Genomic DNA, 57,671 nt, shown 5'->3' on the forward strand with positions numbered 1-57,671 from the left:
ACGGATGAAGAAGATCGTCATCGGTGGAGCGGCCCTCGCCGCCATGGCCGCCACCGCCGCCGTCGCGGCCGAGCTGTTTCCCGACCTCAGGCGGTACGTGCGCATCCGCCGCATGTGACACCGCGTCACCGCCGTGCGGGCCGCGCGGTTGCGTCGAACTGCGTACCCGCGCGGCCCCTGACGGCGTGCCGGGTCGGGCGACCCGCCCGCACCCGCCTCTAATGAAGGCCGGCGCGGGGCACGCCCACGCCCGGGGAGGTCCGAGACCCATGCACGAGATGTCCGTCGCGCTGGCCGTCGTCGACCAGGTGACCGAGGCCGCCGAGCGCGCCGGGGACGTCACGGCGGTCCGCTCGGTACGGCTCCAGGTCGGCGAACTGGCCGGCGTCGTCCCCGACTCGCTCTCCTTCTGCTTCGAACTGGCCTGCGCCGGGACCCTGCTGGAGGGCGCCGAACTGGTCACCGAAGCCGTACCGGGCCGCGCCCGCTGCACGTCCTGCGCACACGAGTGGGCCGTCGGCATGCCGCCCCGGCTCATCTGCCCCGGCTGCGGCGGCACGCGTACCGACCTGTGCGCCGGGCGGGAGCTGCAGATCGCCTCCGTGCGGTGGCAGGACGGCGAACCCGCGCCCACCGGCGAACCGATCCACGAGGAGTGCTGAACCATGTGCCGTGTCGTCGACCTGCGGCAGGCCGTACTCGCGAAGAACGACGCGAGCGCCCACGCCCTGCGCGACCGTCTCACCGCCTGCGGCACCACCGTCGTCAACCTGCTCTCCAGCCCCGGCAGCGGCAAGACCGCGCTGCTGGAACAGGAACTGTTGCGGGCCCGTGAGCGGTCCGTGTCCGTCGCCGCGCTGACCGCCGACCTCGCCACCGAGAACGACGCGACACGCCTGGCCCGTTCGGGCGTTCCGGTCAAGCAGGTGCTCACCGACGGACTGTGCCACCTGGAGGCGGGCATGCTCGCCGGGCACCTGGACGGCTGGCTGCCCGAGGACACCCGGCTGCTGTTCGTGGAGAACGTCGGCAATCTGGTCTGCCCCGCCTCCTACGACCTGGGGGAGACCCTCCGGGTGGTCCTCGCCTCCGTGACCGAGGGCGAGGACAAGCCGCTCAAGTACCCCACCGCCTTCGGCCTCGCCCACCTCGTCGTCGTGACCAAGACCGACCTCGCAGCGGCGGTCGAGTTCGACGGGATCGCGTTCCGGGCGAACGTGGAGCAGGTCAACCCGGGCGTGGAGGTGATCATGACCTCGGCCCGCCGGGGCAAGGGCGTCGGCGCGCTGCTCGACCGGGCGCTGGCCGCGGCGGAGGGCACACCCGTCCATACGCCGGTCATGGCCCGTCAGACGCACGAACACCCCCCTGCGCACGCCCGGGCTCATACACACGTGGACGCGGCCGACGCCCTCGCCCACACCCACCCGTGAGCGCTTCGCCGTCCCCGGCCGTCGTCACCGGCGACCGGCCGCTGCGCCGCCGGGTCGTCGTCCGGGGCGTGGTGCAGGGCGTGGGCTTCCGGCCGTACGTCTACGGCCTCGCCACCGAACTCGCCCTGGTCGGACACGTCACCAACACCCCGGAGGGTGTCGTCGCCGAGGTCGAGGGCAGCGGCGCGGCCGTGACCCGCTTCTGCGAACGCCTCGCGCTCCAGGCGCCCCCGCTGGCCGTGGTGGAGTCGGTCCACCACCAGGAACTGCCGCTCACGGGAGGCGAGGCGTTCACCATCCGCGCCTCCCGCACCGACGGCCCGGCCCGCACCCTCGTCTCCCCGGACACCGCCACCTGCGCCGACTGCCTCGCCGAACTGGCCGACCCCGCCGACCGGCGCCACCGCCACCCCTTCGTCAACTGCACCCACTGCGGCCCCCGCTTCACCATCGTCACCGGCGTCCCCTACGACCGGGCCCACACCACCATGGCCGGCTTCCCGATGTGCGCCGACTGCGCCCGGGAGTACGGCGATCCGGCCGACCGGCGCTTCCACGCCCAGCCGGTCGCCTGCCCGGCCTGCGGACCGAGGCTGCGGCTGATCGCCCCGGCCGCCGTCGGTGATCCGATCGCCGGGGCCCGTACGCTGCTCGCGGCCGGCGCGATCCTCGCCGTGAAAGGCCTGGGCGGCTACCACCTGGCCTGCGACGCGACGAACGACGAGGCCGTGGCCCTCCTACGGCGGCGCAAGGGGCGCGGCGACAAGCCGTTCGCCGTCATGGCCCGTCGCACGGCCGACATCGAGCATCTCGTACGACTCGGCCCCGAGGAGCGGCACCTGCTCGAAGGCGGCGTGCGGCCCGTCGTACTGCTGCGACGACGCCCCGACCCGTCGTACGCGGCCGGGGACCCGCGGCCCGCCGCAGCGGTCGCGCCCGGCAGCCCCGACCTCGGTGTGATGCTGCCGTACACCCCCGTGCACCATCTGCTGCTGGGCCTGCCCGGCGATCCGGACGGGTCCCGGCTGCTCGTCATGACCAGCGGCAACGTGTCCGGGGAGCCGATCGTCACCGACGACACGGAGGCCCTGGAGCGGCTCGCGCACCTGGCCGACGCCTGGCTCGTCCACGACCGGCCGATCCATGTGCCCTGCGACGACTCCGTGGTCCGCGTCTGCGACGGCGAGCCCCTGGTGATCCGCCGCTCGCGCGGCTACGCGCCCCTGCCGGTCCCCGTTCCGCTGCCCGTCCGCCCCGCCCTCGCCGTCGGCGGGGACCTGAAGAACGCCTTCTGTCTCGGCGCGGGCCGCAAGGCCTGGCTGTCGGCGCACATCGGTGACATGGACGACCTCGGTACGCAGGGCGCCTTCGACCGTGCGGTGGGGCAGCTGGAGTCGATCACGGGCGTACGGCCCGAGCTGCTGGCCGCCGACCGGCACCCCGGCTACCGCTCCACCGGGTGGGCCGACCGCAATGCCGCCGGGCGGCCCGTGACGCGGGTCCAGCACCATCACGCCCATGTCGCCGCGGCCATGGCCGAGCACGGCCTCGACGGCACGCGCCCGGTGATCGGTGTCGCCTTCGACGGCACCGGCCACGGCGACGACGGGGCGGTGTGGGGCGGGGAGTTCCTGCTCGCGGACTACGACGGCTTCACCCGGTTCGGGCACCTCGCGTACGTCCCGCTGCCCGGCGGCGACGCCGCGGTGCGTCGGCCCTACCGCATGGCGCTGTCCCATCTGCGGGCCGCCGGACTCGACCGGTCGGCCGACCTGCCCTGCACGGCCGCCTGTCCACACGACGAGATCGGTGCCCTGGAGCGGCAGTTGGAGCGCGGTCTGAACTGCGTCCCCACGTCCAGCATGGGCCGGCTCTTCGACGCCGTGTCCTCCCTCGCCGGGGTGTGCCACCGCGCCGGATACGAGGCACAGGCCGCCGTCGAGCTGGAGGCGGCCGCCCTGCACGCGCCCGCCGGGGACGCCACCGCGTACGACTTCGCCCTGCGCGCACCCGAGGAGGGCGGGCGAGGTGCCGTACAGGCCGATCCGGCACCCGTTCTCGCGGCCGTCGTCCGTGACCTGCGCGCCGGGTGCGCGCCCGCCCTGGTCGCGGCCCGCTTCCACCGGGGCGTGGCCGGGCTGGTGCGGCGTATGTGCGTGCTGGCCCGGGAGCGGCACGGCCTCGGCACGGTCGCCCTGACGGGCGGTGTGTTCGCCAACACGCTGCTGTCGACGGCCTGTCGCGCCGTCCTGCGCGAGGACGGCTTCACGGTCCTGCGGCACCGCCTGGTGCCGCCGGGCGACGGCGGCCTGGCACTGGGCCAGCTGATGGTGGCCGCACGGACGACGAACACCGACTGACCGGCGCCCGCGGCGCCCGTCCCAGACCCACAGCGAGGAGAGGCCCATGTGCCTGGCGGTACCCGGCAGAGTGCTGGACATCGAGGAACGCGACGGCACCCGGATGGCCACCGTCGACTTCGGCGGCGTGGTCAAGGAGGTGTGCCTGGAGTACCTGCCCGACCTCCGGGTCGGCGAGTACGCCATCGTCCACGTCGGGTTCGCCCTGCAACGGCTCGACGAGGAGTCGGCGAAGCAGACGCTCGAACTCTTCGCCGAACTCGGCATGCTGCAGGAGGAGTTCGGCGACGCCTGGGAGACGGCGGCGGCCGAGGCGGGCCGGGACGTCGTACGGGAGGCCGGGCAGTGAAGTACATCGACGAGTTCCAGGACCCCGACCTGGCACGCCGGCTCCTGGACGACATCCACGCCACGGTCACCCGGCCCTGGGCGCTGATGGAGGTCTGCGGCGGTCAGACGCACAGCATCATCCGCCACGGCATCGACCAACTCCTCCCGGACAAGGTCGAGTTGATCCACGGGCCGGGCTGTCCCGTGTGCGTGACCCCGCTGGAGGTCATCGACAAGGCGCTGGAGATCGCCTCCCGGCCGGAGGTGGTCTTCTGCTCCTTCGGCGACATGCTGCGCGTGCCGGGCACCGGACGGGACCTGTTCCAGGTGCGCGGCGAGGGCGGTGACGTACGCGTCGTCTACTCGCCGCTCGACGCCCTGCGGATCGCGCGGGAGAACCCCGACCGCGAGGTGGTGTTCTTCGGCATCGGCTTCGAGACGACCGCGCCGCCCAACGCCATGACGGTCCACCAGGCGCACAAGCAGGGCATCCGCAACTTCAGCATGCTGGTCTCCCACGTCCGCGTTCCCCCCGCCATCGAGGCGATCATGTCGTCGCCGACCTGCCGGGTGCAGGCCTTCCTCGCGGCCGGGCACGTGTGCAGCGTGATGGGCATGGGGGAGTACCCGGAGCTGGCCGATCGCTTCCGGGTGCCGATCGTCGTGACGGGCTTCGAGCCGCTCGACATCCTCGAAGGCGTACGCCGGACCGTACAACAGCTGGAGCGCGGCGAGCACACCGTCGACAACGCCTACGCCCGCGCCGTCCGCCCCGAGGGCAACCCGGCCGCACGGGCCATGCTGGAGGACGTCTTCGAGGTCACCGACCGCGCCTGGCGGGGCATCGGGGTGATCCCCGGCAGCGGCTGGCGGCTGGCCCCGAAGTACCGCGACCACGACGCCGAGCACCGCTTCTCCGTCGAGGACATCCGGACGCGGGAACCGGCCGAGTGCCGCAGCGGAGAGGTTCTGCAGGGCCTACTCAAGCCGCACGAGTGCGCCGCCTTCGGCACCCTGTGCACCCCGCGGACCCCCCTGGGCGCCACGATGGTCTCCAGCGAGGGCGCCTGCGCGGCGTACTACCTCTACCGGCGGCTGGACGTGCCCGCCGGCCCGGCCCGGGAGGCGAGCCCCGTTGTCTGACACCACCCCTGTCCCGGCTCCCGCGGTGGACCTGGAGGCGTGGACGTGCCCGGCGCCCCTGCGCGACCGCCCCCGGGTCGTCATGGGGCACGGGGGCGGCGGGGTCCTCTCCGCCGAACTGGTCCAGCAGATCTTCGCCCCGGCCTTCGGCGGCGAGGTGCTCTCCCAGCTCGGCGACTCCGCCGTCCTCTCGCTCGGCGGTTCACGGCTGGCCTTCTCCACCGACTCCTACGTGGTCCGCCCGCTGTTCTTCCCCGGCGGCAGCATCGGCGACCTGGCGGTCAACGGCACGGTCAACGACCTCGCCATGAGCGGCGCCCGCGCCGCGTACCTCTCCTGCGGGTTCATCCTGGAGGAGGGCGTCGAACTCGACACGGTCACCCGGGTCGCCGAGGCGATGGGCGCGGCGGCGCGCACCGCCGGGGTGGAGGTGGCCACCGGGGACACCAAGGTGGTGGAGGCCGGCCACGGCGACGGGATCTACGTCAACACGGCCGGCATCGGGATCGTCCCGGCGGGCGTCGACCTGCGGCCGCAGCGGGTCGTCCCGGGGGACGTCGTGATCGTCAGCGGGGCCATCGGCGTCCACGGGGTGGCGATCATGAGCGTCCGCGAGGGCCTGGAGTTCGGGGTGGAGATCGCCAGCGACTGCGCGCCGCTCGGCGGCCTGGTCGAGGCCATGCTCGCCGTCACCCCGGATCTGCACGTCCTGCGCGACCCCACCCGGGGCGGCCTGGCCGCCGCGCTCAACGAGATCGCGAGCGCCTCCGGCGCCGGGGTGGTCCTCCAGGAACGGGCCGTACCGGTCCCGCCGGCCGTGGCCAACGCCTGCGCCATCCTCGGCCTCGACCCCATGTACATCGCCAACGAGGGCAAGCTGGTGGCCTTCGTCCCGCGCGAGCACGCCGAGGCGGTGCTCGCGGCGATGCGGGCCCATCCGCTCGGCGCGGACGCCGTGATCATCGGTGAGGCCGTCGAGGCACACCCCGGCATGGTCGTGGCGCGCACCGGACTGGGCGGCACCCGCGTGGTCGACCTGCCGATCGGGGAGCAACTGCCGCGGATCTGCTGAACCGGCCTCGTGCCCCGCCCTTTCTGATCCCCCGTGAGAGGGCCGGGGCCGGGGCCGTGTTAAAAACCGGTATTACCGGATGGTTGTCCTATGGTGATTCCGTGCGTGGAATTCTGTTGGCCGGAGGTACCGGCTCGCGACTTTGGCCGTTGACCCGGTCGGTGTCGAAGCAACTGCTGCCCGTCTTCGACAAGCCCATGGTCTATTACCCGCTGTCCACCTTGGTGATGGCCGGCGTCCGGGAGATTCTCGTCATCACCACCCCCGAGGAGCAGGGCCGGTTCCGTCGGTTGCTCGGTGACGGAAGCCAACTGGGCCTGCGGCTGGAATACATGGCGCAGAAACGTCCGCAGGGCATCGCCCACGCATTCGTGCTGGGCGCCGAATTCATCGGCGGCGAATCCGTCGCCCTCATCCTGGGCGACAACATTTTCCACGGCAGTGGACTCGGCACCCGGCTGGCCCGGCGCGAGGATCCGGTGGGCGGCCGGGTGTTCGCGTATCAGGTGGCCAATCCCTCGGCGTACGGCGTGGTGGAGTTCGACGAACGCGGCCGGGCGGTCTCCATCGAGGAGAAACCGGCCCGGCCCCGATCCCGCTACGCCGTCCCCGGACTGTACTTCTACGACGACCGCGCCGTGGACCTCGCCCGGGCCCTACGGCCCAGCGCCAGGGGCGAGTTGGAGATCACCGACCTCAACCGCGCCTATCTGGAGGCGGGGGAACTCCAGGTCACCCGGCTCGACCGGGGCACCGCCTGGCTGGACACCGGAACCTTCACCTCCATGGTCCAGGCATCGGAGTTCGTCCGGGTCATCGAGGAGCGCCAGGGCTTCAAGGTCGGCTGTGTCGAGGAGACGGTCTGGCGGGCCGGCCTGATCGACGACGACCGGCTGCGGGAACTGGCCCGGCCACTGCTGAAGAGCGGATACGGCCACTACCTGCTGGGGCTGCTGGAAGACTCCCCGCATGCCGTCATGGCCCAGAGGGCCCAGGAGCGTCCGCGTGACGCGCAGGGGCTCTCCGGCGCGAGAAAGGTGAGCACGTGAAACCGCTCGGGATCGAAGGGGCGTGGGTGGACACGCCCAGGGTGTTCACGGACGACCGGGGCCGCTTCCACGAGTGGTTCAGGAGCGAGACCTTCCGGGACGCCGTCGGGCACGGGTTCCGGTTCGAGCAGGCCAACTGCTCCCGCTCCGTACGGGGCACGCTCCGCGGTGTCCACGGTGCGGCGGTCCCGCCGGGCCAGGCGAAATACGTCACCTGCGTCAGCGGCGCCGTCCTCGACGTCGTGGTCGACATCCGCGTGGGTTCCCCGACCTTCGGGACCTGGGAGGCGGTGCGCCTCGACGACGCGACGCATCGCTGCGTCTATCTCTCGGAGGGGCTCGGCCACGCCTTCATGGCGCTGGAGGACGACTCCACCGTCGTCTACCTCTGTTCGCGGGGATACGCACCGGACCGTGAGTTCGGGATCGATCCGCTCGACCCGGCCCTGGCCATCGCCTGGCCCGACGATCTCACACCCGTCCTTTCCGAAAAGGACGCCGCGGCGCCCACGCTGGCGGAAGCCGAGCGGCAGGGCCTCCTGCCGTCTTTCGAGGAATGTGTGGCCTATCGCGAAAGCCTGGTGGGTGATTCGTGAGCCAGGTGACGCCGCTCGGGTGATCCTCATGGTCGAGACGGGTCGTTCTTTAGTCATTTTTTCATATCGGTGGAAGGAATGAGGTCGTTCATGGCCGGAAGGAGACACGACGACCCAGCGGGCCGACGCACGCCGCGTGCGCGCCGCCGTCTGATCCCTCCCCAACGTGAGGAAGGTTCTCTTGAACCGTAGAACGATCCGAATCGCGCGCCTGAAGTCCGCCACGATGGTGACGACGGGCGCGGCCGCGGTGGCGCTGAGCGTTGTGCCGAGCACGGTCGCCATCGCCGACGCGATGCAGCGGCCGGACGCCGGCCGTCTGGTGGTGCAGGAACTCCCGCCGGGCGTGACCGAGGCGGCCGTGGCCGACGCGGTCCGCCGGGCCGGTTCCGACGGCCGTGCGACGGTGCAGTCGTACGGCGGGACCTCCGCGGACAAGGACCGCGAGCCCCATCACCAGGTACAGAAGGGCCCCCGCGGCCCGCAGGGCCCCAGGGGTCCCCAGGGTCCGAAGGGCCACGACGGCAGGCCCGGCAAGCCCGGACCTCAGGGCGCTCAGGGCGCTCAGGGCGCTCAGGGCGCACAGGGTGCGACGGGTGACACCGGTGCCGCCGGCGTCCAGGGTGCGCAGGGCGCCCAGGGTGCTCAGGGCGCGCAAGGTGCCCAGGGCGCGACGGGTGACACCGGTGCCGCCGGCGTCCAGGGTGCGCAGGGCGCCCAGGGTGCCCAGGGCGCGCAGGGTGCGACGGGTGACACCGGTGGCACCGGCGTGCAGGGCGCTCAGGGTGCTCAGGGAGCACAGGGTGCCCAGGGCGCGCAGGGTGCTCAGGGTGCTCAGGGCGCGCAGGGTGCGAGCGTGGCGCTCACCACGTACATCGTGACCGCGACCGGCACCGACGCGGGGACCGGCACCACCTCGGCGACGGCCGCCTGCGCAGACGGCGACCTTGTCACCGGCGGCGGGTTCATCGCGACCACCGGTTCTCCCGGTACGAGCCAACCGGTCCAGGTCACCGGTACGCAGCAGGGGTGGCAGGTCTCGCAGCTCGGCGACGGGGGGATCACCGCCTTCGCGGTCTGCGCCGACGTCACGCCGTAGTCCCCTGTGAAGTGAGTGACGGTGCCCCGAGGCCCACCCTCGGGGCACCGCCGACATACAGCCCCGGGAGGGCCCGTGAGACCGACGGTCTGTCTGAACATGATCGTCAAGGACGAGGCGCCGGTGATCCGGCGCTGCCTCGAATCCGTGCGTCCCCTGATCGACACCTGGGTCATCGTGGACACCGGTTCCACCGACGGCACGCAGGACATCGTCCGCGACGTCTACGGCGATCTGCCCGGGGAACTGCACGAGCGGCCCTGGAAGGGATACGACGGGAGCCGCACCGAGGCGATCGAACTCGCCCGCGCCCGGGCGGACTACCTGCTCTTCATCGACGCCGACGACACGATGGAGGTGGAGCCCGGCTTCCGCATGCCGGACCTGACGCACGACGCCTACCGGGTCGACATCCGCACGCCGCACTTCCGCTACTGGCGCCCCGCCCTCGTGTCCACACGGCTGCCCTGGCGGTATGTGGGCGTCCTGCACGAGTACATCGACTGCGGCGCGCGCTTCAGCCTCGGCACCCTCACAGGTGCCGAGATGATCATCATGGGCGGTGGGGGGCGGCTCAGACACGAAGGCGCCCGGACGAAGTACCTCCGCGACGCCGGCATCCTGGAGAAGGGCCTGGCCGAGGAGCCCGGCAACGCCCGCTACGCTTTCTACCTCGCGCAGAGCTGGCGGGACGCGGGTGAGCTGGAGAAGGCGGTCGAGGCCTACGACCGCCGGGCGTCCATAGGGGGCTGGCAGGAGGAGGTCTACTGCGCCCGCCTCTGGGCCGCGCGGCTCGCGGAGAGCCTCGAACGGCCGCCTGCCGAGGTGATGGACCGATACCTCCGCGCGTACGAGACCCGGCCCTCACGCGCCGAGGCCGTCGGCGAGCTGGCGCGTCTGTGCCGTACGAGCGGCCCGCGCTGGCCCCTCGCCCACCTGTTCGCGCGCCAGGCCGCAAGCATCCCGCTCCCGAAGGACGCCCTGCTCGTCGAGACCCGCTGGTACGAGTGGCAGGCGCTCGACGAACTCGCGGTGGCCGCCTACTGGGTGGGCGAGTACGAGGAGGCCAAGGACTGCTGCGAACGCCTGCTGGAGAGCGGCCGGCTGCCCTCTGATCAGCGTGAGCGGGTGACGCGGAACCTCGAGGCGGCCCGAGGACACCTGGGCCTGACAGAGCTCGCTGGGGTCTGAGCACCACGCTCACGGGCGCGCGAGCTACACCAGCAGCTTTCCGCCGCAGCGCGCGGCGCCCTCCTTCATCGCGATCAGGTTGGCGACCACGTACGAGATGTCCTTCTCGGAGTGCCACTCGCTCGGGAAGTAGGTCACCAGGCGGGAGGACTGGAAACGGGCCTCGATGTCGGGGACGAAGGCACGGTACTGGTCGTCCGTGTAGTACCAGAACGAGTTCTCGTTGTAGTACGCCACGTGCGTCGGGTCCTGGTAGGCGCCGCGGCCGTCGGAGCTGGCCGTCATGGTGAGCAACATGCCGCCGGGTGCCAGCAGCCGGTACAGCTCGTTGATCAGCGGCACCTTCGCGGGGACGTACTCGAGGAAGTTCACCGCCCGCACCAGGCCGACGGAGTCGTCGGGCAGGTCGAGTCCCCCGGGCAGGGTCGCCACGATGTCGACGCCCTCGCCCTCCCGTCGGTCGACCCCCGTGTAGCCCGGCGGCTTCCGGTGTGCCGAGCCGAGGTCCAGGGCGAGCAGTCCACGCCGGTGCGTCCAGGCCAGCGCGTTGGCCTCGATGTACTTGTCGTACAGGGTGACCGTCTCGCGCTGGATGTGTGCGTTGATCTCCGGCTCGCACTGGGTGTTCGCGGAGTGGACCCGCTGGAGGTACAGGCAGCGGTTGATGTGATGGAAGTCGCCGAGGTGGAAGAGACGGCACATCAGGTCCTGGTCGTCCAGCACCGTGCGCGACGCGTCGTACCCGCCGGCCTTCTCGTAGCTCTCCTTGCGGAAGGCCCGTACATGGTTCGGCGCGTACCAGATGTAGGCGACGTTGTGCGGCGTGGGCGCGAGCGAGACGACCTGGAGCAGTCTGCGGCCGTCGACGTCCACGTCCTCGTACTGCCAGCCGAACGTCTCGTCGAAGCGGGTCTCGTCCCGCCCGCCCTCCTCGGTGATCTGCGCGGTGTTGCTGTAGACGAAGACGGCCTCGGGATGCGCGTCGAACGCCTTGCCCAGCTCCGCCAGACACGCCTTCGCCAGCAGGTCGTCGTGGTCGAGTTCCACGAGGACCTCACCGCGGGCCAGCTCACAGGCCCGGCGCTTGGCGGCACCGACACCGACGACGTCGTCCGCGATCACCACCCGGATCCGCTCGTCGGGGTACTCCGGCCGCCAGCGGGCTCCGTTGTTGAGCAGGACGATCCACTCCCAGTCCGGACAGGTCTGCGCCTGCAGCGTCGCCAGGCACTCGTCAAGGAAACGGGGCCGGTGACTGGGGGTGAAGACGGAGAACCTCGGGGTGGCGGTCGACGTGGTCATCGGAGCCTTCCTTCGCGGATGCCCCGGCCTTCAGGCCGGGGTGGGGGCACCTCCCGCTTGCGGGGGAGAAACGAGGCTCCTGCGGAGCAGGGCAGGAAGAGCCTCAACGGGAGTCCTCCCGGACGGGGCGGTCGTCGGTGAAGCAGGAACCCAGCGGGCGACCGCTGGAGTCCCCGCCTTCAGGCGTGGGAGGAAGTCAACTGCTGCTCCCTGCGTGGGTCGTTGGTTGTGGTGGCTCGGGGGCGACGGGGCCGATGCCTGTGAAACCCCGGAATCCCGCCGGTACTTGGCATGACCCACCATGGTCCGTTACCGGGCCACCGCTGTTCCGCCGAGGTTACGAGTCGGCACCGACGACAGAGCCGTACGGCAGGCGGCGCGGTGTGCGGACCACCCGAATGCACGCACGAGGGCGCGGCGGCGGGCCGGCGGCTCGACGCGGTCCAGCCCGTGCCGAATCCCTGTGGTGATCCCCGGACGCCGAGGCAGACGCCGAGCCGTGGTGCCGACCCATCGGGCTGTCCTGCGTCACCTGCGCCGTCCGACGCGCAGCGCTCGCCCGCGGGGTCCCGGGGTACTTGTACACCGGGACCCCGCAGGCGAGGCTGAACAGCTCCTGCGCGTCCACTCCACTCACTCAGTGACGCCACACGCCGGAGAAGTCGATCCGACGGGCCCAGTCGGGGTGGTCGACGAGCGGGTTGCGGTTGCCCTGGATCTCCGCGGCGGCCGCGTTGCGGTGCAGCTCGTACTCGGTCACCGGCTCGCTGTCGTGCCAGGTCAGCAGGGTGGGCAGGCGTTCCTCGGGGAACTCGCGCGGGGCGTCGCCGACCAGACCCGGGTAGCGCAGCAGGAAGTACAGGGTGGCCCGGGCGACGGTCCCCTTGCCCTGCTGCGGCTCGAACCCCTGGTCCTCGCGCATCCCGCAGGCGTCCCGGACGGTCTCCTGGAAGCCGGGGAAGTCGAAGTAGGGGAAGTTGCCGCGGTAGCTGTTGCAGCCGGGCTCGCACGCGAACAGATGGTGCAGATCGCCCCGCATGGGCTCCATCTTGGCGAACCACGACTGCGGCACCACGTGTTCGCAGTTGAACGGCATCGCGTCCTCGAGGGCGTCGAACTCCGCCTCGAACTCGGCCGGGCCCGCCGTGCTCTCGTGCAGCAGGAGCTCCCGGACCCGGGCCAGCCGGGTCTCCGCGACGGCGGCGTCGGCCCGGATGAGCTCCTCCGGCGAGAAGTCCCTGCCGGAGTAGATGCTGTGCAGCCGGCCGTCCTGGTGCAGATCGACCCACGGGTACACCAGGCGGATCGGCTTGTACCTCGGCCGGGGCGCGTGGGTCTGCTCCAGCAGACCGGTGAGCGCGCGCCGCAGCGCGTCACCGCTCAGGTCGGCGACGCCCGCGTAGTAGGCGTCGCGCGCGGCCCGGTCGGCGGCGCGGTCGTAGTACGGCCGGTCCTGGGCGAGCCGGAGGTTGACCAGGGCCGCGGTCACGTCCTTCTCGACCGCCGAGACCGTGGCCGTGTCCGCCGGGGCGGAGGCGGCCGGTGCCGTTGCGGGAGGCGGGGGTGTGAGCTGCGGGGCCGGGGGAGAGGGGACGGGCTGCGCGCCGGTGACACCGGCTGCTGTCGCCGCCGGGTACGCCGAGGGGCCCAGGCCGATGGTGACCCACAGGGGGACGGTCAGCCGCGCGGTGTCCTCGATGACGTACGCCGCGTGTGAACCGTTGGTGCCGAATCCGTTGGCGGAGGGCGGGGGCGAGGAGGCCGGTGTGCTCTCGGGTGGCGCCGGAGCCGTTGCCACGGCCGGAGCGGCGGGCCCCGCCGTGAACACCTCGTCCCGCAGCCGGGCCGCCTCGCCGGCCGGGCTCATCGCGTGCAGGGCGCCCAGCACCCGGCTGATCCGCACTCCTTCGTTCGCCTTCCACGCCAGCCGCTCCTCGCCCATGTCCGGCTGCCAGAGCGTGCCGTCCACGCTCAGCGGCCGGCCCTGCTCGTCGGTCTTCGGCACGGCCGAGTGATGCAGCGCGACGACCTCCCACTGGTCGTTGAAGACCGGCGAACCCGACGATCCCGGCTGGGTGTCGCACTCGTAGTGCAGGAAGTCGTCCAGCACGTCGACGACTTGGTTGTCGCGCAGCGCCAACTGCTTGGGCTCGCCCCGCGGATGCTGGACGATGTTCACGAACTCCCCGATGACGACCTTGCCCTGCGCCTCACTGAGTGTCAGCCGCCCGAACGACGACAACGCCTCGCCCTGCGTGCCGCGCGGGGCCACCGCGACCAGACTGAAGTCCAGCCGCCGGTCGGTGACGAAGAACCGCTGCGGTTCCAGCCGGAAGACCGCCGGTACGAGCGGACCACCGCCCACCCCGTCCTGGAAGGCGAACGCGACCTCGCTGCGGGCCGCCTCCTCCGAGTCGCCCAGGACGTGGTGGTTGGTGAGCAGCAGGGCGGGCGAGACCAGGAAGCCGGTGCCGTGGCCCCCGCCCGGCCCTCGAACGGTGATCCGGCCGACCGGACGCGCGGCCAGGACGCCCTCCTCCAGGAACGCGATCGGAGTGAGGTTGTTGCGCCCGATGAGACGCTCCAGGCCCAGCACATCGCGGCCGAAGACGTCCGGCGGCAGCAGCAGTGTGCTCCCCGCCGTGGCCGCCGGATCCGACGGCACCCGCTCGATCGCCCGGGCCAGTGACCAGTCCGCGCCGAGCCGGGCCAGCCGCTTCTCGACCCGCTCGGGATCGTCGGCGTACAGCACACCGCTCGTGGCGAGCACCGCCTTGTTGAGGTCCCGCTGCTCGGTCCGGTCCGCATAACGCCGGGCGGCGGTCGTCAGCTGGGAGAGATAGTTCGAGGCGCGCTCGGTCCGGAGTTCCGTCGTCATGGGTCTGCCTCCTCGGCCTTCCCGGGGCCGAAAGTCCGCTACGGCGGGAGCTGAGGCGTACGCAGAGCGTGCCGGTCGCGCCGCGGGCGCGAACTCCGACGGGTGTAGGGGAATGGTGGCGATTTCCCTATAATCATCACCTGTTGGGGTACGTCACGCCAATCGGGGCCTCAGTCGCTGCCGCGCAGCGCGACCCAGGTGTCGTGGGCCACGACACCGTCGGCCGACAGGTCCTTGTCGCCCTGGAAGGCGCGCACAGCGTCGGTCGTCTCGGGGCCGAACTCACCGGTCACCCCGCTGCTTCCCACGCTGTACCCGCGTTTCATCAGCATGCACTGCACCTGCGACACCTTCTTGCCGCTGTCGCCCTCGCCGGTGCGGCCGTTGCCGTTGTAGTACGTGCAGTCGGTGTTCCACGGCTCGGCCGACGGGGTCGTGGGGTCCGTACTCGGAGCGGAGGAAGTGCCGGTACCGGCACCGGTGTCCGCGCCGGAGGAGGCGGGGGCGCCCGCGGCGCTGTCGGCGGTGGTTGAACCGGACACGTCCGGCCGCGTGGGGTCGAGGCCGCCGTCGACGTCGGCCCGTCCGGCCGCGGAGCCGGCCGCGGAGGCCCTGTCCGGTACCCCGGAGGTCCCCGGCAGAGCGACCTTCCCGGGCGCGGCGCCCGGCACGGCACCGGTCGCCGTCTCGACGTCCCGGGGAGGGGCGGCGGTTCCCGGACCGTCCGGCCGCGTGAGGACGAGCCCACCGGCGGCGACCGCGCACAGCGCGGCACCGGCCGCCACGACCATCACCCGCTGTCGGTGCGTCCAGCGCCGGGATCCCGGTGGCCCCTTCGGAGGTAAGACTTCTGACGTCGCCTCACGGGAGGCGGACGGGGCCTGCTGCCCGGACGCCGACGACTCCGCAGACGCCGGTACGCCGCCCTCGGGCTGCGCGGCGGCGAGTTCGGAGGAGGCGGGCGCGTCCACCGGAGCGGACGGAGCGGACGGAGAGGACGGAGCCGAGGGCGCGACCGGCGCGACAGGGGCGCCGGCCGGGACGGCAAGAGCGCCGACCGGGGCGTGCGGATCCATCGGTACGGCGCCGGCACCGGACGGGGCCATCGGCGCGGCGGCGACGCCAGGTGGAGCCGGGCGGCTCACCGGGGCCGGTGCGGGGGTGCGGGGAGCCGTGGGGCGGTGGACCGAGGGGAACAGGCGGACCGCTCGCTCGACGGGCAGCCGGTGCAGGGTCTGGTACGCCCCCTGACGGGCCAGCACCTCACCGTGCAGCGGCTCGGGCCAGCCGTCAGCGCCGGTGCGCGCCCCGGCGAGCTCGATCAGTTCCCCGGCGGTCGGGCGCAGGCCGGGCTCCTTGGCCAGACACCGGGCCAGCAGCGCGGCGAGGTCCGGGTCGGCCGACGCGACCACCGCGGTCACCTTCGGGTCGGGCTCCTCGAACGCCACCCGGTGCATCACGTCGACCCCGGTGCCGTCCCCGAACGGGGCGCGCCCGGCCGACGCGTACACCAGGGTTCCGGCCAGCGAGAACACGTCCGAGGCGGCGTCGCACTGGCCTGTCCTGAGGTACTCCGGCGACATGTACGCGGGGGTGCCCACCCGGTTCCCCGTGCCGGTGAGCGCGCTCGCGTCCGCGGCCTTGGAGATCCCGAAGTCGATCAGATGCGCGCCCTGGACGGACAGCAGCACGTTGGACGGCTTCAGATCCCGGTGCACGACCCCGGCGGCGGACAGGGCGGCCAGCGCCCGCCCCAGATCCCCGACCAGCCGCCACACGGTGGCCGCGGGCAGGGCGCCGGCCCCGCGTACCGCCTCCGTGAGATCGAGCCCGGGGATGTACTCAGTGGCCATCCACAGCAGTTCGCCCTCGAACCCCGTACCGCACAGGCGCGGCGCGTACGGCGGGCCCAGCCGGGAGTGCACCGCCGCCTCACGCTCGAAACGGCGCTGGAAACGAACGTCCTCGGCGTACTCCGGCCGGATCACCTTCACCGCGAACAGGCCCGGGCCGTCGTCGGCGGCCCGGGCCAGATAGACCCGTCCCATCCCGCCGCTGCCGAGCAGTGCCAGCGGCACATAGGGGCCGACACGGCCCGGATCCCCGACCCGCAGGGGTGAGGCGCCGGTCTGCCGCAGCGCGGCGGCCTCGGCAGCCGTGGCACTCGGTGGGGTCGGCCGCTGGTGAGTCACGAAACTCCCGAAGTGATGTTCGTCGTACGACAGTTCGTTCTAGTGGGGTGAAACGAGGCTAGCCCAGTCGCCGCCTGTGCTCAGCCTTTCAATCACTTCCGTGGCAGCGGCACCCCGCCGGTGCGGGGGGAGCGGACCCTGCGCAGTCCCTTGACGTGTACTTGGCGCGGTGGCTTTATGGGAGCGCTCCCACACTGTCGCACGCCCCCCGCCTTCTTGGCCTCACTCCTGGAGTCGCAGTGAGAACGACAAGAAGCACGACACGAAGCACGACAATCAGCCCCTCCGGAAGCCCGCAGGGGAAGCGCCCCCTCGCCACCCTGCTGACCAGGCTCGCCGTCCTCCTCGGTCTGCTCGCCCTCGGCGTCCTCGCGCCCGCCCCGGCCCAGGCCCGCCCCGACGACCTCGCCGCCACCGGCCTCCACATCGCCGACGGGCGGCTGCTCGAAGCCAACGGGAACGATTTCGTCATGCGTGGCGTCAACCACGCCCACACCTGGTACCCCGGCGAGCTCCAGTCGCTGGCCGACATCAAGGCGCTGGGCGCCAACACGGTCCGCGTGGTCCTCGCCGACGGTCACCGCTGGAGCGCGAACAGCGCCTCGGACGTGGCGAACGTCGTCGCCCAGTGCAAGGCCAACCGTCTCATCTGTGTCCTCGAGGTGCACGACACCACCGGCTACGGCGAGGACTCCGCGGCCGGCACCCTCGACCAGGCCGCCGACTACTGGATCGGTCTCAAGGACGTCCTGGCCGGCCAGGAGGACTACGTCGTCGTCAACATCGGCAACGAGCCCTGGGGCAACACGAATCCCGACGGCTGGACCGCCCCCACGATCGCCGCGATCCAGAAGCTGCGCGCCGCCGGTCTCCAGCACACGATCATGGTGGACGCGCCCAACTGGGGCCAGGACTGGCAGGGCGTCATGCGCGCCAACGCCCAGTCCGTGTACGCCGCCGACCCCACCGGCAACCTGATCTTCTCGATCCACATGTACAGCGTCTTCGACACCGCGGCGGAGATCACCGACTATCTCAACGCCTTCGTGGCCGCCGAACTGCCCATCCTGATCGGCGAGTTCGGCGGTCCGGCCGACCAGTGGGGCGACCCGGACGAGGACACCATGATGGCCACCGCCCGGCAGCTGAACCTGGGCTACCTCGCGTGGTCCTGGAGCGGCAACACCGACCCGATCCTCGACCTGGCGACCGACTTCGACCCCGCCCGGCTCAGCTCCTGGGGCCAGCGCGTCTTCAACGGCGCCAACGGCATCGCCCAGACCGCGAAGGAGGCCACCGTGTTCGGCGGCGGCACCCCGGGCGACACCCAGGCGCCGACCGCCCCCGGCACCCCCACGGCCTCCGCGGTGACGGCCACGTCCGCCGCCCTCACCTGGACGGCCGCGACCGACAACGTCGGCGTCGCCGGCTACGACGTCGTCCGCGTCAGCGGCGGCACCGAGTCCGCCGTCGCCGCCTCCACCACCAACGGCGTGACCGTGACCGGCCTCGGCGCGAGCACGTCGTACACCTTCGCGGTCTACGCCCGGGACGCGGCCGGCAACCGCTCGGCCCGCTCGGGCACGGTCGCCGTGACGACGAGCAGCGCACCCGCCACCCCCTGCTCGGTCCGCTACCGCGTCGTGGGCGAATGGCCCGGCGGGTTCCAGGGCGAGATCCTCCTGGGCAACCCCGGCACCGCCGCGATCAACGGCTGGAAGCTCGTGTTCGCCTTCGCCGACGGGCAGACGGTCAGCAACATGTGGGGTGGGACCCCGACCCAGAGCGGCGGCACGGTGACCGTCGCCCCCGCCTCGTACACCTCCACCATCCCCGCCGGCGGCTCGGTCACCGTCGGCTTCATCGGCGCCAAGGGCACCACCAACACCGCCCCGACCGCCTTCACCCTCAACGGCAGCACCTGCACGACCACCTGACGCGCCGTTCCCCCGGCCGGCCGACCGACCCGTCCCGTCGGTCGGCCGGACCTCCACAACCCACCCACCGGAAAAGGGTTTGCCCGCGGAGGGCTCACCCCCGTACGGTCGCGGCACTGCGCCGGGCCCGTCGGACCCGCGCCGCTCACACCGGGCGGCCCCGAAGTGCTGTTCGGCGGCTTCGCCGCGGCGGCCATCGAACGCGTGGGCCACTTCGGCGACGGCTTCCTCGGCGCCGCACTGCCCCCGAAACACCTCGGCGGTCTCTTCCAGATCAGCGTCGCCCTCGGCCCGCGGGACACCGTCGAGCGTGCCCGGCGCAACCTCCTCGACCACTACGCCTTCACCGGCCGCGCCGACTACACGGCGGATGGGCTGCCATGTATTTGATATTTCAAACAAAGGAGTTTCTGGGTAAAGTGTGACCATGTCCACGACGCCGCGCTGGCTCAACGCCGAAGAACGACGGGCCTGGCTGGCTTACGTCCGCTTCTCCACCCTGCTCGCCGACTACCTCAACCGGCAGCTGCGGCGCGACGCCGGCATGACGCACTCCGACTACAGCCTCCTGGCCTACCTCTCCATGGCCCCCGAGGGCGTCCTCGGGATGTCCGAACTGGCCCAGGAGCTGAAGATCACGCGCAGTCGGCTCACCCACGCGGTGAACCGGCTGCGCGAGGTCGGTCTCGTGGACCGCCGGGAGGACCCCGCCGACGGCCGGGGGCAGCTCGCCTTCCTCACCGAGCAGGGCAGGGCGCTGCTCGTGGAGGTCGCACCCGGCCATGTGGAGGCCGTCCGCCGTGCCGTGTTCGACGTGATCACCCCCGAACAGGTGCGGCAGCTCGCGGAGATCGGCGAGGCCATCAGCGACGCCCTGCACCGGGCCGAGAGCACCGAGTCCGACCCGGCGGTGCTGCCCTGGCGGCGCCGCTGAGCCAGGGCGCCCGCCCCAACCGAAACACACGTCCCAGCAGTTCGTTCGGCGCGGCGTCGAGAAGAACCGGCCCGGCGCGCGTACCTGGAGGTACGGGGCTGCCCGCCCCCTCCGCAACACGCCAACGATCCAAGGGACGTACCTCGTGAACGCAACCGCCGCCATCGGCGTCACCGGCCTCGGCGTGATGGGCCGCAACCTCGCGCGCAACTTCGCCCGCAACGGCCACACCGTCGCCGTCCACAACCGCACCGCCGGCCGTACCCGCGCGCTCGTCGAGGAGTTCGGCCACGAGGGCGCCTTCGTCCCCGCCGAGTCGGCCGAGGAGTTCGTGGCCGCGCTCGAACGTCCCCGCCGTCTGATGATCATGGTCCAGGCGGGTGCCGTCACCGACGCCGTCATCGACGAGTTCGCCCCGCTCCTGGAGCCCGGCGACATGATCATCGACGGGGGCAACGCCCACTTCGCCGACACGCGCCGCCGTGAGGCCGCGCTGCGCGAGAAGGGCATCCACTTCGTCGGCACCGGCGTCTCCGGAGGCGAGGAGGGCGCCCTGCTCGGGCCGTCGATCATGGTCGGCGGGTCCAGTGAGTCGTACGACGTCCTCGGCCCGATGTTCGAGTCCATCAGCGCGAAGATCGACGGCGAGCCCTGCGCCACCCATGTCGGCACCGACGGCGCGGGACACTTCGTCAAGATGGTCCACAACGGCATCGAGTACGCCGACATGCAGCTCATCGCCGAGGCGTACGACCTGCTGCGCCAGGTCGCCGGCTACACCCCCGCCGAGATCGCCGACGTCTTCCGCACCTGGAACGAGGGCCGCCTCGGCTCCTACCTGATCGAGATCACCGCCGAGGTCCTCGCCCACACCGACGCCACCACCGGCCTCGCGTTCGTCGACATCGTCACCGACGCCGCCGGCCAGAAGGGCACCGGCCGCTGGACCGTGCAGACCGCCCTGGACCTGGGCTCCCCGGTCACCGCCATCGCCCAGGCCACCTTCGCCCGCGCCGCCTCCAGCCAGCGCGAACTGCGCGCCGCCTACGCCGGGCTGCCCGGCGGCACCACCCCGCCGCTCAGCCGCACCGAGGCCGCCCGCTTCACCTCCCAGGTCGAGCACGCCCTGTACGCCTCCAAGGTCATCGCCTACGACCAGGGCTGGAAGATGATCCAGGACGCGGCCGCCGAGTACGGCTGGAAGATCGACCTGGGCGCGGTCGCCAAGATCTGGCGCGGCGGCTGCATCATCCGCGCCTCCTTCCTCGACCGTATCCGCGCCGCGTACGCCGCCGACTCCGAACTGGTCAGCCTCCTCGGTGAGATGGAGTTCGCCATGGAGATCACCGACGCGCAGGTGCCGTGGCGGGAGACGGTCGCCTCCGCCGCCCGCCGGGGCATCCCCGTCCCCGCCTTCTCCGCCGCGCTCGCCCACTACGACACCCTGCGCGCCGGCCGGCTCCCCGCCGCGCTCCTCCAGGGCCAGCGCGACTACTTCGGCGCCCACACCTACGGCCGTACCGACCGCCCCGGCGCCTTCCACACCCACTGGGCGCAGCCGGGCCGCCCGGAGACGCAGGCCTGACCGTCCCCACCCACGCGCGGGCCCGCGAGAGCGGGCCGCCGCGCGTGCTCGGGGGTGGCCGGTCCGGTCAGTGGCGGGGCGCCGCCGACTGCCGGATCACCAACTGGGTGCTCAGCACCACATGGTCGTCCCCGGAGACCCGCTCCTCCCGCTCCAGCGCCAGCCGCACGGCCGACCGGCCGAGGTCCTCGTACGGGACGCGGACGGTGGTCAGGGCGGGGGTGAGGTCCGCCGCGAAGGGCACGTCGTCGTAGCCGACCAGGGACACGTCGTCCGGGACGCCCAGCCCGGCCTCGCGCAGCGCCGCCAGCGTGCCGAGGGCCACCATGTCGGTGCCGGCGAAGACAGCCGTGAACTCCAGCCCCGCGCGCAGGGCGTCCCGGGTGCGCAGATAGCCGGAGGTGCGGGTGTACGGCCCGGGGACGTCCAGTGCCTCCTCGTACGGCACCCCGTGCGCGCGCAGCGCGTCGAGGTGACCGGCCCGGCGCTGCTGGGCGGTGGCGAACCGGGTCTCGCCGCCGAGGAACAGGACGCGCCGGTGTCCGGCGGCGAGCAGGTGGGTGGAGGCCTGGAAGGCGCCGCCGCGGTTGTCGTACTCGATCACCGTGGCCGGTACGTCGGCGGGCAGCGGAGGGCGGCCGACCAGGACCAGCCGGGACCCGGCCGAGGCCAGGCCCTGCGCATAGCCCGCCATCCGCTCGTGGTACGCGGCGTCGACCTCCGCGCCGCCGACGAGCACCACGGCGGCGGCGTGCTGTTCGCGCATCAGCTGCACGAGGTCGTTCTCGCGGGCCGGATCACCGTGCGTGGCGCAGACCAGGCTCAGCCGGCCCCGGACCGCCGCCTCCTGCTCCACGCCGGCCGCCACATGGGCGAGGGACGGGCCGGTGATGTCGTGGAGGACCAGCGCGACCGGGCCGGGAACCCCGCCCGAGAGCGCCTTGGCGTGCACGTTCACCACGTAGTGGAGCGCGTCGACCGCGGCCGTCACCCGGGCCCTGGTCTCCTCGGAGACCGGGTAGTTCCCGGCCAGCGTGCGGGACACGGTGGCCACCGACACGCCCGCCCTGGCGGCGACGTCGCGGATGGTGGCGGGCTTGTCCTGGCCGGCCGTGCCGCGCCGCCGCCTGCCGCCGCCCGCGGGCCGCCGGCCCGCGCTGTCTCCGGTGGTGTGATCCGTCACGGCTTGACGTTACTGCATCCGGTGTCCTCCAGAAGCCTGCGCGACGGTGAAGTTCCGCTCCGGAGGCCAGTAACGTTTTTCCGCTGGTCAGGCGCTCGTCGCCGGGTACGTCGGGTATTCCACCCCGGAGACGTGCTGGACGACGCGGACGACCTGGCAGGAGTAGCCGAACTCGTTGTCGTACCAGAGGTAGAGGATGGCGTTGTCGCCGTCGACCTTGGTGGCGCCGGCGTCGACGATCGAGGCGTGGCGCGAGCCGATGAAGTCCATGGAGACCGCGTCGGGGGCCGTGGTGAAGTCGATCTGGCGCCGGAGCGGCGAGGTCAGGGAGACCTCGCGGAGGTGGTCGAGAACCTCGTCGCGGGTCGTCTCGCGGCCGAGGCGCAGGCTGAGGATCGCGATCGACACGTCCGGCACCGGGACCCGGATCGAGCTGCCGGTGATCGGCGCCTTGAGGTCGGGCAGAGCCTTGGCGACGGCGGACGCGGCACCGGTCTCGGTGATCACCATGTTCAGCGGCGCCGAACGGCCACGACGGTCGGCCTTGTGGTAGTTGTCCAGCAGGTTCTGGTCGTTGGTGAACGAGTGGACGGTCTCCACGTGGCCGCGCAGCACGCCGTACTCGTCGTGCATCGCCTTCAGCGGCGGGACGATCGCGTTGGTGGTGCACGAGGCGCAGGACAGGATCTGCTCGTCCGGCTTGACGGTGTCGTGGTTGACGCCGTGCACGATGTTCGGGACGTCGCCCTTGCCGGGCGCGGTCAGGACGACCTTGTCGATGCCGGGCCGCAGGTGCTGGGAGAGGCCCTCGCGGTCGCGCCACTTGCCCGTGTTGTCGATGAGGATGGCGTCGTTGATGCCGTACGCCGTGTAGTCGACCTCGGCCGGGCTGTCGGCGTAGATCACCTTGATCTCGTTGCCGTTGGCGACGATCGTGCCGTTCGCCTCGTCGACCGTGATCGTGCCCTGGAACTGGCCGTGGACGGAGTCGCGGCGCAGCAGCGAGGCACGCTTGACCAGGTCCTGATCGCCGCCTCCGCGGACGACGATGGCGCGCAGCCGCAGACCGTTGCCGGAACCGGTCTTCTCGATGAGCAGACGGGCGACGAGCCGGCCGATGCGGCCGAAGCCGTAGAGGACGACATCGCGGGGCTCGCGGCGGTCGATCTTGTTGGCGCCGGTGGCGCCGGCGACCGCCTCGGCGGTGAAGTCCAGGACCGACAGCCCGCGGTCGTCGGCGCGGTGGGTCTCGGCGAGCATGCCGATGTCGATCTGGGACGGGCCGAGGTCGAGCGTGGTGAGCGCCTCGAGGAACGGCAGGGTCTCGGTGACCGAGAGCTCCTCGCCCGCGATCTGGCGGGCGAACCGGTGGGTCTTGAGGATGCTGACCACCGACTTGTTCACCAGGGAGCGGCTGTGCAGCAGGATCGTCACGTCCCGCTCGCGGTGCAGCTTCCCGATCATCGGGATCATCGACTCCGCGATCTCCTCGCGGTTCTTCCAGTTGGTGAACGAAGCGTCGTTGAGCGTCACGGGCCTATCTTTCGAGCTAGGTGGCGCTCAGATGCTAACCCGATGCCCTTCTGATCATTCAAGCGGGGTTCTGCTCAGGTGTGCAGGACGTGCAGGGCGGCGGCCGGGGCGGACACCTCGGCGGGGGAATGTGGAGGTGTCCGCCCCGACCACCGGTCGGGGGAGAAGGGGCCGGCCGGGCCTCTTCGGAGGGGTCAGGCTTCTTCGAAGTCCCGCGGTCGGCGCGGGATCCCCAGGGCGCACAGCGCTCCGGCGAACACCACGGCCACACCGACCCACACCGCGGGGTGCAGACCGTCGACGAACTGCTGCGGACCGTCGGTGCTGCCGTGTGCCACGAACACCGTGCTCAGGATGGCGATGCCGAGCGCGCCGCCGATCTCGCGGACGGTGGTGTTGGCGCCGGACGCCTTGCCCGCGTGTTCCTTGGCGACCGAGCCGAGCACGACCGCCGCCGTCGGCGCGAACACGAAGCCCATGCCGATACCGGCCACGACCATCGGTCCGACCAGGGATGTGTACTCCGTGTCGACGTCGGCGACCAGGTTGATCCAGCCCAGGCCGACGCCCTGGAGGAAGAGACCGAGGGCCATCAGCCGGCCGCCGCCGACCTTGTCGGTGAGCAGTCCGGCGACGGGGGCCACGAACATCGGCATCAGTGTCCAGGCGAGCGTGCGCACACCGGCCTCCAGCGGGGTGCGCGGCGGCACGATCTGGAGGTACTGGGCGAGCAGGAACAGCGAGCCGAAGACACCGAAGTACATGGTCGCGGAGACGACGTTGGTGAGGGTGAAGGCCCGTACGCGGTAGAAGGACAGCGGCAGCATCGGATCGTCGGTCCGGGCCTCCCAGGCGACGAACGCGGCCAGCAGCACCGCGCCCCCGGCGAACGCGCCGAGCACCTTGCCGGAGGTCCAGCCGTCGGGCTCGCCGTGCACGATCGCCCACACCACGGCGCACAGTCCGGCCGCCGCCAGCACCATGCCGACCAGGTCGAGGCGGACGCCGGGCAGCGAGCTCTCCCTCAGCGCGAACAGCACCAGCGGGATCGCGATCACACAGACCGGCACGTTGATCCAGAAGATCCACCGCCAGTCCAGACCGTCCACGACCGCGCCGCCGACGACCGGGCCCATCGCCACGGCGAGCCCGCTCACCCCGGACCACACGCCGAGCGCCATCCCGCGCAGCCGCTCCGGCACCGCCTGCGACAGCAGGGTCAGCGACAGCGGCATGACGGCGGCGGCACCCACGCCCTGGATCGCGCGGAAGGTGATCAGCTGGGTGCTGGTGTCCGACAGGCCGCAGCCGATGGAGGCCAGCGTGAACAGGGCGATTCCGGCGACGAACACCCTCCGGCGGCCGAAGCGGTCACCGAGCGCGGCGCCGGTCATCAGCAGACAGGCGAAGCTCAGCACGTAGGCGTTGACGAACCACTGGAGTTCCTGGGTGTTCGCCTCCAAGTCCACGGCCAGGGTGTGCAGGGCTGTGGAGACGACGAGGTTGTCCAGCGCGACCATGAACATGGGCACGCTCGCCGCGACGATCGCGAGCCAGAGGGGTGTCCGGCGGCCCTCGGCCGCCGGGGCGGAGGCGGCCGGGTCGTCGAGGACCGGGCTCTCTTCGGACAGCGTCATGGTGGGGCTCTCTCCTGGGTGAGGGGTTTCAGGCACCGGTGCGCTCCTGCTCGGCGAGGCGGCGCCGGGCGTCCGTCCAGTCGATGGGCAGGCCGGCCGCGGGGACCTGCCAGAACGTGAAGACCGAGTCCTTCATCGTGGACCGCAGCCCGTTCATGATCGACTTATGCGGCTCGGTCTTCGCGTACGTGTAGAGCGCGTCCCTGTCCTCCCAGGCCGACAGCGTCCAGAAGGTGCGCTTGAGGGGCTCGGCGATCAGGGACGCGCCGTACGCCCCGGGCGCGCTCGAGACCTGCTTCCACGCGGCCAGCGACCTCAGGAAGAAGCGCGGCACGTCGCCGAGCGAGCGGACCTCCAGCCGGGACGCCATCACGTACGCCTCGGTGTCGGGTGCGGGGGTGCTGACTGTGGTCCAGCGCAGGGTGGGCATGGCTGCGGCCTTCTCTCCGGCGGCACGAAGGAATATTAGATACCTCTACTATCTATGTTAGACAGTAGAGGTATCCAGTTTTCAAGTGTGGAGCCGAACGAATCGGAGCCGAACCGTATGCGCATCTCCGAACTGAGCCGCCGCAGTGGGGTCTCCGTGACGACGATCAAGTACTACCTGCGCGAGGGACTGCTGCCGCCCGGCCGCCAGACGGCCGCCACCCAGGCCGAGTACGACGACCAGCACCTGCGCCGGCTCCGCCTCATCCGCGCCCTGACCGGCGTACGCGGACTGTCGGTCAGTACCACCCGTGAAGTCCTGGACGCCCTCGCGGAGTTCACGGGGGACACCCACCGCCTGCTGGGCCTCGCTCTGGGCTCCATTCGGGTGGGCGAGGCGCCCTCCGACGACGCCTCGGAGGCGGCCGAGGTCGAGGCGCTGGTCAAGGAGCTGGACTGGAACGTGCACGCTTCGGCGCCCGCCCGGACCACCCTCGCCGAGACCCTCGCCTCCCTGCGTGCCCTCGGCGTCCCGCTCGACTGGCGGACCCTCCTGCCGTACGCCCGTCTCGCCGAACGCACCGCGGTCCTCGACCTCGACCAACTCGACGGCCTGGACGACCCGTTGGAGACCGCCGAACGCGCCCTGCTGCTGACCGTCCTCCTGGAACCCGCCCTGATGGCCCTCAGGCGCATGGCCCAGGAGAACGAGTCGGCCCGCCGGCACACCTCCTGACGCCGACACGTCCTAACCGTCGAGCTCCTTCATCAGTTGGGCCGCCGCTTCAGCCCCGGAGGAGAACGCCGCCTCGTGGGAGCCGATCAGGTCCGGGCCCAGCTGCTTGGAGTGGAAGTAGGAGCCGGCCAGCTTCACCCGGGTCCCCTCGTTGGCGCCGTAGATCACGGACTGCCGTTCGCGCAGCGCCATGTCGATGACGGGGTGCGTGTAGTCGAACTCGGCGATGACCGTGGCGGGGTCGACCGGACCGGGCGGGTCGAGGGTGACGAAGTAGTCCTGCCCGGCGGTGAGGTCCTGCAGCTTGTTCAGGTAGTACGTGATGAAGCAGCGGGTCTCCCCGTGCACCTTCACCTTGCCGTAGTTCCAGGCCAGCCAGCCCTCCCGGTCGGTCGGCATCAGGGACGGGTCGGTGTGCAGCACCACCTTGGAGCTGCTGTAGCGGACCCCCTCCACGGCCGCCCGCTGGGCGTCGGTCGGGTTCTCCAGCAGGGCGAACGCCTCGTCGGCGTGCGTGGCGAGGACCGCGTAGTCGAACCGCTCGGTGCCCGACGCGGTGGTCACGAGGACCCCGTCCGCCTCCTGCCGGACGGCCGTGGCCGGCGCGGAGACCCGCAGGTCGGGACCGGTCGCGGCGAGCGCCTTGCGGACGTACGAGATCGAACCGCCGCCCACCGTCCGCCAGTCCACCCGCCGGCCCCCGAGACCGCCCTCGTCATGGCCGACGAAGAACGCGATCACCGTGGCCGCCGGCATCTCCCAGACCAGCTCCGCCGGCACCGACCAGACGGCCGAGCACAGCATGATCAGGTACGAGTGACGGAACTCCTCGCTGTAGCCGCCCTGGTCGAGGTACGCGCCCAGGGACATGTCCGCCCGGCCGCGCACGAAGTCCCGCCGGCTCTCCTCGTGGAAGCGGCGTACCTCCCGCCAGACGTGCGGGAACTCGGGATACCGCTCGGCATAGCGCTCCTCGATCGCGGCCTCGTCCAGTTCCAGCTCCTCCGTGCCGAACTCCAGGCCGCTGTCCTGGTCGAAGAAGGTGAAGCCGCCCGGGTGTGCGACGGTCTCGACGCCGAGCTCGTCGAAGAAGCCGCACAGGCGCGGGTAGAAGCGACGGTTGAAGACGATGAACGCCGTGTCCAGACCGATGACCCGGCCGTTCTCCTCGACCTCCACCGAGTTGGCGTGCCCGCCGGGGCGGTTCTCACGCTCGAACACGGTGATCCGGGCGCGGTCACGCAGATGGTAGGCGGCGGAGATACCGGAGGGGCCGGAGCCGATCACGGCGATGTTCAGGGGGGTGTCCTGGGACATGGGGGTCCTTGTCTGTAGGGGGATCAGACCTGCAGGGGGATCAGGTCTGCAGGGGGGATCAGGTGGATGGTGCTCGGGTGGTGCGCAGGGGGCCGCCGCCCTCGGTCGCGACGGCCACGAGGTGGTGCGGGGAGGGACGCAGCAGGGTGAGCCGCCAGCGGGGTGTCACGGCCGGGCGGCGGTGGTCGGTGACGGTGAACCGTCCGCCGCCCTGACGCCGGAAGGCGAGACCGTCGAGGCCCTCCGTCAGACCGACGCCGAGCCCTTTGAGGTAGGCCTCCGCCAGCACCCACCGCTCGCTCACGGCGGTGCTGGACGCGCCGTCGAGGAAGGCGCCGAGCCGCCGCGTCTTCTCGTCGTCGAAGGGCACGCGCTCCACGTCGACACCGCAGCCGCGTCCCCGGGTCACCACACAGACGATCAGGCCGTCGGTGTGCGACAGGTTGAAGCGCAGCCCGCCGTGGTCCACGGCGAGTTCGGGACGCCCACGCCGGGTGGCGACGAACCGCCAGGTGGTGGGCGGCAGCCCGGTGCGGGCGCTGAGCGCCAGCCGGCTGAGCAGCCGTGCGCCGAGGTAGCGGTCCCGGGACCCGGAGCGCACCAGCCGGTGGTGGCGGGCGCGCTCGTCCGGGGTGAGCAGGTCCAGGCCGCCCATGCCCACCGCCAGCTCCTGCACCCGGTCTTCGGGCAGGGTCCACAGGTCCACCGCCCGCGGATCGTCCACGTCGTGCTCCTCGGTCGCGTTCAGTGGCGGGCGGCGGCCCGGTCGACGGTGCGGGGCGCGAGCGGGAACTGCCAGTACGAGAACAGCCGGTCGTCCTGGTGGAGATGGCGCAGGACCCGCATCACCTCGTCGATGTCGCCCTGGGCGGTGACCGCCTCGTGCGGGCGCAGCTGCCTGCGCAACCGTTCGAGCTGGAGCAGCAGCACCGCACCGCTGGGCAGCGGCTCCTCCAGGGCCCCGTGCGAGTGGACGAAGGTCAGCACACACGCGGCGGCGGCGTGCACCAGGCAGTACTCCTTGGCCAGGTCGAACAGTTCGGCGCACTGGGCGAACTCCCGGCCCAGCCGGGCGCGCAGCTCCTCGCAGCGCGTGGCGAGCGAGGCGGTGTGGTCGAGGAGTTCCGTGGCCACGTCGGCGGCGCGCAGCAGCCGGGAGCGCTCGTCGTCCTCCTTGCACTCCTGCGCGAGGCCGCGCAGCCGGGCGATCCCGTCGGGCGCCGCGAGGACCGTGTCGTCCCGGCCCCGGCTGGACAGCTCCTGCCGCCAGGGCTCGTACGTCGGCATGGACCGGGTGATGCCGTACAGCACGGCGGCCCGTTCCCGCGCGGTGTCGCGCAGACCGTCGTCGGCCGGCGCGGTCGTCGCCGTCGTGAGCAGGGCCTGGAGCTGCTGGCCGAGGTTGCGCAGGTTCACCACGGTGTTGCCGTCGGCGAAGTTGGCCACCAGCAGATCGCGCAGCAGCTTCTGGAACACGCCGTAGTGCGGGTGCCCGCGCAGGAAGAAGCGGGCGCCCAGCACGACCGACAGCTGGGACATGCCGCGTTCCATCAGTGTCGGCACGAAGTACTTGGCCACCGACGACCCGATGCTGACCTGCTCGGGCGTCACCTGCAAGGCGCGCACCGCACCGAGGCTGACCGCGTCGGCGACCATCAGATCGGCGAAGACCTCGGTGATCTGGCGCCGGCTGTAGGGGATGTCGCTCACCGGCTGCCCGAAGAGGATCCGGCCCTCGGTGAAGTCCAGGGTCAGCCGCAGCCCCGTGTCCACGGCGGACATGGCCATACAGCTGATCTGGGCGCGGGCGATCTGCGTGGACTTCAGGGCGATCTCCAGCCCCTGCCCCTCGGCACCGATCCGGGCCGACTCGGGCACGAACAGCTTCTCCACCCGCAGCCCGCTGATGTCCATCCCGCGCAGCCCGTGCAGCCGTTCGCGCGGCAGCTCCTCCACCGTCCCGACCGGCGCGGTCCGCTTGTCGAGGACGAACAGCGAGAACGCGGCAGGGCCACCGCGCTCACCGGTGCGGACGATGGCGGTCATCCCGTCGGACCAGGTGGCGTTGCCGATCAGCCACTTCTCGCCGGTCACCAGATAGCCGCCGTCGACCTTCTCGGCGGTCATGGCGTTGGCGAGCAGATCACTGCCGTACGCGCGCTCCGACAGCCCCCAGGACAGCCGGTAGCCGTGCAGGATGTCGTGGACCGTCCGCCGCTTCTGCTCGTCGGTGCCGGCCACCCACAGCGGCATGAACCCGAGGTTGGTGATGATCAGCGCGGTGGCGGTGGTGGGATCGCGGCGGGCGACCAGGCGCAGCAGGTTGAACTCCGCCTCGACGTCCCCGGCCCGGCCGCCCTGCTCACCGGGCAGCGCGTACTCGGGGACGCCCCAGGCGCGCAGGTCGCCCACGAAGTCGTACGGGTACGTCTCGCGCTCGTCGTACTCCAGGACCGTGCGGTACGACATCCGGCTGCCGGGATCGTGCGGGTCGCCGAGGTGCTCCTCGAGCCGCACCGCCAGCTCGGTCAGATCGGCCTTGGGCATCAGCGCTCTCCTCGGGACTCGTCCGCCAACCGCACCGGGTCGGCGGTGAACAGCAGCCCGCGCTCACTCAGCGCGGACACGGCCTCGACGGCGGGCAGCAGGTCGGGCCCGTGGGGCCGGGGGTCGACGCCGTCGGCGCGGGCCAGCAGATAGGCGAGGGCCGCCCGCAGCCAGCCGGACGCGCCCGCCTCGCCGCCGTACAGCGGCCGGTGCCGGTTCGCCGCCCACAGGTGGACGCAGGCGCCGGCCGCGTGCAGCCAGGCATAGCGCTCGGCGAGGTCCACCAGGGCGTTCGGGTCGGCGCCGGGCCGGCGCACGGTGGCGGCCTCGGGGCCGAGCTCGGCGACGGCGTCGGCCAGCCCGCGGACGAGTGCGGCCGTGCGCGGGTCGGCGAGCTGCCCGCAGACCGTGTCGGCCGTCTCGGGCAGTCCGGCCAGGACGGGGTCCGCGCCCCGCACGACCAGGTCCAGCCGGGTGGGCTCGTACGGCGGCAACTCGGCGTCCAGCGTGAAGATCCGCCGCAGAGCGTCCCGATCCGGCACCTCGTCGCGGGTGACCAGGGTGGGGATCTGGGCCGCGTAGGCGCGCAGGTTGGCCAGCGGGCTGGCGTCGATGACCCGGACGACCGCCGTGTCCCGCTGGAGCTTCTGGAACAGCCCCGCCCCCGGCGCCTGTTCGCGCATCACCGACCGGGTGGCGAGCACGCTCGCGCAGCGCCGCACCAACTCGTCGCCCGCCTCCGCCACCACGTGCTTCGCGGCGAGCGCCCAGACGCTGAACACCTCGGGCACCACATGCACACCCCGGGCGGCGGCCAGCGCCACCGCGTCCGCCGCCAGCAGCGCCGCCGAGGCGACCGCCAGCTCACGACGGGTGTACGGCGTCCCGGCCAGCAGCGCACCGGAGACACGGCGTTCGGCGGCGAAGCCGAGGGTGAGACGCAGCGCGCTGTCCGCGCAGCCGAGACTGCCCGCCATGCTCATCAGACGGACCGCCTGCTGGGCGAGGATCGCCACCTCAAGACCCTCACCGACCTTGCCGACCAGCGCGTCCTCAGGCACTTTGAGCCCGGTGAAGCGCAGCCGGGCAAGGTCCACGCCGCGCATGCCGCCCGTGCGCGGCGCGGGCTCGCGGACCAGCCCCTCCGCGTCGGGGTCGAGCAGGTACGCGGAGAACGCGCCCGGCCCGCGCCTGCCGGTGCGGGCCACCACATAGACGGCCTCGCAACGCAGACCGTTGCCGACCATCCACTTCTCGCCGCGCAGCCGTCCGTCCTCGTCGAGGCGCACCTCGCCCGCCAGCAGGTCGCTGCCGTGGTCGGCCTCGGTGAGGGCGAACGCCACCGCGCCGCCGCGGGTCAGGATCTCCGCGACCCGCCGGCGCTGCTTTTCGCTGCCGTGCAGCTGGAGGCAGGTGGCGGCGATGATGCTGAACATCGTGCCCGGCATGACATTGACGTCCCGGCGGGCCGCGGCCCGTACCAGGGTCATGCTGCGGTCGAAGGAGTCGAGCGCACCGCCCCACTCCCCGGGCAGGTAGTTGAGGTGGAAGCCCGCCGAGACGAGGGCGCGGCACAGCTCGTCGGGGTGGGCGTCGGCCTCGTCCCGGGCGACGGCGGCCGCGAAACCGTACGGGTTGTCCGGATCCTCGGGGTTCCCGAGCAGCTCCTCCACGCCCTCGGGGGTCAGCGCGCTCATCCGGCGGCCTCCAGGAGGGAGGGCAGCTCCAGCGGCACCGGGCGGTAGTCCGCCGCGGACGCCGGGATCGTGACGCCCGCCGTGGCCAGCTGGGCGATCCGGGTGTGGAAGGCCGCGCCGCGCATCAGATGGTGCGCCACCTCGGCCACCGTCCGGTTCTCGGGCGTCTTGAGGTAACTGCCGGACACCCAGGCGTTGAAGCTGCCCATCGCCGGGCCGCACCAGATCTGGTAGTCGGCGGTCCGGTCGGCCTCCCCGGTCACCGCCCAGCGCGAGGCCATGCCCAGGTACCAGCGGAACACCAGCGCCATCCGCCGCTTGGCGTTGCCGGCGGCCCGGTTCAGCTGGTCCGGATCACGACGGCCGAAGTACTCGACGCACTCCTGCCAGACGTCGTCCAACGGGCGCTTGAAGACCTGCGACTCCAGCCGCGCGCGCTCCTCGGCGGGCAGCGCCTCGATGCCGTCGTACGCCTGGTACAGCCGGTACAGCTGCTGGGCCCGCATCGCGAACATCGAACCCCGGCGCAGCACTTGCAGCTCCACGCCCATCTCGAACATGTCGGCCGCCGGAGCCATCACACAGTCCGTCACGTCCGCCTGCGCCAGCAGCCGACGTGCGGCGGGGGAGGTGCCGGACTCCAGACAGGACTGGTTGACCGAACCGGTCACCACATACGCGGCACCCATCGCGAAGGCCGCGGCGACCGCCGTGGGCGTGCCGAGGCCGCCGGCCGCGCCGACCCGGATCGGGGTGGCGTAGCGGTGCTCGTGCTGGATCTGGTCGCGCAGCCTGAGGATCACCGGGAACAGCGCCGGCAGCGGGCGCCGGTCGGTGTGCCCGCCGGAGTCCGCCTCCACCGTGATGTCGTCGGCGAGCGGCAGATGGTGGGCGAGCTGCGCCTGCTCGTGGGTGATCAGGCCGTCCCGCAGCAGCGCGTCGACCATGGCGGCCGGGGCCGGACGCATGAACCGCTCGGCGGTCTCGGAGCGGGAGATCTTGGCGATGACCTTGTGGTCGGCCACGATCCGGCCCGAGGTGTCCCGCCGGAGCCCGGCCAGCCGGTAGTGGACCAGATGCGGGGTCAGCCCGAGGAAGGCGGAGGCCTCCACGCACCGCACCCCGTGCCGCAGGAACAGTTCCACGGCCTCCCGCTCCAGCCGTTCCTCGCTGGGGCTGTGGATCAGGTTGACCGCGTACGGCAGCCCGGGGATCTCGGCGGCGAACCGGGCCAGTGCCTTCTCGATGGTCCGCGGCAGCAGGCCGGCCGCGCCGAAGGAGGCGAGGAAGCCGTTCCGGGCCAGGGCGGTCACCAGGTCGGCGGAGGCGATCCCGCCGGCCATCGCGCCCGCCATGTAGGACTGCCGCACTCCGTGCGCGGCGCGGAAGCCGGCCGAGCCCAGCCGCTGCGGGGGCAGGGCGGGCGCGGCGGCCAGGACGCCCGGCCCGTCCCCGCCCGCGGCAGCCGAGCCTCCGGCGGCCGCGCCGATGCCCTGCGCGGTGGACACGATGAAGCAGGGCTGCTCCACCTGCGCGAGAACCTGGTGGATCCCCGCCGGATCGACGCTCGGGTACCCGCTTCCGTACCAGCGGAGCGGAGCCTGTGTCGTGCTCATGGGTAGCAAATCTCCTCGGCTGTGCCGTACGTCAGGCGGTGTCGGTGCGGACTTCGATGGCCACGTCGGTGAGTTCGTAGATGCGCAGGCCCGGCTTCCACAGGTCGGCGTCGGCGATCAGCAGCAGCCGGTCCGCCTCCTCGCGGACCTCCTTGACGTGCACGTCGAAGAACAACTCGCGGTCGTCGCGCAGGATCTGGCCCCGGTACTTCCACTTCATCTCGACATCCGTGGCCATGGCGAAGCGCGGCCGGGTCATGCCCTCGGCGAGGTTCCGCTCCAGCACGAACAGGCGCAGCGCCTGCAGCACCGCCTCGACACCGAGCGAGCCGGGCATCACCGGGTCGCGGTGGAAGTGGCAGTCGAAGTACCACTCGTCGGGGCGGATGCTGCGGTGGCCGTGCAGATAGCCCGCGCCGTGCCGGCCGCCGTCCGCGACCAGGTCGACCCGGTCCACCAGGTCGAACCGGCCGCCGGGCAGCCGCAGTTCACCACCTGCGGGGTCCCGGAAGGCGGGTGCCTCTCCGCCGCCCAGCTCGATCCGCCGGACGCGCTCCGCCGCCGGCTGCTCCGCCTCGATCCACGGCTGGACGTAGGTGCCGCTGTCGAGGCCCACCTGGTTGGACAGGGCCGCCGCGTTGAAGTACCCGAAGAGCGACTCGCCGGTGTAGAACACCTCGCCGTCCGCGGAGAGTTCGTACGAGAAGTTCTGCAGCACCGCGCCGGAGACGACGCTCGTCATGAGCAGCCTGGAGTGGTGGCGGACCGTCTTGCCGCGCAGGTCGATGTCCTTGACCAGGGTGGCCCGGCCGTCGAGGTTGCGGATGGCGTACTCCTCGTCCGGCTCGCGGAGCGTGGACCCGAGGTAGTAGCCGAGGAAGATCGCGGCCTGCAGCGAGCTCTCCATGTACACGCAGTTCGGCATGTACGGCGAGGAGTTCTGGCCGTAGTACCAGGCGTCGTCCGGCGAGTCGTACTCGGTGACCATCTCCGAACCCGGGCTCAGATCGCCGCGGGTGCCGGTGAGCGACATGACCCGGTCGACGAACTGGAAGTCCCCGCCCGGGATGTAGGGCGCCCGGTGATCCCGGTAGATCTCGAACTCGGGGCCCATCGCCATGTCCAGCAGGCCCTTGGCGGAGTGGGCGAGGTGCAGCTCGTTGATCATGGCGGCCTCGCCGGAACGGTTGCGGCGCCCGAGGAACTCCGGGATGCCGCCGGTCTCCGGCCGGTACGGGGTGCCGGGCTTCTCCACGATCTGCAGGCCCAGGTTCTGCATCCGGACCACCGGCTTGTCCCCGAGGTGGATCAGGACGTCCGCGATCACCGTGGGCCGCGGCAGCAGCGTCAGCTCGGTGACCTCCACCTCGTAGCGGATCTCGGCGTCCTTCGGGGTGACCTGGCCGCGCACCTGGACGTCGATCCGCCGGTCGGTCACCGTCTGGAACCGCGCGTCCGGCAGCGTGAGGTGCATGCCCTGGTGCATCAGGTAGATCTGCAGCAGCTGGACCGCGCCCTCGGCGATCAGGGAGCCGGCGAGCACCGGGTCGTCCGGGAAGTGGCAGGTGAAGTACCAGCCGTCCGGCCGAAGGCGCTTGACCGCGCTGATCGAGCCCAGCTCGCACGGCCCGCCCTTGCGGTCGATGGTCACCTCGTCCACCATCCGCAGCCGCTCGTCGGGCAGGCGCAGCGCCGGGTTGATGCCCGGGTCCTGGGCGTGGTCGGGACCGAAGACCTCACCGGGCTTGCCCTGGGCGAGCAACTCCAGGTCGGAGGCGTTGAGTTGATGCTTGCGGGCGTAGGCCAGCGGCTTGAAGGTGCCCTTGGGGAGCGCCGCCCGCCGGGCCCTGTCCTTGTCGCTGATGACGACACCGAGCGGGGTGTCCAGCTCCTGCTTGCTGAAGAACCCGGCGCAGGCGTCCCGGAGTTCGAGGATCAGCTCGTCGTCGGCGTAGCAGTCGTAGCTGAAGAAGAAGATCGTTGTGTCGCCCTGGTGGACGAACCGGTCGATGGAGATCTCGTAGCGGAGCGTCTGCCCGGTCCTGGGCAGCCCGCCGCGGAAGATCAGCGAGCTGTCGAGCAGCCGGTAGACCCGCTCGCCCCTGTTGCGGAAGTCGATGCCCAGATAGCTGACCAGCAGCAGGTCGCACTGCCCGGACTCCACGGTCACCGCGGGCGGCACCCCGCCGTCCACGGCGTACCAGGCGTCCTCGGGCACGTCGTACTCGGTGGTGATGCGGGAGGGTTCCAACACCCCGGGTTTCGCGTCGAGTTCGGTGACGCGGGTGACGAAGTGGTACGGCGGTGCGGGGAGCCGGACGCGGGCGCCGAAGGTGTCGATCTCGGCGAACTCGGCGCCGAACACCTTGGCGACGGAACCGGTCGCGAACTCCAGCAGGTCGGCCTCGTCCCAGACCACGCCCTCGTGGACCTCGGCCGGGGGTGCGGGGAGGGCGGGGGCCGGTGTCGGGGGTGTGACCGCCGGGCGCGGCTGCACCGCGGGCCGGGCGGGGGCCGGGGTGCCGGCGGACGGCGTGTCGAGCAGGGCCTCGGCGCGGTCCAGGGTCGCCGACTGGAGCACCCGGTGGGTCTCCATGACGACACCGTGCGCGGCGAGCATCTCCTGGCGCAGCTCCCGCACCAGGTCGGAGGCGGCCCGACGGCCCGGGACGGCCAGGGGCGGGGCGGACGGCTGTGGGGGGACGGAGGGCGCCGTGGCCGGGGCGGTGGTGGACGTGGCGGGCGCGGCCGGGGCGTCGGCCGCCGGTGGCTGCGGGCTGCCCCAGGGAAGGACCGTGAGGGCATCGCCGTCGAAGGCGATCACCTCGGAGACCTCGAGCGTCGGGTCGGCGGGCATGGCGGGGGGCTCCTCCGGCGGGACGGACAGAACGGGGACGGGGACGGGTACGGCTGCGGCGGGATCGGCGGACCGAGCGGGTTCGGCGGGCGGCGCCGCCGATGTCGTACGGGCTGCGGGGTGCGCGATGGTCGGTTCGGGGCGCCGGTGGGCCGGGGTTGCGGTGGTGGCGGGGGTCGCGTGGGGCGGGGTTGCGGTCGTGGCGGAGGCCGCGTGGGCTGCGGTGGTCTGCCGGGCGGCCACGACAGGCGCCGTGGCGTGAGCCGGGTGGTCCGTGGCGGTCGGCCGGGGGCGTCGGGCGGCTGATGCCGTCTCATGTGCCGGGCCAGCCACGGCGGACCGCCCGGTGGGTCGGCCGGCCAAGGCGCCCGTGGCGGAGTGCTCGGCGTGCGCGCCGCTCGGACTCTGCCTGGCGGAGTGTTCGGCGTGCGCGCCGCTCGGGACCGGACCGGCGGAGTGTGCGGCGCGCCCGCCGGCCAGGACCTGTCCGGAGGCGTGTTCGGCGGGTCCGGCGGCCAGGACGGCGGCCGCCTCGCGGGCGATCCGGTCCGGGATGGGCTCGCCCTGGCCGACCCGGATCAGGGGCATGCGGCGGGCGGCGGTCTGGCCGACGGGATCCGTGGCCGGAGCCGTGCCCAGCAGGGCGGTCAGATCCACCGGCAGCCCGTGCCCGGCCAGCCGGGCCACGAGGTGGGCGAGGGGTGTCGTCGCCGGGACACCGCGGCGGTCCACGCAGGCGGCCACGTGCGGTGCGTCTCCGAGCGTCTCCCGGATCCACCGGGAGCAGGTGGCGCCCGGGCCCACCTCGATGAAGTAGCGGTAGCCGCGCTCGTACGCCGCGTGTACCAGACGCGGGAAGTCGATCGTCGAGCGCAGGGTCGTCGCGATGCGCCGCGGTGACTCGCCGAGCCGTTCGGCGGGCAGCGGCAGATAGTCGTACGCGCTGAACAGCTCCAGGTCCCCGAAGGAACCGAGGGGATAGTCGTTCAGCCGGGCCAGGCCGTCGAACTCGGCGTCCACCACCGGGCAGTGCATGACCACGTTGACCGGGGAGCGGGCCGCGCGGCAGCCGAGTTCCTCGATCAGCGCCCGGCACTGGGCCGGATCACCGGCGATCACCAGTTCCTGCGGTGTGTTGACGTGGGTGAGATGGACGCGGTCGTAACGGGTCAGCGCCTCGCGCACCGGCTCGGCGGGGGAGAGCAGGACGTGGGAGGCCCACACCCGCTCGTCGGGGACGTCGTCGGACAGACCCCACAGGTCGCGCACCGTGCGCCGAGGGCCGCACAGCCGGTCCTGGAAGACCGGGCTGTCGCTGATCAGCGCGTCGCTGCGGCCGGCCGGGTCCCAGCCCTCGGTCGCGAACAGCATGCTGGACTCGCCCAGGCTGTAGCCGAGGCCGCCGTGCGCGGTGACGCCCAGCACGTCCCGCACCAGCGCGGTGTAGAGGATCGCGAAGCTGGTGCCGGTGGCGAGCATGAACGGCACGTCGTCGCCGAGGCGTTCCTCCAGCGTCATCAGGTCGCGACGGGTGAGCGCCTCCCGCGTACGGGGATACAGCTGGGCGGCGCGCAGCATGCGGGCCGGCTCGGCGGCCTGGTCCTCGAAGCGGTCGAGCAGTGCGGGGAAGGCCCGGAAGAGATCCGCGCCGAGTCCCGGATAGCTGTTGAAGGCCCCGGGAAAGACCAGCGCGACGCGTCCGTCCGGGGCGAGGGGCCGGGGGGTGAAGAAGGAACCGGCCGGAGTGGCCCACTCCCGGCCCTCGGCGTGCGCCGCAGGCACGTCCCTTGCCGCGAGCTCCAGTTGCTTCAGGAGCCCGGCGCGGTCCTTGCCGACCAGGACGGCCCGCAGCCGCTTGCCGCCCGACTCGGCGGCCGCCTGCCGCGCGAGCACGCGCGGGTCGGCGCCGTCGTCGAGCAGCGCGCGGTACCGCTCGGCCTCGACGACCAGCCCCTCGGGCGTCCCCGCGCCCAGGACCAGCAGCACCGGACCCCCGGCGCGGTACCAGTCGGCCGTACGGCGGGGGCGCTCGGCGGCCGACACGGAGGACAGGACCACATGGGCGTGGGAGCCGCCCGCGCCCACCATGTTCACGGCGGCGTGGCGACGGCCGCCCGTCTCCTCCCGCAGCCAGGGGCGCGAGCCGTCGGGGACGTAGAGCGCGGAGGCGGCGAAGGCGTCGGCGAGGTCGGCGGCGGGGCGCTTCCAGCCGGGCGTGCCGGGCAGATACGCGTGCCGTACGCACAGCACGGCCCGGATCAGACCGGCCATGCCGCCCGCGCAGCCTGCGTCGCCGATCTGCGCCGTCACGCTGCCCAGGGCGGTGGTGCCGGTGTCCTCCCGGCAGTCGCCGTTCGTTCCGTAGACCTCCGAGAGAGCGGTGATCTCGGACCGGTCCGCGTCCTCGGTGCCCGCCGCGTGGGCCTCCAGACAGCCCACGTCCGCGGCGGTGACACGCGCCTCGGCCAGGGCCGCACGCGCGGCCTCGGCCAGCTGCCCGGCGGCCGCACCGGGCAGCCGGCCCGTCGCCGGGGCATGCCGTACGGCGATCCCGCCGATCCGGGCGTACACCCGGCCGCGGGCGGCGTCCTCGCGGGTGACGACCAGGGCGCCGGCGCCCTCGCCGATACGACGGCCACGGGCGCCGTCCCCGAAGGACAGCCCCGCCTCCGCCGCGAGACCGGGCCCCGCCAGCAGGTTCTCCGCCGAGCCGGCCAGGTCGACGGCGCCGACCAGCACCGCCTCCAGGTCCGGGTCGAGCAGCAGCAGCCGCGCGACCTCCAGCGCCTCCGCGGTGCCCGCGCCGTCGGCGGACAGGGTGAACGACGGGCCGGTCAGGTTCCACCGGGAGGAGATCCGCCCGGCCATCACGTTGCCGATGTAGCTGAGGACCTCGTTGGCGCCGATCGGGTCCACGACGGCGTCCCGGGACACCCCGGCGAGCGCCGCCCGCTGCTCCTCCGTCAGCGACACGCCCGCCCTGTCGAACTCGCGGCGCAGGAAGGCGCCGAGCCCGTACCGGCTCAGCCGGGCGTGCGAGTACGGCTCCAGCTCGGTCACCACCACCACGGCCACCCGGCGCGGATCGGGGGTGTCGCGCGCGCCGGTGCCGAGCCGGTAGCCGGCGTCCCGCAGCGCCTCGTCGGCGACCTTGGTCATCAGCGCGTGCTGCGGGTTGTAGATGCGCAGGTCGGAGGGCGGGACCCGGAGCTGGACGGGGTCGACCCCGACGCCGTCGACGAACGCCCCGTGCGGCGCGCCGTCGGTGAGACCGGCCGCCTCCAGGGTGCCGCCGTCGGTGCGGTCCAGGCCGCGCCACCGCCGCTCGGGCAGGGGCCGCAGATCGTGTTCGCCCCGGTGGACGGCGCCTTCGAAGGCGTCCAGGGTCTCCAGCGAGCCGAAGTGCGCGCCGAGTCCGACCACGTCCAGGGCGGGGAGTACGGCGGGCTCGGTGTCGTCGGCCGTCGCGGGCGCCGAGGAGAGCACGACGTGCGCGTTGGTCCCGCCGAAGCCGAACGCGGAGACCGCCGCCCGACGCGGACCCGGCCCTTCGGGCCACGCCCGCGCCGAGCGTACGAGCGCCTGCTCGACCACTGCGCCGTCCGGGGTGGCGATCGGCTGCTCCACGCCGACGGTCGGCGGGATCGTGCCGTCGGCCATGGCCAGCACGACCTTGAGCAGACTGCTCAGACCGGCCACCGTCAGCAGATGCCCGATGTTGCCCTTGACCGACCCGAGCAGCGGCACCCTGCCGCGCGCGCCGAAGAACTCCGCGACGGACTCCGCCTCCGTGGCGTCCCCGATGGGCGTGCCGGTGGCGTGGCACTCCAGGTAGTCGATGTCGGCCGGGTCCACCCCGGCGTCCGCGTAGGCGCGGGCCAGGGCGTCCAGCTGGCCGCTCTTGCGGGGGACGAGCGGGTGGCGTCCGGCACCGTCGTTGGACAGCCCGATGCCGTCGATCACGGCGTGGACGCGGTCGCCGTCGCGCAGGGCGTCCGCCAGCCGCTTCACCGCGACCATGCCGGCGCCCTGGCCGGTGACGATCCCGCCGGAGCGGCTGTCGAAGGGCTGGCTGAACCCGTCCTCCGGATAGGCGTGCAGATCGGAGAACGACAGGTGGATCAGCGTCGGATCGGGGGCGCAGACCCCGCCCGCCAGCACGAGGTCCGCCTGGCCCGAGGCGAGGTGGCCGCAGGCCAGGCTCAGCGCGTACAGCGCCGACGAGCAGGCCGCGTCGAGGCAGTAGCGGGGGCCGCCGAGACCGAGTGCGGCGGCGGTGACCGCGGCGGGCGAACCGCTCACCCGCAGGTTCTCGGGCACGATCGCCCGACGGTCGATCAGAGAGCCCGCAGTGAGCTCGGGCAGGCCCGCGCGGCGCAGCCCGGCCAGCACGGCCTCCTGCGCCAGCGGCACACTGACCTCGGCCGAAGTGGGCGTGGGGAAGGAGTAGTTGCCCATCACCAGACCGGTGCGGGCCAGCGTCTCGGGGCGGGCGTCGAGGCCGCAGTCCCGCAGTGCCTCCCGGGCGGCGTGGATCGACCAGTGGAAGATCCGGTCCAGCCCCGCGAGGTATCCGGCGTCCAGCCGGTAGCCGGTGGGGTCGAACTCGAAGCCGGTGACGAACCCGCCGCGACGGGAGGTGATGCGGTGCCGGGAGTCGAGGTCACGCTCGTCGAGCGGCGCCCCGAAGACCTCCTCGCCGCCGTCCCGCCGGCTGTCGACGCCGGCGCGCAGATTCTGCCGGAACTGCTCGGGCGTCCAGGCGTCGGGGAACAGACACGAGACCCCGACGATCGCGAACTTGCTCATGGAAGTCAGATCCCTCCAGGGTTCCGGGGGCCCGGCGGGGGCACAGGATGCCCACCGCCGGGCCCACCGGTCCGGACGTCGGCTCAGCGGCCGGCGAACTTGGCGGCCAGCTGCGGGGTGGACACGAGGGACAGTCCGGCGAACCGGAGCAGGACCCTGCCGTCCGGCGCGCACGCCGACACGTCGACCGTGGCCGTCGTACCGTTCGCCGAGACCGGCTCCACCACCACGACGAACGGCTCACCGTCCGGCAGCGCCTCGTACAGGTCGGCCCGCGCCACCGACATCGGCAGGCTCGCCGTGTCACGGTGGCGGCGCATCCACACCAGCCCCGCCTGGAGCAGCAGGTCGGCGGTGCCCGGCGCGTACCGCTCACCGGCGAACGCGCCGCCCGCGGTGCGGTGTTCGGGCAGGGCGCACTCGACGACCAGCCGTGACTCGCCGTCCTGGAGCACCCGGCGCAGACCGCGCAGCGACTCGCCGTGGAAGAGGGTGCCGTCGGTGTAGAAGGCCTGCGCGTCGCTGCCGCCGCCCAGGGCGGGCAGTCCGGTCAGGCGCTCCGGCTCGGGCCGGGCGGCTCCGCCGAGGAGCACCCGCGCCGCGTAGTGCGGGCGGACCGTGCCGGAGGCGTCGACCGAGCGGATCGCGACATCGGCCTCCGCGCCGTCGGGGGTCGGGTCGACGGAGAGCTGGAACCTGCTGCCGTCGAGGTCGCCGTCGAAGACGACACCCTTGTGGACCGCGAAGTCACGGATCTCCGCCACCGCGTGGCCGGTGAGCCGCTCGACGGCACCCGCCGCCCAGCCGAGGGCCGCCGCCGCGGGCAGCACCGGCGCGTCCCCGATCACATGGTCGGCGACGAGCGGCTCGGCGACGAGGGAGGCCAGGTCCCGCTCCATGACGACCGGCGCCGACGGTGCGGAGCTCTCCGGCTCGGACAGGGGCGTGGTCGGCCCGAGGACCGTGACCACGTCACCGGCCCGCTCGGCCGCGAACTGCTCGGCGAACATCCGGGTTCCGGTGTCGACCGGGATCAGCGCGATGCCGCGCTCCTCGAAGACCGCCTTGATCTGCGGCGACACCATGCCGCTGTCCCAGGCGCCCCAGTTGAGGGAGGTCACATGGGCCTGCGGACGGCCGCGCTTCCAGGCGGCCGCCCAGGAGTTGAGGACCTCGTTGGCCATCGCGTAGTCCGACTGGCCGCGGTTGCCGAAGAACCCGGCGACCGAGGAGAACAGCACGACGTGCCGCAGCCGTTCGGCCGGCAGGGCGGCGACGACCGAGCGCAGCCCACCCAGCTTCACGGAGAACACCCGCTCGATCTCGGCCGCCTTCTTGGCGGAGATCAGCTGGTCCGCGAGGACCCCGGCCCCGTGCACCAGACCGGTGATCCGCTCCCGGTACGGCGCCAGCGCGGCGGAGGTCGCGGCGGCGTCGGTGATGTCCACCGCCAGGTACTCGACCGCGCTGCCCGCGGCCCGGATCGCCGCGAGGGTCTTCCGCACCTCCCGCTCGCCGACGACCCCCTGGTAGAGCTGCTCGACCCGCTTGGGGGTCGGCTTCTCACCGGTCCGCTTCAACTGCTCGACCGCGGCGGCCTTCAGCGCGGCCGGGTCGGCAAGCCCGCGCGCCCACTCCGGCTCCTCGCCCAGGGCCGTACGGCCGAGGAGCAGCAGCCCCGGACGGTGCGCGGCGGCGAGGGCCTCGACGCAGCGGGCGGTGATCCCGCGTCCGCCACCGGTGACGACCAGCAGATCGTCGGAGGTGAGCGGTACGGCGTCCAGGCTCGGTGCGGCCGGCTCCTCACCCAGGGTCAGCGCGACCCGGCGCACCCCGTCCCGGCCCACCTGCACCGGTCCGGCCGCGGCGTCGCACACCTCGTGCAGCACCAGTTCGGCGGCCTCCACCGCACCGAGCGCGGGCGACAGGTCCACGGCCCGGCAGAAGAGCTCGGGCGCCTCCACCGCCAGGGTCTTCACCAGACCGCCGACGCCACCGGCGGGCACCGCGTCCTCACTCACCCCACCGAGACCGAAGGCCCCGTCCAGCCGGGTCACCGTGACGAACGCGGCCCGCCGCCCCGTCGCGGCGGCGGCCGTCAGCGGGCCCACCACCTGTTTGGCGATCAGCAGGGTGTGCGCGAGCCTGCGCACGCCTTCGGCCCAGCCGAGATCCTCGGCGGCGGCGAAGCCGAGGACGAGGTGCAGCCGTTCCGCACCCAACTCCTCTATTCGCGAAACGAGTTCGGTGGCGCCCCAGCCGGTGAGCGCGCCGTCGGCACCGCCGGCGATGCGCTGCGGCACACCGGGCAGCCGGAGCACCCGCACCTGCCAGCCGGCGGCGACGAGTCGGCCCGCCGTGGCCTCGGCGACCGCACTGCCGTCGTCGACGACCAGCGCCGCCGCACCCTGCGGACAGGCCCCCACGAGCCGGTCCGGCACGGGCAGGTCCACCAGCACGGCCTGACCCCGGCCGAGCGCGGCGGCGACCGGAGCCTCGCAGCCGACGGCCGGTTCGACCGCGGTGGGCTCAGGAGCACGCCGCTCCTCGCCCGCACCGCCGGAGAGCCCCGTCACGAACCCGACGATGTCGCCCAGCGTCCGCAGTTCGGCGAGGTGTTCGGGGCCGACGGGGGTGGGGGAGGGGAAGCGTTCCTGGAGGACGCCCATGATCTCGACGCGTTTGATGGAGTCGATGCCGAGGTCCGCCTCGATGTCCATGGAGAGGTCGAGCATCTCGGCGGGGTAGCCGGTCTTGGTGGAGACGATGTCGAGGAGGGCGCCGCGTACGTCGTCGGTCGACGCCGTGGGTGCGGACGGGACGGCCGGGGGCGCGGGAGCGGTCTGCGGGCCACGCAGTTCCAGGACGAAGCCGACGATCTCGTTGAGGGTGCGCAGTTCGGCGAGGTGTTCGGGGCCGACGGGGGTGGGGGAGGGGAAGCGTTCCTGGAGGACGCCCATGATCTCGACGCGTTTGATGGAGTCGATGCCGAGGTCCGCCTCGACGTCCATGGCCAGGTCGAGCGTCTCGGCCGGGTAGCCGGTCTTCTCCGAGACGATGCCGAGCAACGCGGCGGCCACGTCCTCGGTGCGGACGACCGGGGTCGGCGCGGCGAGCGTCGCCGTGGCCCTGACGGTCGCGGTGGCCGAGGACTTCGGACGGGCGGTCGTCCCGCCCAGGCTCAGCACGAAGCCGACGATCTCGCTGAGGGTGCGGAGTTCGGCGAGGTGTTCGGGGCCGACGGGGGTGGGGGAGGGGAAGCGTTCCTGGAGGACGCCCATGATCTCGACGCGCTTGATGGAGTCGATGCCCAAGTCCGCCTCCAGGTCCATCCCGAGCTCGAGCATTTCCGCCGGATAGCCGGTCTTCTCCGACACGATCCCGAGCAGTGCGGCCTCGACGTCGGCGGACGAGGCCCCGGACGACGACAGCGGTTCGGGAGCCTTGGCTGGCGCGGGGGTTTCCGTCACCGCGGGCGCCTGCGGGCGGGCCGGGGCGGGCGGCTCGATGGCGAGAGCCGCCGGAGCGGGCGGGACGGCCGGCGCGGTGGGCACCACGTCCGCCACGGGAGCGGCCGGAGCCACCGCCGGTGCGGCGGTCGGTGCCGCCGCGCCCAGCTCCATCGCGGCCAGGTCCCGCAGGATCTCGTTGGCCCGCAGATGCGTGCGCCCGATGGCCAGCCCGTGCTCCTTGACGGTGGCCACACCCGGGAACACCGTGTCGACCCGGCCCTGCTCCTCGGCCCGCTCCAGGATCCCCATCAGCCGCTGAGCGCTGGACAGCTGACCGTTGAGGTAGTCGTCGTGCAGGGCCAGGTGATCGGCGATCAACTCGGACAGCCGGTCGCTGCCGGGGGCGGGTGTCTGGCGTTCTTCTTCCACGAGCTCGCTCTCCAGGACGTCTACGGGGACGGACGGCACCGCCGGCATCGCCTCCGGCACGGCGGGACGTACGGCGACAGCGGTCGCGGCGGGCACCGGAACGGACGGCGGGTCGGCCACGGGCATCGCCACCGCCGCGGGTTCGGCCACCGAGGAGGCGGCCTGCGGCGCACCGACCCGGTAGCCGTTCTCCAGCGCCTCGCGGTACGCCGCCCTCCGCGCCTGCGGCACATGGTTGATGCCGTTCAGCGGCACGGTCATGCCCTTCGCGGGCTCGACGACCGGCGCGTCCGCCACATAGGGGTCGCCCGTCGTCAACGGCAGCCCCAGCACGATGAGCTGGGCCACCGCCCGCTTCAGAGTGAACTCGGCGTCACCCTTGGAGCCCGGGTCGAGCTGCACCGCGAAGTGCTCGCGCTCGCCGAGGACGCGGCGGACCAGCTGGGTCAGCACACCCTTCGGGCCGAACTCGACGAACGTCCGGAAGCCCGCCGCGTACATCTCCTCGACCCGCTCGGCGAACAGCACCGGCTTGACGAGCTGGTCGACCAGGGTCCGCCGGTTGGCCTCGACGTCCGAACCGTACGAGGCACCGGGCGAGTTGGCGTACACGGGCCGCTGCGGCTCACGGATCTCCGCGTCGGCCACGCGCCGCCCGAACGCCTCCACGGCGTGCTCGACGAACGGCGTGTGGAACGCCGCCGACACCGGCAGCCGTACCGCGCGCACTCCCGCCGCGCCGGCCGCCGCCACGAGCCGCTCCACGGCGTCGGTGGCTCCGCCGACCACCACCTGGTCGGGGGCGTTGAGGTTGCACAGCCTCAACTCCGGGTGCTGGGCAAGCAGTTGAGCCACCTGCTCCTGGGAGGCGGTGACCGCGGCCATCGCCCCGGCGTCGAAACCGGGGTCGGCGGGCGGGGCCATGGCGGCGCCGCGGGCCCGGGCGAGCGCGAAGTACGTGTCGTCGTCGATCGCGCCGGCGGCCCACAGGGCGGCCAGTTCGCCGAAGCTGTGGCCGAGGAACCCGTCGGCGGCGAAGCCCAGTTCGCTGAGATACCGGTGATGGCCGGCCGCGAGGGCGCCGATCGCGGGCTGGGCGTACTCGGTGCGGCGCAGCTCGGTCTCGTACGCCTTGCGGGTCGCCTCGTCGAAGGCGGGCGGCGGGAACGCGACGCGGGACAGCGGGAGTTCGTGGTCCTCGAAGGCCGCGTTGGCCCGGTCGAAGGCCGCCCGCAACGGGGGCAGGGCGAGGACGGCGGTGCGGCCGGGCTCGACGTACTGGCTGCCCTGGCCCGCGAAGAGCGCGCCCACCTTGCCGGTGGGGGCGGCGGAGCGGCGGAAGTAGACGCCCTTGGGGTGCGACCAGGACTCGGCGTCGGGCTTGGCCCTGAGCTCGGCCGTCGCGAGGGCGCGCAGCTCGGCCAGTTCGGCGTCGGTGCGGGCGACGAGGGCGAGCCGGGGGTGGCCGGCCGGAGCGGGTTCGGTGCGCGGCTCGGCGCCGCCGTCGAGGGCACGCACCAGCCTGCTCATGTCAGGTTCATGCCAGACATAAACCCGGCTCACGGGGAACATGACCTTCAGGTCGTCCCCGTCGCCGTGCTCCTGGAGCACGAGATGGAAGTTGGTGCCGCCGAAGCCGAACGCCGAGACGGCCGCCCGCCGCTCGGGCCTGTGAGGGTCGCGGATCCACGGGCGGGCCCGTCCGCTGACGTAGAAGGGGCTCTCCGCCCAGTCGATGGCCGGGTTCGGCGTGTCCACGTTGATGGTGGGCGGCAGCAGCCTGTGGTGCAGGGCCAGCGCCAGCTTGATCATGCCGGCCGCGCCCGCGGCCGCCTTGGTGTGGCCGATCTGCGACTTCACACTGCCGACCGCGGCGAACTGCCGCTCCTTCGTGTACTCCGACACCACCGCCGTGAGCGCGGACAGCTCGGTCGCCTCACCGACCGCCGTACCGGTGCCGTGCGCCTCGAACAGCTCGATCGAGCCGGGGGAGACGTCGGCGTCCTCGTACGCCCGCCGCAGCGCGGCCATCTGCCCCTCCTTGCGCGGGGCGTAGATGGACTTGAACCGGCCGTCGCTCGACGAACCGATACCGCGCAGCACCGCGTAGATCCGGTTGCCGTCCCGCTCGGCGTCGGCGAGGCGGCGCAGCGCCAGCATGCCGATGCCCTCGCCGATGAGGGTGCCGTCGGCGTCCCCGTCGAAGGGGCGGATCCGGCCGGCCTTGGAGAAGGCCGGGGTCTTGCTGAAGCACAGGTACATGAAGATGGTGTTCTCGGCGTCGCAGCCGCCCACCAGCATCGTGTCGGAGCGCCGCTCCAGCAGGTCGCTGACCGCGGCCTTCACCGCGCCCAGCGAGCTGGCGCACGCCGCGTCGACGGTCATGTTGGTGCCGCCGAGGTCGAGACGGTTGGCGATCCGGCCCGCGACGACATTGCCCAGCATGCCGGGGAAGGAGTTCTCCTCCCAGGGCGCGAAGGCCAGTTTGAACTTCTCCGCGATCTCGTCCGCGTCCTGGTCGGAGAGCCCGCAGGAGCGCACGACCTCCTTCAGGACGGGGGTCTGCAGCCGGGCGGTCAGCGGCTGTGTGAGCTGGTTGGCGCCGGTCACCCCGAGCACCACGCCGGTGCGGGAGGCGTCGTACCAACTCTGTTCGGCGCCCGCGTCCTTGAGGACGTCTCGGGCCACCACCAGGCTCAACAGCTGGAGCACGTCGGTGACTTCGAGGGTGTTAGGCGGCAGACCGAACTCGAGGGGGTTGAAGTCGACGGTGGGGATGAAGCCGCCCCGCCGGGAGTACGTCTTGTCGGGCGCGGTGGGGTCGGGGTCGTAGTGCTCCGACACGTCCCAGTGGGTCGTGGGGACGTCCTCGATGCAGTCGGCCGCGGAGACCACGTTCGCCCAGAACTCGCGCAGATCACGCGACTTGGGGTAGAGGGCGGACAGGCCGACGATCGCGATGGGATCCCGGGCCAGCCGGCGGTCGAGGTCGGACGGGGGGTGTGAAGCGTTCACGGCGAGGCTCTCTTGGTCGGACGGCGGGGCCGGTGGGGTCGGCCCCGGTCGGTCGGGGGCCCTGAAGATGACGCACGTGCGGTGGGGGGAAACAGGCTGAGGTGAGCGGAAGCGGGCCGAACGGTCAGACGGCGTACAGCAGTTGGGCGATCACGGCGAGGGCGTCGGGGCGGCCGAGCATGGTGTAGTGGTCGCCGGGGCAGGGGTGCACGGTCAGTCCGTGCGGGGCGAGCGGCAGCCAGCCCAGCGTCTCGTCGTCCGGGATCAGGCTGCGCTCGGCCTTCACCAGCACCAGCGGCAGCGGCGCGGGGGCCGGCCGGTGCGGTGCGGTGAGCCGGTTGTTGCGCAGCAGCCCGTCCACGTACGTGTCGTAGAGCTTGCGCAGTCCCGGCAGCGGAGTGTCCGGGAGGAGGGCTCCGGCGGCGACGGCCGCGTCCAGGACGACGGGGAGGCCCTCGTCGACACCGTGCCCGTCGAGCGCGCCGGGGGCGAGTGGGACCGGGCGTCCCCGCTTTGCCCCGAGGTACATGGCGAACCACCCCAGCAGGAGGGCGGGTTCGAGGGCGTCGTCGGGCTGCTGGTAGGCCTCGGTGGCCGCGATGCTGTCGAGCAGCACCAGGCGCTCGGGGCGTCGCTGTCCCGAGGGCAGTGCGTGGGTCATGGCCAGCGCCAGCGTCCCGCCGAAGGACCATCCGGCAAGCGTGTACGGCCCCTCCGGCACCGGGCCCAGCGCGGCGAGGAGCCGCTCGGCGAGCGCCTCCACGGTGGTGGCGGCCCGGCCGCCGGTCAGCGCCGCGTCCGCGTAGTCGGGTACCGCGCCGAGGTCCAGCACGGTCAGCCCGTCGCCCTGCGGCAGCGCCTGCGCCAGACCCTCGTAGACCTGGGGCGCGAGCGCTCCGGGGTGGACGACGAACACCGTGGGCCGGCCGGGTGCGGGGATCCTCAGGACGCGGGCTACCGGCGGGCGGGTGTCACGCGGCGGCCGCACGCTGAGCGCTCTCCTCGGCCAGGTAGACGGCCAGGTCCTTGACCGTCGGGTGGTACCAGAGCGTCGTCGTGCTCAGTTCGAAGCCGAGCCAGTTCTCCAACTCGCCGGCCAGGATCAGGGCTTCGGTCGAGTCGAGGTCCAGCTCGTCGAAGTACACCTCGCGTGAGACCTCGGCGGTGGCCACACCGAGGCGGTGGGCGATCTTCTCGATGAGCCAGTTCTCGGCTTCCTGAGCGGTGACTGCGGGCATGGTTGGGACGTCCTTCCTGGGGGTGGAGGATGGTGGTTCCGCGCCCGTCGTGCCCGGGCGGCGTCGGCGCGGCGCACGGTTCGGGGCGTGCGTCGACGGCGTTCCGCGGTGTGCGCGTGGGGAACCGGCCGGATTTCTCGTCCGGGCGCCGGACACAGGCCGCGAATGGCGGCCGGAAGGCCGGCCGGGCCTCAATACGGGGGGATTGAGCTGTCTTCGCTTTCTGGTGTGCGCCGTGGAACACGGCTGCGAGCAACGGTCGGCATGTCGGTCGGCATGTCGTCGGTCGTCCGGTGGTGCTCAATGGTGCAGACCTGCGTCTTCGCAGGTCCCGGGGTGACTTCGGAGTGGCCGCCCGAAGCACGCAAGGCACAGTCTTGCCAGTCTTCGGAATCTTGAACAACCGCTCTTCCGAAGAGTGGAAAGAAATCGAGGTTTACAGGCGTAGACCCAATGGAGTCACTGTGAAGGAATGGGTGACGAGCGGGTGAAGTATCGGACGTCCCGGCCGTTACTGCTTATTGCCCACTTTTGAGTCACGCCGGAACGCGCCGGGTGTCATGTTCACCCGGCGTATGAAGAACTTGCCGAAGTTGGTCACCTCGGAGAAGCCGAGTTGCCGGGCGATGGCGCTGATCGGCAGATCGGTGTGGACCAGGAGCCGGCGCGCCTCCAGCGCGACCCGGGCGTCGATCAGGTCCTTGGTGGAGGTGCCCGCGACCTCACGGCAGGCCCGGGCCAGCGCGCGCGTACTGCAGTTGAGGGCGGACGCGTAGTCCTCGACCAGCCGGGTGGAGTGGTAGGACTGGTCCAGTTCGCGGCGGAAGCGCAGGAACAGGTCGCCGTTGTCACCGGTGAGGGCGGCGCTGTCCGCGTGCCGCCGGCGGCACATCTGGTCGACGTGGAGCAGGACGACGGCGAGCAGATGCTTCAGCAACTCCTCGCCAAGACCCTGGTCGGGCCGTAGGAACTCCTCCTGAAGGAGGCTCAGGACCCGCTGGAACGCGGTGAGTTCACCGTCGCGCAGCTGCCAGTGCGTGGGCCGCAGCACATCGTCGAGCATCCCCATGTGCGCTCCCATCTGCAACGGGAACGCCTCGGTGAACATGAGGATCTCGGCGTCCATCCCGTCCGACGGATAGAACTGGATCACCTGGTTGGGCCGGGTCCACACCAGGGTGCCCGGGGCGCACTCGAAGTGGGTGGAGTCCGCCGAGTAGGTCGCCGTACCCTCTTTGACCAGCATGATCTGATGGAACGCCAGCCGGTGCGGGGTGGCGAGGAACCTCCGTGACGCGAAGGTGAGAACTTCCCTCAGGCTCAGCGCCGCAACACCGAGACCGGGTCGGCAGACGGGCCGGTAGGGCACGACGGGGATCGGTAACGATGCGAAATCGACCATGAACGTTCCGGAATCGACCTTTCACTGGCCACTTGAGGGTTCAATGATAGATGTGGTCGCCCGATGCCAGATCACTTCTGGTGCTCATGTGTGCACGTTCGCGTGCGCGCACGTGTCAACACGCGCCATGAACCTGAAGGTGAAGGGACTCTGAACGGGATGACCACCCCCCACTCCGCTGCTCCGGAACGCTCCGTCGTGGACCGGACGCTCAGCATCCTCGGCGCCTTCGACCGGGACAACCGCACTCTGACGCTCAGCGACATCAGCCGGCGATCCGGTCTGCCCGTCGCGACCGTCCACCGCATCGTCAACAAGCTGCACGGCTGGGGCGCGCTGGAACGGTGCGCCGACGGCGGATACAGCATCGGACTGCGCCTGTGGGAGACGGCCGTGCTTGCGCCGCGCTCCTCGGCGGTCCTCGAGGCCGCCCAGCCCCATCTGGTCACCCTGCACGGGCAGACCTCGGCCGCGGCGACCATCGCCATCCGCGACGGGATGGAAAGCGTCTGCCTCACCTTCGTTTCCAACGACCCGGACGCCTTCACCGGCTACGGCGACGCCGGCCGCCGGGTCCCGCTGCATGCCTCCGCCGTGGGACAGGTCCTGCTCGCCCACGCCGGCGCCGCCCTGCAGAACGAGGTGTGCGCGGGCCCCCTGCGTTCCTACACCCCCGCCACCATCACCAGTGGCGCCGCACTCCAGCAGTGCCTCGCCAGAGTCCGCCGGGAGGGCTGCGCCGCCGTCCAGGGCACGCTCACCCCCGACCGGGCGGGCTTCGCGGTACCCGTGCGCGACAGCCGCGGCGCGGTCGTGGCCGCCGTCGGCGTGGTGGGCCCGCTGGACGTGGTCCAGCCGAGACGCGTGTCGCCCCATGTACGCGCCGCCGCGGCGATGATCCAGCGGTGCATACGCAGCGAGGGCTTACGCGTCGCGGAGGTCGGCGCGTGAACTGACCCCGGGAGCCGGGGCCGCCCTGACGGCCCCGGCCCTGGCCCTTTGCGGCAACAGCGTGGTCATACCGTGAATGATCCCCGCACGATCGGGTACGCGAGGCCGGACCGCCCCGGAGTATGCCTTCGGGAGCGGGCCGTACGACCGCCGCGACGAGGGGAACCGTCATGGAGACGCCCGCCCACGACCACAACGCCGACCCCGCCCGGTGGGCCCTGGACGCGCTGTCCCGGGACACCGGGGACACCGTGGCCCTGGACACGCTCGCGCACTGCGACGTCCTGGTGCCGATACCCGACGACGCCACCGACGAGGACGCCACCGACCCGGGCCGTGTGGCCCTGCCGGTGCTGGAGAACCCCGGCGGCGCGCCCGTCGTCCCGGTGTTCACGTCCGAACCCGAGATGGCGGGACTGCTGCCCGGCATCGAGCGCTACCGCCTGGTGCCCCTCGGCGCGCTCGCCGCGCAGTGGCCCGCCGAGGACCTGTCACTCGCCATCGACGCGGCCGGTGACCACCCGCTGACGCTCACCTCCGAGGGGGTACGCACCCTGCTCGCCCGCTGACCCGCGTCACCAACACCCTGTTCAGGAGCTCCCGAGCATCCGCTCCAGCACCGCCCGCTGCAGCGGCAGCACCTCGGAGTGCAGGTCACGGCCCTTGCGGGTGAGGGCGACGTACACCCCGCGCCGGTCCTCCATGCACACGGCCCGTTCCACCAGGCCGTCCTTCTCCAGTCGGCCGATGAGACGGGACAGGGCGCTCTGGCTGAGGTGCACCCGGCCGACGAGGTCCTGCACCCGGCACTGGTCGTCCTGCCGGGGCGCCTCGGCGGCGAGGATGTCGAGCACCTCGAAGTCGCTCGCTCCGAGGCCGTGCGGGTGCAGCGCGCGGTCGATCTCGCACATCGTGCGCGCGTGCACCGACAGGATGTCCCGCCACCGCTCCTCGAGGCCCGCCCCGGCCGTCTTCACTGCCATACCCGCACCGTAACACCATTTCCGGTATTTGTTGACTGTGCAACTAGTGCGGGTGCAAGCAGTTTCCCGCCAGGGGCCCTACGGCGATTCCTACGACGGGTCCTGGAGCAGTCCGACCAGGTTGCCGTCCGGGTCCTTCACGGAGGCGATGAGCCGGCCGTTGCCGACATCCTGGATGTCCTGGAGCACCTCGGCCCCCGCCTCCACCACGGCCGCGAGCCGCGCCCGGATGTCGGAGACGTGCCAGTAGGGGACCGGTCCGGTCAGGCCCTGGGCATGGCCGTTCGGGTTGAGGCCGACGTCCTGGCCGGCGGCCTTGAAACCGACGTAGTAGGGCTCGTCGGCGTACGGCTCGACCTCCAGCAGCGCGCTGAACAGGGCCTTCGCCCGGTCGGCGTCCTTGACGGGGTAGATGATCGTCTGAACTCCGGTGGTGGTCATGGTCAGGTCACTCCCTGCTTGCGCGTGGCCCCGACGGGATTCCGTCGGTGGTTTCACGCTAGGGCGGGGGAGGGGGAGACCGCTTCTCCGATCCTGACCGAACCCGACCGAAAGGCCCGGACGAAAACGGGGCCGGTCGTCACGACCGGCCCCGTCCCCTCACATCGATTCACATCGATTCACATCGATTCACATCGATTCACGTGGAGTCCCGCTTGACCAGCTCCGTCGGCAGGATCACCGCCGCCGGGTCCTCGCCGCCTATCTGCGCGAGGAGGACGCGCACCATCTCGCTGCTGATGCGGTCGTAGGGCTGGCGAATCGTGGTGAGGGCGGGGGTGGCCTCCGTCGCCGCGGTGGAGTCGTCGAAGCCGCCCACGGCCACGTCCTCGGGGACCCGGCGCCCCGCCCGGTGCAGCGCCGTCATAGCGCCCTGTGCCATCAGGTCGGAGGCCACGAACACGGCGTCCATGTCCGGGGCCTGCGCCAGCAGCCGTTCGGCGCCCGCCTCACCGCTGGCCCGGCTGTAGTCGCCGGAGACGATGAGCCGCTCGTCGATCTCGATGCCCGCCTCCGTGAGCACCTCCTTGTACCCGGCGAGACGGTCGACACCGCCCGGCAGGTCCAGCGCGCCGGTCACCACACCGATGCGGCGGCGGCCCAGCGACAGCAGGTGGCGCACCATGTCACGGGCGCCGTCGCGGTCGTCGGCCGCCACGTAACTCACCTTGGAGCCGGTCCCCATGGGCTTGCCGCACTGGACGAGCGGCACGCCCGCCTCGCGCAGCTCCTCGGCGACCGGGTCCCCGGAGTGGCTGGACACCAGCAGCACGCCGTCGACATGGCCCGCGGTGATGTACCGCATGATCCGGCGTCGCTCGTCCTGCGTGCCGGCCAGCATCAGCAGCAGCGGGATGTCGTGCGCGGCCAGGGCCTGGGTGCAACACCGCAGGAGGACGTTGAAGTTGGGGTCCTCGAAGAGTTTCTCCTGCGGTTCCGTCAGCAGGAAGCCGATCGAGTCCGAGCGCCCGGTGATCAGCGAGCGGGCGTGCCGGTTCACGACGTAACCCGTCTTGCGGATCGCCGCGTTGACAGCTTCCTGCGCCGCCGGGCTGACGTAGTGACCGCCGTTGAGCACGCGCGACACAGTGCCCCGGGAGACTCCCGCCACCCGTGCCACGTCGTGAATGGTCGGCGGTTTCCGTCGGCCCCCCGTGTTACCCATGGTCATGACTTTACGGCCCCGGAGAGCAGGTCGAGGCTCCAGAAACGCTGGATGACCAGGAACAGGGCGATGAGCGGGGCGATCGCCAGCAGCGCGCCGGTGATGACCAGCGTGTAGAGCGACGGCTGGCTGTTGCCCTGGTTGAGCAGGGTGAACAGGCCCAGTGTCATGGGGAACTTCTCGTCGTCGCTCAGCATGATGTACGGCAACAGGAAGTTGTTCCAGATCGCCACGAACTGGAAGAGGAAGATCGTCACCAGTCCGGGCACCATCATCGGCAGCCCGATCCGCATGAAGATCCGCCACTCACCGGCCCCGTCCATCCGTCCCGCTTCCACCACGTCGGACGGTACGGCCGCGGCTGCGTAGATACGACCCAGGTAGACCCCGTACGGGGAGAGGACCAGCGGCAGCAGCACGGAGGCGTAGGAATCCGTCAGGTCCGCCTTGGCCATCAGCAGGTACTGCGGGATGGCGAGGATGACGGGCGGCATCAGAACGCCGGCCAGCAGGATGTTGAAGACGGTCTCGCGTCCGCGGAAGCGGTAGACGGCGAGGGCGTAGCCGGAGACGGCGGAGACCGCGGTCGACAGCAGCGCGCCCAGCCCCGCGTACAGGGCCGAGTTGCCCATCCACTGCCAGTAGATGCCGTCGCGGTAGGCGGTCAGATCGGCGACGTTCTGGGTGAAACCGGTGCCTGGCAGGAGGGTGAAGGTGGAGAACAGCTCCTTGCCCGACTTGGTGGCGGCCATGACCACCCAGGCGACCGGCAGGAGGCAGTACGCGGCTCCGGCCAGCAGGACGAGCGTGGGGACGAAAGCGATACGGCGGCGCAGTGGCGGGCCCTGGGCGGTGCCGGGTGTGGTGCCGGCCGCCGGGGCGGCCTTCCGGACGGCAAGAGAACTCATCGGGCTTCCTCCTGCTTGGAGCGGGCGTTCGCGATGCGCAGGAATCCGAAGGACAGGACCAGGGTGGCGACGGCGATGATCACGGCTTGGGCGGAGGCCGCGTAGATGTCGTTGTTGCCGAAGGCGTCCTGGTACACCTTCATCAGCGGACTCCAGGTGGTGGAGATGGCGTTGGTCATCGGTTTGAGGGTCATCGGCTCGGCGAACACCTGAAGCGTCGCGATGATCGAGAAGAAGAAGGTGAGCACCAGGGAGGGTGCCACCATCGGGATCTTGATCCGCAGCGCGGTCTGCAGCTGGGAGCAGCCGTCCAGCTTCGCCGCCTCGTACACCTCGGCCGGGATGGCCCTGAGCGAGGTGTAGATGACGATCATGTTGAAGCCGGTGCCGCCCCAGATCGCGATGTTCGACAGGGCGATGAACAGCGGTCCACCGTCCAGCAGGTTGGGCTCCGGCAGACCCGTCTTGTCGAGCAGGAAGTAGAAGGGGCTGACGCTCGGCAGGTACAGGAAGCCCCACAGCAGGGCCGCGATCACGCCGGGGATGGCGTAGGGCAGGAAGATCGCCAGCCGGGTGAAGGAGGTGAGCCGCACCCGGTCGGTGTCCAGCATGAGCGCGAAGAGCAGGGCGGAGCCGAGCATCACGGGGACGACGATGGCGCCGTAACCGAGGACGCGCAGGGCGCCGTTGAGCAGTTCGGAGTCGGAGAGGGCGGCGGTGTAGTTGGACAGACCCGTCCACACCTCGCTGCGGGCGCCGGACCCCAGGCCCAGGCCCTTGACCTCGACCTTGCGGAGGCTGAGGTAGATCGCGTACCCGATGGGCAGGACGAAGAACAGCAGGAACAGGACGACGGCGGGGAAGAGGAAGGCGTACGGGGCACGCCGCACGCGCCCGCTGTGGGTGCGGGCGCGGGGCGCACGGCCGGAGCCGTGCGCCACCTTGCCGGTGTTCTGGGTGGTACCTGACATCACTCGGAGACCTCGAAGCCCTGCTTCTTCATGTCGGCGACGGTGTCGTCCTGCATGGCGGTCAGCGCGGTGCCGAACTCGGCCTTGCTCTTGGCCTTGGCGGCCTTGCCGAAGGCGTCCTTGAACGTCGTGTACGCGACGTTGACGTTCGGGCCCCAGGCGGACGGCGCGGTGGTCTTCGCGATCTCGGCGGCCTTGGTGTAGAAGTCCGGCTGGTTCGAGAAGAAGGCCGGCGCCTCGGACAGGGCGCTACCGGTCTGGGCGGCGGTGGCGGCCGGGTAGATGCCGCCCTCCTTCACCATCGCGGCGAGGGCCTCCTCGTCGGTGTTCAGCCAGGTGGCGAACTCGGCCGCGGCCTCCTTGTGCTTGGAGTCGTTGGTGATGCCGGTGGAGGAGCCGCCCCAGCTGCCGGTGGCGCTCTCACCCGCGCTCCACTGCGGCAGCGGGGCCATCGCCCACTTGCCGGCGGTGTCGGGGGCGGCGGTGGTCAGAACGCCGGGCGCCCAGACGGCACTGACCCAGGCGATCTGCTTGCCGGTGTTGAGCGCCTTGTTCCAGGCCGGGGTGTACATCGGCTGGTTGTCTATGGCGCCCTCCTCGACCAGACCGCCCCAGAAGTCGGCGACCTTCTTGGTGGCGTCGTCGTCGATGGCGACCTTCCACTTCTGGCCCTCGGTGGTCCACCACTTCGCGCCGGCCTGCTGGGCGAGGCCCGCGAAGAGACCGGAGTCGTTGGCGGAGAACGTGGTGAGCGCCTTCGAGGAGTCCTTCTTCTTGAGCGCGCGAGCGGTGTCCGCGAACTCCTCCCAGGTGGTGGGGACGGTCAGGCCGTACTTCTTGAAGAGGTCCTCGCGGTAGTAGAACATCAGCGGCCCGGAGTCCTGGGGGATCGCGTAGGCGCTGTCCGTGCCGAGGGTCACCATCTGCCAGATGCCGGAGGCGAACTTGTCCTCGGCGTCCTTCACCTCGTCCGTGATGTCGGCGAGAACGTCGTTGCTGACCAGGGTGGGGAGCGCCTGGTACTCGGCCTGCACCAGGTCGGGCGCCTTCTTGGCCTTGGCCGCCGTGATGATCTTGGTGACCAGCTCGTCGCCGGAGGCCTGCTTCTTCACCGTGACCTGGATGTCGGGGTGCTCCTTGTTCCAGATCGCGGTGACCTTGTCCATGCCCGGAGCCCAGGCCCAGTAGGTCAGG

40 protein-coding genes and 1 pseudogene (1 of these 41 running past the window's edge) are annotated in these 57,671 nt (G+C 72.0%); 18 read left to right on the forward strand and 23 right to left on the reverse strand.

Annotation, left to right across the window (positions count from 1 at the left end; translation table 11 throughout):
- The first annotated feature begins 4 nt into the window (after nt 1-4).
- The 11 genes from ACLZN2_RS40915 (at nt 5) to ACLZN2_RS40965 (ending at nt 10,273) form a co-directional block, all read left to right on the forward strand.
- Nucleotides 5-118 (forward strand): DUF6893 family small protein, encoded by a 114-nt coding sequence (locus ACLZN2_RS40915; protein ID WP_416984759.1) that lies wholly within the window; start codon nt 5-7, stop codon nt 116-118.
- 151 nt (nt 119-269) lie between these two features.
- Complete coding sequence (hypA, locus tag ACLZN2_RS40920; RefSeq protein ID WP_416984760.1) at nt 270-662, forward strand: hydrogenase maturation nickel metallochaperone HypA; 393 nt, start codon at nt 270-272, stop codon at nt 660-662.
- Between the two features lie 3 nt (nt 663-665).
- Nucleotides 666-1,433, forward strand: coding sequence for a hydrogenase nickel incorporation protein HypB (gene hypB, locus ACLZN2_RS40925; RefSeq protein WP_416984761.1), 768 nt, complete (start codon nt 666-668; stop codon nt 1,431-1,433).
- Complete coding sequence (gene hypF, locus ACLZN2_RS40930; protein WP_416984763.1) at nt 1,430-3,793, forward strand: carbamoyltransferase HypF; 2,364 nt, start codon at nt 1,430-1,432, stop codon at nt 3,791-3,793. Before hypB ends, hypF begins: the two co-directional genes overlap by 4 nt.
- 46 nt (nt 3,794-3,839) lie before the next feature.
- Nucleotides 3,840-4,142, forward strand: a complete 303-nt coding sequence (locus ACLZN2_RS40935; protein WP_416984764.1) for a HypC/HybG/HupF family hydrogenase formation chaperone — start codon at nt 3,840-3,842, stop codon at nt 4,140-4,142.
- Nucleotides 4,139-5,266 carry a hydrogenase formation protein HypD gene (gene hypD / locus ACLZN2_RS40940; RefSeq protein WP_416984765.1) on the forward strand — a complete coding sequence of 376 codons (1,128 nt, stop codon included), beginning with the start codon at nt 4,139-4,141 and terminating at the stop codon, nt 5,264-5,266. Before ACLZN2_RS40935 ends, hypD begins: the two co-directional genes overlap by 4 nt.
- Nucleotides 5,259-6,338 carry a hydrogenase expression/formation protein HypE gene (gene hypE, locus ACLZN2_RS40945; protein WP_416984767.1) on the forward strand — a complete coding sequence of 360 codons (1,080 nt, stop codon included), beginning with the start codon at nt 5,259-5,261 and terminating at the stop codon, nt 6,336-6,338. The genes hypD and hypE overlap by 8 nt, the downstream gene beginning before the upstream one ends.
- A gap of 101 nt (nt 6,339-6,439) precedes the next feature.
- Nucleotides 6,440-7,387 carry a glucose-1-phosphate thymidylyltransferase RfbA gene (rfbA, locus tag ACLZN2_RS40950; protein WP_416984768.1) on the forward strand — a complete coding sequence of 316 codons (948 nt, stop codon included), beginning with the start codon at nt 6,440-6,442 and terminating at the stop codon, nt 7,385-7,387.
- On the forward strand, nt 7,384-7,983 hold the full coding sequence (locus tag ACLZN2_RS40955; protein ID WP_416984769.1) for a dTDP-4-dehydrorhamnose 3,5-epimerase family protein: 600 nt from the start codon (nt 7,384-7,386) through the stop codon (nt 7,981-7,983). Before rfbA ends, ACLZN2_RS40955 begins: the two co-directional genes overlap by 4 nt.
- A gap of 181 nt (nt 7,984-8,164) precedes the next feature.
- Entirely contained in the window at nt 8,165-9,082 is a 918-nt protein-coding gene (locus ACLZN2_RS40960; RefSeq protein WP_416984770.1) for a hypothetical protein, read from the forward strand.
- Between the two features lie 75 nt (nt 9,083-9,157).
- Complete coding sequence (locus ACLZN2_RS40965; protein WP_416984772.1) at nt 9,158-10,273, forward strand: glycosyltransferase; 1,116 nt, start codon at nt 9,158-9,160, stop codon at nt 10,271-10,273.
- Between the two features lie 24 nt (nt 10,274-10,297).
- Here ACLZN2_RS40965 and ACLZN2_RS40970 read toward each other — a convergent pair whose 3' ends face one another.
- The 3 genes from ACLZN2_RS40970 to ACLZN2_RS40980 all read right to left on the reverse strand — a co-directional run bounded on the left by ACLZN2_RS40970 (nt 10,298) and on the right by ACLZN2_RS40980 (nt 16,645).
- The gene (locus ACLZN2_RS40970) at nt 10,298-11,575 is read right to left on the reverse strand and encodes a glycosyltransferase (protein ID WP_416984773.1); all 1,278 of its coding nucleotides are present in this window, start codon (nt 11,573-11,575) and stop codon (nt 10,298-10,300) included.
- 637 nt (nt 11,576-12,212) lie between these two features.
- Nucleotides 12,213-14,453, reverse strand: a complete 2,241-nt coding sequence (locus ACLZN2_RS40975; RefSeq protein WP_416984774.1) for an endonuclease — start codon at nt 14,451-14,453, stop codon at nt 12,213-12,215.
- Nucleotides 14,454-14,623: 170 nt separating this feature from the next.
- Nucleotides 14,624-16,645: a protein kinase domain-containing protein gene (locus ACLZN2_RS40980; protein ID WP_416984775.1), complete on the reverse strand. Its 2,022-nt coding sequence runs from the start codon at nt 16,643-16,645 to the stop codon at nt 14,624-14,626.
- Nucleotides 16,646-16,920: 275 nt separating this feature from the next.
- Here ACLZN2_RS40980 and ACLZN2_RS40985 point away from each other — a divergent pair, with 275 nt between their 5' ends.
- The 4 genes and pseudogenes from ACLZN2_RS40985 (at nt 16,921) to gndA (ending at nt 21,101) form a co-directional block, all read left to right on the forward strand.
- Nucleotides 16,921-18,582 (forward strand): cellulase family glycosylhydrolase, encoded by a 1,662-nt coding sequence (locus tag ACLZN2_RS40985; protein WP_416984888.1) that lies wholly within the window; start codon nt 16,921-16,923, stop codon nt 18,580-18,582.
- 123 nt (nt 18,583-18,705) lie between these two features.
- Nucleotides 18,706-18,960: pseudogene (locus tag ACLZN2_RS40990) on the forward strand (LLM class flavin-dependent oxidoreductase); the annotation flags it as partial.
- A gap of 49 nt (nt 18,961-19,009) precedes the next feature.
- Nucleotides 19,010-19,516 carry a MarR family winged helix-turn-helix transcriptional regulator gene (locus tag ACLZN2_RS40995; RefSeq protein ID WP_416984776.1) on the forward strand — a complete coding sequence of 169 codons (507 nt, stop codon included), beginning with the start codon at nt 19,010-19,012 and terminating at the stop codon, nt 19,514-19,516.
- Between the two features lie 145 nt (nt 19,517-19,661).
- The gene (gene gndA, locus ACLZN2_RS41000; RefSeq protein ID WP_416984777.1) at nt 19,662-21,101 is read left to right on the forward strand and encodes an NADP-dependent phosphogluconate dehydrogenase; all 1,440 of its coding nucleotides are present in this window, start codon (nt 19,662-19,664) and stop codon (nt 21,099-21,101) included.
- Nucleotides 21,102-21,168: 67 nt separating this feature from the next.
- Here gndA and ACLZN2_RS41005 read toward each other — a convergent pair whose 3' ends face one another.
- From ACLZN2_RS41005 to ACLZN2_RS41020, 4 genes are all read right to left on the reverse strand, one after another.
- Complete coding sequence (locus ACLZN2_RS41005) at nt 21,169-22,284, reverse strand: LacI family DNA-binding transcriptional regulator (protein ID WP_416984778.1); 1,116 nt, start codon at nt 22,282-22,284, stop codon at nt 21,169-21,171.
- Nucleotides 22,285-22,371: 87 nt separating this feature from the next.
- Nucleotides 22,372-23,817, reverse strand: a complete 1,446-nt coding sequence (locus ACLZN2_RS41010; RefSeq protein ID WP_416984780.1) for a glyceraldehyde-3-phosphate dehydrogenase — start codon at nt 23,815-23,817, stop codon at nt 22,372-22,374.
- Nucleotides 23,818-24,011: 194 nt separating this feature from the next.
- Nucleotides 24,012-25,454, reverse strand: coding sequence for an MFS transporter (locus tag ACLZN2_RS41015; RefSeq protein ID WP_416984781.1), 1,443 nt, complete (start codon nt 25,452-25,454; stop codon nt 24,012-24,014).
- 28 nt (nt 25,455-25,482) lie between these two features.
- Nucleotides 25,483-25,884: a DUF3291 domain-containing protein gene (locus ACLZN2_RS41020; RefSeq protein ID WP_416984782.1), complete on the reverse strand. Its 402-nt coding sequence runs from the start codon at nt 25,882-25,884 to the stop codon at nt 25,483-25,485.
- Between the two features lie 117 nt (nt 25,885-26,001).
- Here ACLZN2_RS41020 and ACLZN2_RS41025 point away from each other — a divergent pair, with 117 nt between their 5' ends.
- A complete protein-coding gene (locus ACLZN2_RS41025; protein WP_416984784.1) occupies nt 26,002-26,619 on the forward strand; it encodes a MerR family transcriptional regulator in 618 nt (205 codons plus the stop codon).
- 12 nt (nt 26,620-26,631) lie between these two features.
- Here ACLZN2_RS41025 and ACLZN2_RS41030 read toward each other — a convergent pair whose 3' ends face one another.
- From ACLZN2_RS41030 to ACLZN2_RS41075, 10 genes are all read right to left on the reverse strand, one after another.
- On the reverse strand, nt 26,632-27,936 hold the full coding sequence (locus ACLZN2_RS41030; protein WP_416984786.1) for an NAD(P)/FAD-dependent oxidoreductase: 1,305 nt from the start codon (nt 27,934-27,936) through the stop codon (nt 26,632-26,634).
- Between the two features lie 58 nt (nt 27,937-27,994).
- Nucleotides 27,995-28,660, reverse strand: a complete 666-nt coding sequence (locus ACLZN2_RS41035; RefSeq protein ID WP_416984788.1) for a 4'-phosphopantetheinyl transferase family protein — start codon at nt 28,658-28,660, stop codon at nt 27,995-27,997.
- Nucleotides 28,661-28,680: 20 nt separating this feature from the next.
- Nucleotides 28,681-30,483: an acyl-CoA dehydrogenase family protein gene (locus ACLZN2_RS41040; RefSeq protein WP_416984789.1), complete on the reverse strand. Its 1,803-nt coding sequence runs from the start codon at nt 30,481-30,483 to the stop codon at nt 28,681-28,683.
- Nucleotides 30,483-32,180, reverse strand: coding sequence for an acyl-CoA dehydrogenase family protein (locus tag ACLZN2_RS41045; RefSeq protein WP_416984791.1), 1,698 nt, complete (start codon nt 32,178-32,180; stop codon nt 30,483-30,485). Before ACLZN2_RS41045 ends, ACLZN2_RS41040 begins: the two co-directional genes overlap by 1 nt.
- Nucleotides 32,177-33,796, reverse strand: coding sequence for a PfaD family polyunsaturated fatty acid/polyketide biosynthesis protein (locus ACLZN2_RS41050; RefSeq protein WP_416984793.1), 1,620 nt, complete (start codon nt 33,794-33,796; stop codon nt 32,177-32,179). Before ACLZN2_RS41050 ends, ACLZN2_RS41045 begins: the two co-directional genes overlap by 4 nt.
- Nucleotides 33,797-33,827: 31 nt before the next feature.
- The gene (locus ACLZN2_RS41055) at nt 33,828-41,462 is read right to left on the reverse strand and encodes a beta-ketoacyl synthase N-terminal-like domain-containing protein (RefSeq protein ID WP_416984794.1); all 7,635 of its coding nucleotides are present in this window, start codon (nt 41,460-41,462) and stop codon (nt 33,828-33,830) included.
- 83 nt (nt 41,463-41,545) lie between these two features.
- The gene (locus ACLZN2_RS41060) at nt 41,546-48,358 is read right to left on the reverse strand and encodes an SDR family NAD(P)-dependent oxidoreductase (protein WP_416984796.1); all 6,813 of its coding nucleotides are present in this window, start codon (nt 48,356-48,358) and stop codon (nt 41,546-41,548) included.
- 124 nt (nt 48,359-48,482) lie between these two features.
- Nucleotides 48,483-49,346 (reverse strand): thioesterase domain-containing protein, encoded by an 864-nt coding sequence (locus tag ACLZN2_RS41065; protein WP_416984797.1) that lies wholly within the window; start codon nt 49,344-49,346, stop codon nt 48,483-48,485.
- Complete coding sequence (locus ACLZN2_RS41070; RefSeq protein ID WP_416984799.1) at nt 49,330-49,596, reverse strand: acyl carrier protein; 267 nt, start codon at nt 49,594-49,596, stop codon at nt 49,330-49,332. Before ACLZN2_RS41070 ends, ACLZN2_RS41065 begins: the two co-directional genes overlap by 17 nt.
- A gap of 511 nt (nt 49,597-50,107) precedes the next feature.
- On the reverse strand, nt 50,108-50,998 hold the full coding sequence (locus ACLZN2_RS41075) for an AraC family transcriptional regulator (protein WP_416984801.1): 891 nt from the start codon (nt 50,996-50,998) through the stop codon (nt 50,108-50,110).
- A 159-nt stretch (nt 50,999-51,157) separates the two neighbouring features.
- Here ACLZN2_RS41075 and ACLZN2_RS41080 point away from each other — a divergent pair, with 159 nt between their 5' ends.
- Nucleotides 51,158-51,949 (forward strand): IclR family transcriptional regulator, encoded by a 792-nt coding sequence (locus ACLZN2_RS41080; RefSeq protein ID WP_416984802.1) that lies wholly within the window; start codon nt 51,158-51,160, stop codon nt 51,947-51,949.
- Between the two features lie 170 nt (nt 51,950-52,119).
- Nucleotides 52,120-52,518, forward strand: a complete 399-nt coding sequence (locus ACLZN2_RS41085; protein WP_416984804.1) for an SseB family protein — start codon at nt 52,120-52,122, stop codon at nt 52,516-52,518.
- 21 nt (nt 52,519-52,539) lie between these two features.
- Here ACLZN2_RS41085 and ACLZN2_RS41090 read toward each other — a convergent pair whose 3' ends face one another.
- From ACLZN2_RS41090 to ACLZN2_RS41115, 6 genes are all read right to left on the reverse strand, one after another.
- Nucleotides 52,540-52,932 (reverse strand): MarR family winged helix-turn-helix transcriptional regulator, encoded by a 393-nt coding sequence (locus ACLZN2_RS41090; protein ID WP_416984806.1) that lies wholly within the window; start codon nt 52,930-52,932, stop codon nt 52,540-52,542.
- 90 nt (nt 52,933-53,022) lie between these two features.
- Nucleotides 53,023-53,373, reverse strand: a complete 351-nt coding sequence (locus tag ACLZN2_RS41095) for a VOC family protein (protein ID WP_416984807.1) — start codon at nt 53,371-53,373, stop codon at nt 53,023-53,025.
- 199 nt (nt 53,374-53,572) lie between these two features.
- Entirely contained in the window at nt 53,573-54,604 is a 1,032-nt protein-coding gene (locus ACLZN2_RS41100; protein ID WP_416984808.1) for a LacI family DNA-binding transcriptional regulator, read from the reverse strand.
- Nucleotides 54,601-55,506 (reverse strand): carbohydrate ABC transporter permease, encoded by a 906-nt coding sequence (locus ACLZN2_RS41105; RefSeq protein WP_416984811.1) that lies wholly within the window; start codon nt 55,504-55,506, stop codon nt 54,601-54,603. Before ACLZN2_RS41105 ends, ACLZN2_RS41100 begins: the two co-directional genes overlap by 4 nt.
- Entirely contained in the window at nt 55,503-56,477 is a 975-nt protein-coding gene (locus tag ACLZN2_RS41110) for a carbohydrate ABC transporter permease (RefSeq protein ID WP_416984813.1), read from the reverse strand. Before ACLZN2_RS41110 ends, ACLZN2_RS41105 begins: the two co-directional genes overlap by 4 nt.
- Nucleotides 56,477-57,671, reverse strand: partial view of an ABC transporter substrate-binding protein gene (locus ACLZN2_RS41115; RefSeq protein ID WP_416984814.1) — the 3' portion only. The gene runs 125 nt beyond the window's last position; only the last 1,195 of its 1,320 coding nucleotides appear in the window; its start codon lies beyond the right edge, outside the window — the gene reads right to left on this strand; it ends in the stop codon at nt 56,477-56,479. The genes ACLZN2_RS41110 and ACLZN2_RS41115 overlap by 1 nt, the downstream gene beginning before the upstream one ends.

Origin of the sequence: Streptomyces sp. T028 (assembly GCF_048159505.1) — a bacterium.
GTDB lineage: Bacteria > Actinomycetota > Actinomycetes > Streptomycetales > Streptomycetaceae > Streptomyces.

Excerpts from the sequence above, each read along its gene's own strand:
- ACLZN2_RS40915 (WP_416984759.1), top strand. The coding sequence starts at position 5 with ATGAAGAAGATCGTCATCGGTGGAGCGGCCCTCGCCGCCATGGCCGCC.
- hypA (WP_416984760.1), top strand. The coding sequence starts at position 270 with ATGCACGAGATGTCCGTCGCGCTGGCCGTCGTCGACCAGGTGACCGAG.
- hypB (WP_416984761.1), top strand. The coding sequence starts at position 666 with ATGTGCCGTGTCGTCGACCTGCGGCAGGCCGTACTCGCGAAGAACGAC.
- ACLZN2_RS40935 (WP_416984764.1), top strand. The coding sequence starts at position 3,840 with ATGTGCCTGGCGGTACCCGGCAGAGTGCTGGACATCGAGGAACGCGAC.
- ACLZN2_RS40970 (WP_416984773.1), bottom strand. The coding sequence starts at position 11,575 with ATGACCACGTCGACCGCCACCCCGAGGTTCTCCGTCTTCACCCCCAGT.
- ACLZN2_RS40975 (WP_416984774.1), bottom strand. The coding sequence starts at position 14,453 with ATGACGACGGAACTCCGGACCGAGCGCGCCTCGAACTATCTCTCCCAG.
- ACLZN2_RS40995 (WP_416984776.1), top strand. The coding sequence starts at position 19,010 with ATGTCCACGACGCCGCGCTGGCTCAACGCCGAAGAACGACGGGCCTGG.
- ACLZN2_RS41015 (WP_416984781.1), bottom strand. The coding sequence starts at position 25,454 with ATGACGCTGTCCGAAGAGAGCCCGGTCCTCGACGACCCGGCCGCCTCC.
- ACLZN2_RS41020 (WP_416984782.1), bottom strand. The coding sequence starts at position 25,884 with ATGCCCACCCTGCGCTGGACCACAGTCAGCACCCCCGCACCCGACACC.
- ACLZN2_RS41025 (WP_416984784.1), top strand. The coding sequence starts at position 26,002 with ATGCGCATCTCCGAACTGAGCCGCCGCAGTGGGGTCTCCGTGACGACG.
- ACLZN2_RS41030 (WP_416984786.1), bottom strand. The coding sequence starts at position 27,936 with ATGTCCCAGGACACCCCCCTGAACATCGCCGTGATCGGCTCCGGCCCC.
- ACLZN2_RS41040 (WP_416984789.1), bottom strand. The coding sequence starts at position 30,483 with ATGCCCAAGGCCGATCTGACCGAGCTGGCGGTGCGGCTCGAGGAGCAC.
- ACLZN2_RS41045 (WP_416984791.1), bottom strand. The coding sequence starts at position 32,180 with ATGAGCGCGCTGACCCCCGAGGGCGTGGAGGAGCTGCTCGGGAACCCC.
- ACLZN2_RS41050 (WP_416984793.1), bottom strand. The coding sequence starts at position 33,796 with ATGAGCACGACACAGGCTCCGCTCCGCTGGTACGGAAGCGGGTACCCG.
- ACLZN2_RS41055 (WP_416984794.1), bottom strand. The coding sequence starts at position 41,462 with ATGAGCAAGTTCGCGATCGTCGGGGTCTCGTGTCTGTTCCCCGACGCC.
- ACLZN2_RS41070 (WP_416984799.1), bottom strand. The coding sequence starts at position 49,596 with ATGCCCGCAGTCACCGCTCAGGAAGCCGAGAACTGGCTCATCGAGAAG.
- ACLZN2_RS41075 (WP_416984801.1), bottom strand. The coding sequence starts at position 50,998 with ATGGTCGATTTCGCATCGTTACCGATCCCCGTCGTGCCCTACCGGCCC.
- ACLZN2_RS41080 (WP_416984802.1), top strand. The coding sequence starts at position 51,158 with ATGACCACCCCCCACTCCGCTGCTCCGGAACGCTCCGTCGTGGACCGG.
- ACLZN2_RS41085 (WP_416984804.1), top strand. The coding sequence starts at position 52,120 with ATGGAGACGCCCGCCCACGACCACAACGCCGACCCCGCCCGGTGGGCC.
- ACLZN2_RS41090 (WP_416984806.1), bottom strand. The coding sequence starts at position 52,932 with ATGGCAGTGAAGACGGCCGGGGCGGGCCTCGAGGAGCGGTGGCGGGAC.
- ACLZN2_RS41095 (WP_416984807.1), bottom strand. The coding sequence starts at position 53,373 with ATGACCACCACCGGAGTTCAGACGATCATCTACCCCGTCAAGGACGCC.
- ACLZN2_RS41100 (WP_416984808.1), bottom strand. The coding sequence starts at position 54,604 with ATGACCATGGGTAACACGGGGGGCCGACGGAAACCGCCGACCATTCAC.
- ACLZN2_RS41105 (WP_416984811.1), bottom strand. The coding sequence starts at position 55,506 with ATGAGTTCTCTTGCCGTCCGGAAGGCCGCCCCGGCGGCCGGCACCACA.
- ACLZN2_RS41110 (WP_416984813.1), bottom strand. The coding sequence starts at position 56,477 with ATGTCAGGTACCACCCAGAACACCGGCAAGGTGGCGCACGGCTCCGGC.